This window comes from Shewanella sp. A22, from assembly GCF_053850585.1.
This window is the reverse complement of the sequence record NZ_JBSQBN010000026.1, coordinates 1-41508: the sequence shown is the minus strand read 5'-3', so window position 1 is coordinate 41508 and position 41508 is coordinate 1. Positions and strand designations below refer to the sequence as shown.

Genomic DNA, 41508 nt, shown 5'->3' with positions numbered 1-41508 from the left:
ATCTAACGAAGCATAAAGGACTTTGAAACCCGCCAGAATGGAGTCTCTCAGGTATTCCACTTCTGTGTTACATCGATTTAAAAGGCAACAACCATTTCTACATCAATGTGCCTTGAATTGAAAAACCAGAGAGACTCTGAACTGACCAGATATTTAATGCGAATTGGTATAATTAGCAATCTGTTGATTATCATAAACTAACATAGTGTTCTAAAGTTCGCATAAACATCATTGGCCGAGAAAACATTCAATACAGGCAAAAAACAAACCCCCACTTAAAAAGTGAGGGTTGTCATTAGTTTGATATACTATGCGTCTTTTTTATTCAAATATAATACATTGTAACCATTAACCTGCTTCAGAAGTTAGCTCATGCATATCTTGGGGAATCGAGTCCCAACCTTCTTTAATCGTTTTAAGTAAAACAGAAACCTCTTCGAGTATTTCTTCATCATTGGCGACATTAGCCTCAGATAATCTTCTCAACATATATTCATATAGCGAGTCTAAATTAGCTGAAATCTCGGTACCGGCATCCATATTTAAACTACCACTCAGCCCAGCAATAATACTAATAGCCTTACCAATACTTTCGCCTTTTTGCGCATAATTTTTTTGCTGAATTGCATATTTGCTTTGTGCAATACGTTGCAATGCGCCTTCAAACATCATTTGTATAATGCGATGTGGCGAAGCCACCGCAATTTCGCTTTCTAGCGAAACTTTTCGATATGACTGTAGTGAGCTTCTCATAAATACCTACCTATCTGAATCTATACTTTTATAAACATTAAGTTGACGTTGGTTTTTCTTTCCTAAATGTATCTCAGAATGCAAACTTTTCATGACTAACTTTGCTTTCACCTCAAGGCTCAATGTGAGTTCCAATTGGCGTTCAAGATAATCTCTTTGCATAAATGAATCATCTGCAATCAACACATTCAATAAGTTTTGACGCTTAACAACCAACTCTTGCAAATCTAATACCAACTGATCAAATTCTTCTATTTCTTTTTTAGTTTTTAAGCTATCTAATACTATTCGGCATTGTTCACTGGTGGTATCTAAACTATCAATTAATGCTTGCTGATCCGTTGTTGCCATTTTATTTCAACTCACCGTCATCTTTTAAAACAGATTACATTCACATGTTAATGAACCATGCCGTTAATCATTTTGACTTACAAGCCCAGGAAGCGAATCCAGTCGAGATTGTAAATCTGAACGTTGGGTACTTAATTGCCCAACAATCAAGTCCATGTAGTTATATTGTGTATACAAGCGTGCTTCAAACGCAGCCATTTTCAAAGCAAATGCTTCTCGCTGGTCGGTCAATCGCGATAAACTGCCATCAAGGGAGGTGTCACGACTATCAATAATAGATCCAGTTCCCACATACGAGTCAAGATAACCATCTAGTTTTGCTGTTACCCCCGTATCTTCAGTGGTAAACATTTCTTTAATACCAGCAACATTGCTTTCTAATGCTTCTGTTAAAATATCATCAACTATTTCTAAGGTGCCGCTTCGGGTGGTGGTAATACCAATAGAAGCCAATGATAATTGGCCATCCGATGTTGCAAACGCTGAGGACATTACGTTACGCAATTGACTCTGTATTCCACGCGGTAATGAGTCCCCCTGTAAAGCGCCCGCCTCTTCCGTCTCGGCATTGTAACTCGTCAAACTGGCAATGGTTTCTGACATTGAGTTAAAAGCTTCAACAAATGACTTAATACCCGTCGCAATTGCACTAGTATTTTGCTTTACCGTTAATGTGGTCAACTTATCAACGTCGGCGTCTCTAAGATTAAGCGTCACACCTTCAATGGCATCTTCAACAGTGTTACTGCTCGAAGTCAGTTTTAGACCGTCAATATAAATAATGGAATCTTTTGCGGCTTGTAATTCGGTCATCGCGAAGGTGTCTGCCAACACGGTACCCGCACCTGTATCGGTGGCTGAAACCGTGATGTTATTGGCCGTGCCTGTTTCTTTAGACGTTAATACTAATTGGGCACCGTCATCACTGTTCACTATGGTTGCGGTAACGCCAACATTGTCGTCAGCACTGTTTATTTTTGCCACCAGTGTTTGCATAGTATCTTCAGCGGTAACTTCAATATCAAAACTGTCGCCATCAACAGCAAAGTTTAATGAGCCTTCATCTAAAGGCGCTGTTACATCGCTCACAGCCAAAGAGCCAATTTTTTGACTCCCCGCCAGTTGTTCAACAGCAAGACTATAACTGCCTGTTACCGCGGTATTCGTCACTGATGCAGTGACATAAGTATTCTTTGAAACTGACGCACTCTGGCTATCGAATGAATCTGTATCAGAGAGAAAGGTTAAGCTATCTTTGAATTCAGATAACGAACTTTTTAAAAAGCCCAATGCTGATATCTCGGAATTAATCGCGCCCTCTTTTGAGTCAAATTGAGCTACCTTAGGAGTTCGTTGTGCGCTAACTAAAGCCGACACAATACCGTTAATGTCTAGCCCGGAGCCTAGTCCAACCGATGTTAATCCCATGTTTACCTCAACTAATCTTAACTAAATAACACAAAAAAGCGCGTAATCGACTTGTTAAATCAAATCATCCGCCCAATAGCTTAAGCTTCAGTTCTCATTAATAACCCTTTTACATCTTGCAACTTCTGAGCCAACTCTAACGCCTCATCGCTGGGGATCTGGCGTATGATTTCACCTGAATCAATATCCATTACCTTAACAATAGCGGAGCCTGAGTCTTCGTCAACCGAAAACGCAAGGCCTTTGTTCATCAAAGAGACAACTTCAGACAGCTGAATAACAACTTCTTCTAAGGCTTCTGCCTGGGATTGTTCTTTTTTACTGGCTTCGGTTTTTTCTGCTTCAGTTATTGCTTTGACCATCGGTGCTTTATCGGATTCAGGCAGGTAAGTACTTTTTTCAGCCGCTAAATGCGAAGCAACATTTTTATCTAATGCTCCTTCAGGTCTATTTGTTACAGAGGGGTTTACAGGTGAGTTTGCAATACCCAGTGAATTATTATCCATAACATCCTCTCTAAATCAATGTAATCCCTGTTTACGCGTTACTCGTTGAGGGTTACTTTGCCAACAAAGTAACATCATATCGTCACCATAGTTACAACGCTATATAACGTTAATAAATCGATATACATAAGTAACAAAAAGGAAGATTCAGCTGTGAATCTTCCTTTTCTATTTTGACGTTATGTTACTGATTCACTCAGTGAGTTACTATCATTCTGTTGCCACTAAACTAAGCTGATTACAGTAGTGATAACGCAACCTGTGGTAGCTGATTCGCTTGCGCCAACATAGACGATGATGCTTGCGATAAAATCTGCTGTTTACTCAGCTCTGCACTTTCTGCAGCAAAGTCAACATCTTGAATACGGCTACGTGCATCTGACACGTTATTTTGGATGTTGCTTAAGTTACTGATAGTGAAGTCTAAACGGTTTTGCGTAGCACCTAAGTCAGCACGTTGGCTATCAATACCGGCAATCGCACCATCAATAATGTCAATCGCACTTTGCGCACCTGATGCTGTGCCAATGTCAATGGTACTCACACCCGCAAATACACCTGCTGCTTCACCAGTAATTTCAGCGGGTGCTGCTGTACCGGTTAAGGTAAAGCTGTCAGGTGAGCTCAATGTAATCGCACCTGCCGCTGTAGCTACTGTACCAGTAGTACCGTTAGCAACCACTGTTGCACCTGATGCTGTACCGTCGGCAGAAACGTTCTTTAACGATAATGCACCTGATGTATTGCTGCCACCAGTAGAAGTAAAGTTAATATCTGCACCAGTAGAACTCGTAATAGTAAGAGTACCATTATCCAAGTTTGCCGTTACACCTGTATCACCTGAAGTATCATTAATTGCTGTTGCAAGGTCTTCATTCGAGCTAATACCCGTTAAGTCTAAAGACGCTGTTTTCCCTGCACCACCATCAACATTCATGACTAACGATACATCATATGCAGCGGTTAAATCAGCTTGAACATTGGTTTCAGCAGATGCGGTTACACCTGTACCAGCTTGGTTAATTTTAGCAACAATTTCAGTCGCGGTATCTTCATCAACGGTCACAATATTAGTTGTGCTAGTGCCTTGAGTAATGGTTAAGGTTTCACCCGTTGAACCATTGGTACCCGCAGCTGCGGCAACAAGCCCACCACCAAATAAACTACCGGCTTTATTACTTTGATACGCACCAATACTGGTTGCGGCTACCGATTTAAGAGACACATTAATGGTTTGGTTGGCTTCTGAACCAACTTGGAATGCTTGAGTACCATAAGAGCCATCAAGTAAATTCTGGCCACCAAACGATGTGGTTTCAGCAATACGAGTTAACTCAGACTGCAAAGAGTTAATCTCTTTTTGCATAGCAGAACGGTCGTCTGATGAGTTTGAACCGTTAGCCGACTGTAATGACAAGTCACGCATACGCTGTAAAATGTTGGTTGACTCACTCATTGCACCTTCAGCTGTTTGTGCAATCGAGATACCGTCGTTAGCGTTACGCATCGCCACACCAATACCATTGATTTGGCTAGTCATACGATTCGAAATCTGTAAGCCTGCCGCATCATCTTTAGCGCTGTTAATGCGAAGACCTGAAGCTAAACGCTCCATTGAAGTAGCAGTGTTGCTCTGTGCTTTGTTTAGGTTACCCTGCGCTTTCATCGAAGTGACGTTAGTATTTACTGAAATAGCCATAATTTAATTCCTCGTATTCCTGACTGTAGACATTGCCTGTCTGTATTAAGCCAGGCGGATCATATTGGTTACACTTAAGGTAACGGCAATAAAAGTCAGAACTTTAGCTTTTTTTTTCAACTGCAGATAAAAAACTAAATAAACAATTAAATTCAATATATTAGGGCCTGTTGTTCTTTGCTGGTTAAGTTTTGTTCGAGATAAAAACGTTTTAATCGAGGCTAGTGGATTGCTGCCTAGCAATCTAAGCTACTTTTACTTAACGAAGAGTAACTCAACAAAGAGTAAAACGTTTTTAGCCGAACCCTACGGGCAGCGTTTGTTGGTCATTTTTACTGCGTTATAGACTTTTTGTGTAGAATAACTACACCACAAAGTCTCTGCCTTGTACAAATGAACAACAATTCGCTGCAAAACCAACCTTGAAAGATCAACAGGCTCTAGTACTACAAATTAAAAACCCGCCATTTGAGGTGGCGGATTCTAATATCGAGATTGTTAGCTTACTTTTTTAACTAGCCAAGTAAAGACAATGCCACTTGTGGTAGCTGATTGGCTTGCGCCAACATCGACGATGATGCTTGCGATAAAATCTGTTGCTTACTCAGCTCTGCACTCTCTGAGGCAAAGTCAACGTCTTGAATACGACTACGCGCATCTGACACGTTATTTTGAACGTTACTCAAGTTACTGATAGTAAAACTCATTCTATTTTGCACCGCACCTAAATCGGCACGAGAGCTATCAATACCGGCAATCGCACCATCAATAATGTCAATCGCACTTTGCGCGCCTGATGCGGTACCAATGTCAATGGTACTAACACCAACAAATACACCTGCTGCTTCACCAGTAATTTCAGCGGGTGCTGCTGTACCAGTTAAGGTAAAGCTGTCAGGTGAGCTTAATGTAATCGCACCTGCCGCGGTTGCTACTGTACCAGTAGTACCGTTAGCGACCACTGTTGCACCTGATGCTGTACCGTCTGCAGAAATGTTCTTTAACGATAATGCACCTGATGTATTGCTGCCACCAGTAGAGGTGAAGTTAATATCAGCACCTGATGCACTAGTAATAGTAAGAGTACCATTATCCAGTTTTGCCGTTACGCCTGTATCACCTGAAGTATCATTAATTGCTGTTGCAAGATCAGCGTTCGAGCTAATACCCGTTAAGTCTAAAGACGCTGTTTTCCCTGCACCACCATCAACATTCATGACTAACGATACATCATATGCAGCGGTTAAATCAGCTTGAACATTGGTTTCAGCAGATGCGGTTACACCTGTACCAGCTTGGTTAATTTTAGCAACAATTTCAGTCGCGGTATCTTCATCAACGGTCACAATATTAGTTGTGCTAGTGCCTTGAGTAATGGTTAAGGTTTCACCCGTTGAACCATTGGTACCCGCAGCTGCGGCAACAAGCCCACCACCAAATAAACTACCGGCTTTATCACTTTGATACGCACCAATACTGGTTGCGGCTACCGATTTAAGAGACACATTAATGGTTTGGTTGGCATCAGAACCAACTTGGAATGATTGAGTACCATAAGAGCCATCGAGTAAATTCTGGCCACCAAACGAGGTGGTTTCTGCAATACGAGTTAACTCTGCCTGTAAAGAGTTAATCTCTTTTTGCATAGATGCGCGGTCATCAGACGAGTTTGAACCGTTGGCAGACTGCAAAGACAAGTCACGCATACGCTGCAAAATATTGGTTGACTCACCCATTGCACCTTCAGCCGTTTGTGCAATAGAGATACCATCGTTAGCGTTACGAATAGCAACGCCAATCCCGTTTATCTGACTGGTCATACGGTTTGAAATCTGTAGACCTGCCGCATCATCTTTGGCGCTGTTAATACGCAGGCCTGATGCTAGTCGTTCCATAGAGGTTGAAGTAGCAGTTTGAGCTTTATTTAAATTACCTTGCGCCTTCATGGATGTAACGTTGGTGTTAACTGAAATAGCCATAGTGTAAATTCCTCTTCTTAGTTGAACGCCAAGACCCGGAGCTTGGCTAAACGGTTAATCATGTAAACTGTTTAATATGTTGTGAAACGTTCGTGTATCAGTGCTTATAAAACGTGTTTATATATAGTCAAACAAACTGGTCGAACTGACTTTACTAAACAAGCTCGACGCGGCATTGAGTGCTAATTGTTGCTTTTCAAACTCGGTAATAGCCGAGGCAAAATCCAAATCTTCTAATTTTGATAATGCCGAGGTGTTAATCAACTTTTCATCAGTATGATTGTCGCTGTACTGTTGCAACACCTTTAGGCTGTTACCAGTTAAGCTTCGTTCCTGACTCATTTGTTTGACACCGCTATCAATGTTATTCAAGAGCTGTGCCAACTCCGCTTGTCCAGCGGGTGTTTGTGTATCATTATCACTTTCAAATAATGTAATGGCTTTACTGAAGGTATCGAAAATACTGACTTGTGCGACTTCATTTATGGTAAATGAGTCACCAATTTCAGGCTCGCCCTCCAATTTAACTTCAATATCATTAAAGCTCACCGGCACCGAAGCATCAAAACCAACAACTGTGGTCACAATATTTGCTGGCATCGCGCTATCCAAAACCTCTAGGTTTGTGCCGCCCAAGCCATCATCAACAAAATTGAATGTATATATATCAGGCACATAAGTGGCTGGGTCAATAATTTTGGCACTGGTAACAACAAAATCACCTTGCTGAGATGACGAATAATTGACGCCATAATCACCCATTGCATTGGCAGCATTCATAAACGCAGCATCACCAGCCACATTGGTATTAACTTGGACCCCATCGGCAATATTACTTTTGCGAACGCCTGAATCACCGCTGTACACCACATTGCCACTATTATCGAAAGCAAAAGGAACATTGTTGGTTTTATTGCCAGCAAAAATATAATTCCCCGACTCGTCTTTGGTATTGGCAATAGACATCAATTGTTCAAGACTTTGACGCATTTCATCGGCAATCACTTGCCGCTCGGCAGAAGTCATACTGCCGTTGCCGGCACGAAGCATCAGATCCTTCATGCTGCTAGCGAGCGTATCCGCTTGACCTAACTGGCTTTCTGTTTGTTGAACATGATTCGTAGCGTAATCAATGTTCTTCACATATTGATCCACCAACGCATTTCGTTGTTTTAGGTTATCAATGCCAATGGCTGCTACAGGGTCGTCACCAGCAGTGTTGACTCGTTTACCGCTAGAAATCTGTGCCGTAATGCTGTTAGTGGCAGATTGCTTCTCCAATATGCTATTGGTATTTTGTTGGAAAATTTGTCCGGTAGAAATTCTCATGATGTATCTCCTAACGAACTGAGCTTAATAAAGTATCGAAGATGGTTTGCGCTGTTGTCATAATTCTGGCAGAAGCTTGATACGATTGTTGGAAACGCAATAAGTTGGCCGCTTCTTCGTCAAGGTTAACGCCCGACTCACTTTGAACACGATCGCTAGCTTGTTGGTATATTGCAGTGGCAGAGCCGACTCGCACTTCGGCAGATTTTGTTTGGCTGCCAATATCCAACTTAGTATCTTCAAAAACGCTGGTTAAGGTGCCTGTGCCGTTATTCATTATCTTGCTGTTTGATAATGCAGCCGTTGCAACGGCATTGCTGTTGTCACCTTCGGCAAATGATAAATCAAACGTGAATGTATCTGCGGTAGCAGTACCGCTAGTGGTAATGTCAAAATCCATACCAAAGGCATTGATGTTGTTATTGGTAATTGTGCCAGTACCTAAAGATGTACCTGCACTATTAAAGGCTTCATAAGTACTAGGAGCAGCTGCAGTATTTAACTCAAAGGTAATTGATGAGCCAATAACACTTTGAAAAACAGCGTTAGTTGAGTCCATGCTGTTTAAGCTAATTGCCGTATTACCAGAGTTGCTAACATCTGTGGTTAATGCTGGCCCTGCTGCGGCAATACCTTCCGGATCTGTCATGACAACGGTTAAACCTGTGGCGGCCCCCGCCGTTGGACGGATACCAAATTTATCGCCATCGGCTATGGCGCCACTGGCAATGTTAATGCTAAAGCCTGCACCACCAGTAAGTTGACTACCCGTTAATGTTAATGGGGTTTGTTTACCCGTTTGTGTGTCTGTTAATTGGTAGCCATCGGCGGTGGTATAACTCAACTCGTAACTGCCACCCGATAACGCACCAACGTCATCAATATTGACTGACAGCGCTGCATTACCCGTATTAGTGGAATAACTACCCACTCGACCAGATGCCATTAATGGGTCATTGATATCACGAAAAAGATTGCTACCAACATCACCATTTAAATCAAAACCTTGAGATTGCATATCGTTAAAGGTGCCTGCAATACCTAAAGCCAATTGGCCCAGTTCAGTACTAGCAGGTAATAATGTGTCATCACGAAACGAAAATAACGCCCCAAGCTGACCACCCAATTTAGAGGGGTCGACACTAATTGTTTTATCACCAGTAGATGCATTAAGACTGGGTTCATTCGGAAAAGGATCTCCAGTGCTAGTCCCCATTGACAGAGAGACTTCACCCGACACCAACATGACTGATCCGCCAAGCATAATTGACTTTGCTCCCGTTTCTAACGGGATAACATTAACCTGAGCATATTCGCTAAGCTCTAAAATAAGTGCATCTTGCTTGTCTAGTAATTGGTTGTCTTGATCTTGAGATTTCATCAGCTCTAAATTGATGCTACCTAGCTCTTTACTGATTTCATTAATACGGGTGGTGATAGATTCTATTTGGCTGTTGGTTTGCTTGGTTTGCCCATCCAACTGTGCTTGCATTTGATTTAAGCTACTGGCTAGCTGTTCCGCTGTACTGATACTACTGCTACGAATACCAAGATCAGTCGGTAAATCGGCAACACTATTGATGCTAGCAAAAAAGTTATTCAAGTTTTCAGGCACCATTTGGCCTATTTGAGAATAGATTTCATCTAGTTCGCTCAGCTTAGAATACGATGTTTCAGCCGCACTCATACTGGTTTGCCCAATTCGTAATTCTCGTGCTGCAAATTCGTTATAGATACGTTTTACATCAGACACATATGTGCCCGTGCCATAAAAACTATTACCTAAGCGTTGCGACTCTAATGTGGATTGACTCGTAACTTGTCTGTTATAACCTTCAGTATTCGCATTGGCGATGTTATTACTGGTCACCCCTAATTGCGCTTGAGAGGCTTGAACACCTGTACGAGCAATATTAAGTAAGTCAATCGCCATTATTTAGTCCCCGCAGGTAATACAGATTTAAGACCTTCTTTTACCGACTTCATCACATTAATAACCTTATTGGCATATTGTGGGTCGGTGGCATAACCCGCTTTTTGTAACGCTTTAATAAATTGAGTTGGCTCTGCGGCAACATTGCGTGCATCTTGATAACGATCGCCCTGGCTAATAAACGACACAAAATCGTTAAAGCTCTCTTCAAGGTTGTCATACATTCTAAAATCCGCTTTTTGTTGCACTGCAATGCCCTTTTCAAACTCCAATGTATTGACTGAGGTTTTTTCACCTTGCCAACGCTTATCCGCTTTAATATTGAATAAATTATGACTCATCGTACCGTCGTTACGACGCACGACCTTTTGGCCCCAACCGGTTTCCAATGCTGACTGAGCAATTAACACCTCTGCTGAGGTTCCCAATGATTGAGCCGCCTTTTCAGCATGAGGGTACAACACCGAAATAAAATGCTCTGGGCTGGTAAATTCGCTTACAGCAATACCTTTGTTTTTTACTGCGTTAACATTTGCTTGCGGCAAACCTTTGCCTGCTTGTACCGCTTGGCTGGCTAATTGCTCACCACGTAACACTCTAGATAGCTTGTCCGACATAGGCAGCATCGATTCGGCGTTATCTATAACAGAATGAGATGCAGCAATTTGATCTTTTGGCGCGATGGCATCTAAAGTGTCTTTATCTAACGCTGTTGGCGGCGCGACAAACATGCTTGGGTTAACTTTATAATCGGTATTGCCACGCAGTACTGATGCTGGTGTAATTGGGCTTTCTTCTGGGTCTAATTGCTGAACCATTAACTCTGCAAGCCCTAGCATGCCTTTACCTGATAAATCGACAGACATCTGCTGATCGCGCATTTGTTCAAAAAATTCGGTCGTTTCACTGTTTAATGGACTGTCAGATTTAAATGCGGCATTGGCATCTCGCATGCTTTTCATTAACATTTGAATAAAAATACCTTCAAATTGCTTAGCCGCTTCTTTAAGTGCCCCCTTCTCGTCTTTCTGGGCGTGGACACGAAGTGAATCTAGTCCTCCTAGATCCAGAAAGTTCGATGAAGCTGACAACTTTTCCATAATCATTCCGACAATTATTAGATGATGATTAGTTCACCATGCAAAGCGCCTGCCATCTTTAACGCTTCGAGTATGGCAAGAACATCTGATGGTGCAGCCCCCACTAAATTCACGGCTCTGACAAGCTCATCAAGTGTGGTACCTGGATTAAACATAAACATACGACGATCTTTTTCTGACACATCAATTGTACTATTGGTGGTGACAACCGTATCTCCACCGGCTAATGCATTGGGTTGTGAAACCTGTGTTGCTTCAGCAATGGTGACGGTTAATCCACCATGAGTGACAGCCGCTGGCAGCAACTTAACGTTTTGGCCAACAACAATGGTGCCAGTACGAGAGTTAACAATCACTTTGGCTGACTCTTCTGCCGGTATGACTTCTATGTTTTCTAGTGTTGATAGAAATGACACTCGCTGTGATGCATCGCGTGGGGCACTCACTTGAATAGACGTCGCATCAACAGCTTTCGCCATATTGGGGCCGAGTAAATTGTTAATCGCATCTGCGGTACGTTTAGCCGTCGAAAAGTCTGAACGACGTAAATTAAACGTCAGGTAATCACCGCTAGCAAAAGGGCTAATAACACTACGTTCAACAATGGCACCGCTTGGGATCCTGCCTACCGTTGGCGTATTTTGAATAACTTGTGAACCATCCAATCCTTCGGCACTGAAACCACTTACAATTAAACTCCCTTGAGCAATGGCATACACATTGCCATCCACCCCTTTTAAGAAAGTTTGCAATAAGGTGCCACCACGTAAACTTTTGGCTTCGCCTAAACTCGACACGGTAATGTCAATATTTTGACCGGGCTTAATAAAAGCAGGCATCTCTGCGTGCACAGCTACCACCGCGACATTTTTTGAATTGGGACGAACTGAATCGGGTAAGTTAATGCCAAAGTTTTTAAGCATGGTTCTAAATGTTTGTTCGGTATAACGGGTTTTTTCTCCTGTACCAGGCAAACCAACAACCAAGCCATAACCCACTAATTGGTTACTTCGCACCCCTTGGATACTGGCAATATCTTTAATCCGTTCTGCATGTGCAGGTGCGGTTAACATTAATATTGACGCAATAACCGACACAATAAGTTTAGTTTTCATGCATTACTCCTTAAAAAGGCCACCAGTCACTCATAAAGAATGAACTCAGCCAACCGACTTTTTGGGAGTCAGCAAACGTACCGGTACCGCTATACTGGATACGAGCGTTAGCCACTCGTGTCGAATCGATTGTATTATCTGGGTTAATGTCTTGGCTGCGGATCATGCCGGTAACGCGGATAAACTCATCACCATTATTAATTGAAATCCACTTTTCACCACGGATGACCAAATTGCCATTACTGAGCACTTGAATAATATTGGCTGAAATGCTGCCGTCTAAGCTGTTTGATTGATCGGCGTCAGATTCACGCTTGGTATTCATACTGTCGCTATAACCCAAATCAATTGGGACACCACTTATCGACACATTTTTACCACCAGCATAAACTGGCTCTAAGTTTAAATCTGAACCTTTTTTGATTTCGTTATTAGCACTTTTAGATGCTTGAGTTGACTCTTTTAATGTCACGGTAATAATGTCGCCCACTCGATGAGCACGAATATCGGAATACAAGCTTGATGCTTGGCTATCAAGAAAAATAGATCCCGTTGCCGCCACTTGCGTCGGTGTGGTGTCTGGATATACCGGCGCATAAAATGGGTCATCAGCAATAGGCTTTTTTTGAGTAGAACTACAGCCAACCAATAACACTATTGACGCTAACGCAATGTATTTAATCATGTTAGCTCCTTAGAGATTCTGATTAATATAAGACAGCATCTGATCTACCGCAGAGATAACTTTAGAATTCATCTCATAAATACGCTGCCCTTGAATAAGGTTAACCAACTCTTCAGTGACATTTACGTTAGAGGTTTCAAGCGCGCCTTGGCGGATAGAACCTAAGCCATCTTGTGATGCCGTACCTTGGATTGGCGTCCCGCTTGCACCTGTTTCGGTATACAAGTTTTGTCCTAATGGATCTAAACCGGCCGGATTAATAAAGTCTGTCATGGTGAGCTGACCAATAACCTGACTGGCTGCAGTGCCAGGAGTTTGCACAGACACTTCGCCTCCTGCAGATACGGTAATACTCGTTGCATCATCAGGGATTGTAATTGGAGGCTGGACAACATAACCAGAACCTGGCGTTACGATTTGACCGGTATCATCTAAGCTAAACTGACCATTACGAGTGTAAGCAGCAGTGCCATCTGGCATTTGCACTTCAAAAAATCCTGAACCTTCAATCATTAAATCTAATGAGTTGTCAGTGGTGAGCATGTTGCCTTGAGTAAACATCTTTTGGGTGGCAACAACCTTAGTACCCGCCCCGATATTTAACCCATTAGGCAACTTACTATTATCTGAGCTAATGCCACCTGCTTGATTAACCGTTTGATAAAGTAAGTCTTCAAATACCGCACGACTTTTCTTAAATCCAACAGTACTGGCGTTAGCCACGTTATTAGAAATAACCGCAATGTTGGTTTGCTGGGCATCGACACCTGTTTTACTTATCCATAACGCTGGATGCATAATAATTACTCCTAACTAATTCTCATCAAGGAAGTGGACGCTCGATCAATTTCTTCAGCGTTCTTCATCATTTTGACTTGCATTTCGTATTGACGCTGAATATCAATCATGGCGACCATTTCATGCACAGAGTTCACATTACTGCCTTCAACCGCACCGCTCTCAACTTCAACCCCAGGGTTATTGGGTGCATTACCACCTGCAATAAGCCGAAATAAGCCATCTTCACCGCGCATCAAGTTCTCGTTACCAGGATTAACTAACTTAATCCTCGCGACCTCTTCAACCACCTCAGCTGTCGCCCCTTGTGGTCGAACAGAAATGACGCCATTGGCTGAAATTTGTACTTTTTCAATAGGAATAGGTAACACAATAGGGCCAGAATCCCCCATGACCGGACGATTACTGCTATTCAATAACAAACCGGTACTGTCAAATTTCATGCTGCCTGCACGGGTATATGCTTCTGAGCCGTCGGCCGCTTGCACAGCAATCCAACCATCACCTTTAACGGCAATATCAAGGTCACGACCTGTCGTTTTAATCGGACCACCGTTAAAATTACTGCCAGGACTCTCAATCATAGAGAACACTCGCGTTGGTAAGCCTTCACCGAATGCCTGCATTGAACGGGCTTGGACCATGTCAGCTTTAAATCCATCAGTATTGGCATTGGCAAGATTATTAGCACTGACCGCTAACGCATTCATGCCTTGCTTTGCACCACTCATGGCAACATAAAGAAATTTGTCCATTTTTGCTCCGTCAAACTTTCTGCACAAACAATATACACAGAGAACAAGCAATCATCATGCCAAATGATACTTTGTATTTCATGGTGTTTTAATTAATTGAAATTTAATGATAAAAATGAATATAAAACGATTAACTTGTGTCAAAAAAATATCGATAAACAGAAGAGGAATATGAGTGAAAAATATAAAGGCAAGGTGTTGCCGTAAACGGCAACACCTATAATAACGCGTGGTTTAATTAACGGATCTGTAATACCGTTTGATTTAAGGTATTGTTCACTTCAAGCGTTCGCGAGTTAGCTTGGAAATTACGCTGTGCCGAGATTAAATCAACCAATTCGGTGGTTAAATCAACGTTAGATTGCTCAAGTGCTGAAGATTTAATACTACCAAATGTACCACTATTGGCTTCACCGGCTAATGCAGCGCCTGAATCTAAACTGGCTTTCCAAGACGTATTCCCCACCTGAGAGAGTCCTTGCTCGTTAGCAAAGCGTACTAATGCCACCCGTGATAACGGAACAGTTGAACCATTACTGTAACTGGCGGTAATCAAACCATCAGAACCAATACCAACATTGGTTAATCGGCCAACGGTAATACCGTCTTGACTCAACTCGGTCACTTCAAACGAAGAGGCATATTGGGTTGGATTATTAAATTTCACCGTAAGCGTTTGAGTACCATCTGCCCCAGGGCCTAAAGCCTCTGCACCACCAGCACCAAGTACCTCTGTAGTAATCGTAACGGGGTCACTGCCAGTATAAGTACCAGCAGAGTTAAACTTAAGCACAGCACCAGACCATGTTGTACCATCATTTGGGTCTGTTGCCTCTGCTCTACCTAAATTGGTGCCATCACCAGCACCGTCACCATCAGCATCAGTGTCATAAGTGCCTGCACCAGTTGCCACATTAACAGGGTCGCCATCTACAGCGTAAAAAGCCAACCAGTTACTTTCGCCAGTATAGGAACCATCAGTAGGCTTAATAAAGTAAGTGGTCATAATATGCGACTCACCTAGCGAATCATAAATAGTGACCGAAGTAGAGTTGTTAAAGGTATCAGAATCATCTGGATCAAAATTAGCAGGATCAAGTGCTGTTTCACCAACATCAAGGTTCATCTGCAAACCAACATTTCCGGTTTGCACTGGGCTACCCGCCTTGTCAGGGATCTTAATCGGTTGAGTTGTAGTTAAACTCACTGAAGTTGAGTTGCCATCTTCATCCACTGGGAAACCTTGTAAAAAATTACCCGCAGCATCAACCATATAATTATCTGAATCAACTTTAAATGCACCGGCTCTAGTATAAGATAAATCCTGCGTATCTAAGCCTGATGAAGTAACAAAAAATCCGCTACCACTTATCGCCATATCCAGCGAGTTGCTGGTAAATTGTAAGCTACCTTGATGAAACTGTTGGGCAACTTGCGTAGTGGTAACACCTCCACCCACTGTTGTTTTACTGTTTGCAAAAATAGAATTAGCATACACATCGGCAAATTCTGCTCTAGATTCTTTAAAACCAACGGTATTAACGTTAGCAATATTATTCGCGGTTGTATTTAAGTCTTTTTGTGCGGCAGCGATACCACTCAATGCAATGTTAAATGACATGTTTCACCTCTTACAATTAATTTGTTTATGACCACAGCCAACTGTTGTTGACGGTATTATGTTTCAGATACTGCAAGTACGTCAGATAACTTAATTCCACCGATTCCGCGTAAATTCAAAATAGCACCAGTTTCAACTGTGCCTAATGACACACTAGTAACATGAGCATATGTCGACACCGCTAAATCTTCAGATGTTCCATCCACTATACCACTGGCCTTAATGCTATAATCACCGGCTTTAACTGGCTCGCCATTTTTATCTAAGCCATCCCAAGTAACATCAACATTACCGCCTTCACTACCATCAACTTCAAAACTTCTCACTACCTGGCCTGATTTATCTTCAATTTTGACCATAATGGTTTCAATTGCAGACGGCGTGCTGATCACTCCGCTTATTTCAGTGCTTTCAGTTGAAATGGCACCTGTATCAGAAGGGATAAGCACTTTGCGACCCACTAAGCCAGAAGCCTGCAACGCTTGGCTAGAACTCATTACAGTATTCAAATTAAGAATTTCATCATTAAGATTTGAAATCCCATCTACTGTCGAGAATGATGCCATTTGCGCAATCATTTGATCGTTATCAACAGGTTCAAATGGATCTTGCATCGACAGCTGTTGACTGAGTAGAGCAAAGAAATCTTCTTGCTTTAACATCTGGTCATTAGCTTCAGGTATCACACTTCCTTCAGGTAAACGAATTCCATCAAGAAAAGGATTACCCGTAGTCGTGCTGGTCGTATTTGTCTGTACTGTACTCTTGGTCGACGCACTTGTATTAGATGCGCTACTGGATTGTTGCGGTAAAGACTGACTGTAAGCATTAACGAGGCTCATTGTTACCTCCTTGAATAATCATACTATTTACCCATCCTTAACGTCTGTTGCAACATAGATTTCGTTGCATCAGCCACCTGAACATTCATTTGATAAGAACGTGATGCAGAAATCATATCTGCCATTTCCTCCATCACATTGACATTAGGTTTATAAATAAAACCATCACCATCCGCCAATGGATGATCTGGTGAATACTCTTTCAATAAAGGTTTGTCACTTTCGACAATCCCTTTAACATTCACACCAGGTGAACTGTTTTGTTGACCATTAGCTTTTAGCATTTCGGCTTCAAAAACCGGATGACGCGAACGATAGGTTTGATCAACACTACTTGAGACAGAATCAGCATTCGCAATATTACTGGCAGTCGTATTTAAACGAATTGACTGCGCTGACATACCCGAGCCTGATACATTGAAAATATTAAATAAACTCATAATTAATCACCTCGCAATGCTTTGCGCATACCGTTAAATTTTCCTTCAAGAAAACCTAAAGACATCTGATATTCGAGTGCATTTTGCATAAATGCTGACTGCTCTTTCTGCGTATCAACCGTATTACCATCACCAGTATCAGCTTGATTTGGCACACGATACTGAACGTGTTGCTGGCTTAGAGCCGCTAGGTCAAAATGTTTATCTGTGGTTTGGCTCATACTTAAGCCTTTCTGATGCGTGCTTGCCGCTTGCATCGCAGAAGCAAAATTAACATCTTGAGCTTTATAATGAGGAGTGTTGGCATTGGCAATATTACTTGAAATCACTTCTGCTCTTTGAGCTCGTACGCCCAAAGAATATTGGTGAACACCTAATGCATTTTCGAAATTAATCGCCATAAAATTGCCTCCATCAACTAACTGATAGATTTAAAGCAAAGATGATGCCAACATTTCAACAAAAGGAGTAATAAAAAGGATAAATAAACATGCCGACGAACGCCGGCACATAGAACACAATAATCTATTGTTTTATCTAGGTTTTCTTTTGGTAATAAATACCAGGGTTGCAGCGGACCATATTAAATTCATCACTTAAGCCAGCAAGAGATTCTGACGCACCTAAAAATAAAATACCGTTAGGATTAAGTGCGGCAGCAAATTGCCGCAAAATCTTAGACTTTGCCTCTGGAGCAAAGTAAATCAGCACATTGCGGCAAAAAATAATATCGTACTTACCTAATAAGCTATAGCTTTCAAGGAGATTATGCGCTCTAAAATTCACCAAACGTTTTACAGTATCTTTTACTTTCATGTTACCCGAAGGCAAAGAATCAAAAAACTGACGCTTACGTTCTTCAGACAAGCCACGAGCTAGGGCTAAACCATCATACTCAGCATGCTTACAGCGCTCCAACATAGAAGGCGACAAGTCCGTTGCTTGAATGGCCGCACCGCCAGGCAATGCACCCGGTTTACGTTGCTGGTATTCTAACACAGTCATCGCCAACGAGTAAGGTTCTTGTCCAGAAGAGCACGCCGCCGACCATATTTTTAATGGACGACCAAGCTTACTGTATTCAGGCAATAGAGTATTATGCAGTAATTCAAATGGGTAACGGTCTCGAAACCATAAGGTTTCATTCGTCGTCATGGCATCAATCACTTCTGCACGTAATTGACGTTCAGTCGGTTTCATCGACTTTTTAACCACCTCAGATAAAGAAGGTAAATTATACTTTCCCATCAATGGTGCCAAACGACTACGCACTAAATACTGTTTATTCTCACCTAACACAATACCGCTATGCTGCTCTAAAAACAGCCTAAATTGATTGTACTCTGCTTCAGCAAGTGATTTATCTGTCACATTAACTTCCTAATATGTAAGCTTATTATGCTAAACCTCTAACATTTCATAATGCGAAGGGTTTATAAACTCAAATGTTTATTAACTGCTGCGGCTAATTCGTCGGGGTTAAACTTAGCAATAAAGTCGTTTGCCCCAACTTTTTCTACCATTGCTTGGTTAAACACACCACTCAAGGATGTGTGTAATACCACTTTTATGTTCTTTAATTTTGGATCATCGCGAATTTCGGCAGTTAAGGTATAACCATCCATTTCAGGCATTTCAATATCAGAAATAATAAGCGGAATTTCAACAGATACATCATCCATCTCGGTCGCTATTCGTTTCAGCTTATCTAATGCTTCTTTACCATCTTTAGCGGTATCTATCTGTAAATTTAAAGATTCTAATGAGCGAATAATCTGTTTACGTGCCACGGCAGAGTCGTCAATAACCATAATATGGTAATGCTGTTCTCTATCAATAGTTAACGTCTCATTGACTTCTTTACTGATAGCGGTCTTAACCGGTGAGATTTCATCAAGAATTTTTTCAACATCTAAAATTTCAACCAACTCACCTTCAATTTCGGTCACAGCCGTTAAGTATGAATAACGTCCAGCACCTTGAGGGGGTGGCATAATAGCAGCCCAATTCATATTAATAATACGTTCAACAGAGCTAACTAAAAAACCTTGAACACTTCGGTTATATTCAGAAATGATAATAAAGCAATTTTCAGTTGACGTCAGTGGACGACCACCCGTTGCTGCACTTAAATCAATAACAGAAATCGTCGCCCCACGAATATGAGCCACGCCTTTCACGAAACGATTTAATTTAGGTAAGGTTGTTAGCGGTGGGCATTGTAACACCTCTTTTACCTTAAACACGTTAATCCCAAACCGTTGACGGCCGTTAAGCCTAAACAATAGCAACTCTAGTCTGTTTTGCCCGACAAGCTGGGTACGTTTATTTACTGATTCTAAAATGCTCGACATAAAACGGCCTTGTAGTTAACTGTCACCCAAAAGGATAAAATCTGTTCTTTAACATTATAGTAAACCTTGGTTTAGCATAATACGGTTAATACATTTCTTACTGTTGTGCGGTTCAATGCACGATAAACCAACACCCATCTAGCTAGTGCCTATTGACCCTTTATATTGAACATTGTTCAACATAAACAGAATATCGTAATCAAAATCATAGTGACAAAATTTCGACGCTAGTGAGTACTTTGCCACAAATATTACTTTGTTAAAATAAAATGGCCCGGTTAAACACCTTTTAATGTCACTCTTACGCTGTTATTTACGGCTAAATCAATTGCTGCGGTTGTCAGCATTAAGCAATCCAAGTGAAGTATGATGCAGCCACAACCGTCTAAAAATAGCCCCTTAAGAAAGACCAATCTACGGAACCTTAAAGTGGGCATGCAATTTGCTTCAATCTACATAAATTACTATACACAACATAACGACACTTTTTTGACAAAAGGATAATGATATTATTATCTCATCAGTATCGTTAATTTGTTGCTTCATTTTGTATGCAGAGACCACTCGCATATTTTCCGTTTTTCAAAGTATAGGTGTATTCTGGCAAAACAAGCTAGTATCTTCATTATGAAAGTATTTTTTTTGTGTTTTTTGTGCTCAATAACTTATTCTTTGCCCGCATTTGCGAGCGAAGACATCACAACACCTACATTATCGACCATTTATGAGTTAGCTAAAGAGGTTGTCGCCAAGAAAATTGATGCCGACTCAAAGGCTAAAGTACAGATTACCCCACAAAATCTGGAAGGCAGAATAAGTCCGCCACGCTGTCATCCGCCAATTAAGGTCGAAATTGCCAGTGAAAGAGCCATTAGCCGAAACAACATGGTAAAAATAAGTTGCGACAGCCCAGACTATGACTACCCATGGCAAATGTACCTCTCGGTTAGAGTTGAAATACAATATCCTGTAGTGGTTGCGACCCAACTTCTATCACCAGACCAAATTATCGATCAACATCACCTGCACATTATGTATGTCGATCAATATAGTTTAAAAGGTCAGTTTTTTTCTGATACAAGCGCATTAATTGGCTCAAGAGTAAAACGTCGGGTAGCGAAAGACTCACCAGTACTCAGCAATAACCTGTGTTTTGTATGCAAAGGCGACACTGTTGCCATTTATGCTAATACTGCAAATGTGCAAATAAAAACCCTAGGTGAAGCATTGCGTAATGGTAATCTTGATGACGTTATCCGAGTAAAGAATAGCAATACAAGTAAGCAATTTGATGCTGTCGTAATTGGCGTTGGCGAAGTTGAAGTAAGAATGTAAAATAGTGTTAAAGTTTTTTCCTTGCGTGCCGATAGCCTGTTTGGAAAACCTGATTCATAACGCTGGAGCCTCCCATGGCAATTGACATTAAGCATAATACTACTACCAATACACAAATGCGCACTGCACGCGACACGCAGTCAACTAAACACCCTAACACTGACGCAGCCCCAAAAACGGCTACACCAGTTAAAACAGATTCTGTTAGCATAACCTCTCAAGCTCACCAGCTTCAGAGTGCGCAAACTAAAATGGCATCGTTGCCTGAAGTCGACCAAAAAAAGGTTGCCGAAATCAAGCAAGCAATTTCTGAAGGGCGCTATAAAGTTGACCCAGAAAAACTTGCTGCAAATATTGCCAGCTTTGAAACCGAGCTAGGCAGTTTGTCAATTGACAAAGAGTAACCGTTAAACGTTACTCTTTAATTTGTTTTAACGACATACAACATGAGGTGCTATATGCATCATATAAAGGTGTCTGTTAAAAAACTAAGAGTAATATATGACAGAACTAAAACAACAATTAAGCGAACTACTAGATAGCCAAAATAAGACATTATCACAGCTAAAACAGCTTATTGATGCTGAAACACTAGCATTAACCAAACAAGATGCAGACAAGCTGTTGGCGCTTTCTAAAGACAAAACGCAATGTTTATTTGCGATGAAAACCACCGACGAAAAGCTGGCCAATCATCCTCAACATATACTGCTTACAACCGATCCAGAGCTAGTAGAAAAAGTCACGCAAGCAAAAACGGTCCTCGCGCAATGTAAAGACATCAATAGCCAAAATTCCAGTTTAATAGAACTCAATATAGCGAGTATGAATCGATTTGCCCAAGCGTTACAAGCAAGCCGAAATGCTTCAAGCTTGACCTACAATGAAAAAGGTAAAACATCTACCATTTCAACACTTGGTAACGACTTTTCAGTTTAATACTCACTCTAACGATGGGGATAAATAAAGCGTGATGAAATAAGCCAGACGACTTAATCAGAGATTAAATACATAGTAATAAATAAGCTGTTATTGAATTGACTGAGCAAGCATCGCCTGACGTAAACTTTGTTGCGCAGACTCATCACCTAGCCAAATACTGAGTAATGCCTGACGAAAAGCCTCACCAACGATCTCTCCTTGAACATGACCATTTACAATACTACTCACGCCCTTACCTTTTTGAGTCACAAACGTAAATTGATCACCTTTGGTAATATTATCTGAAAACAATTCGGTAAAATGTAGGATCTCTTTGGCAATAAAGTGGGTGTCATTGCCGGTAGCGGTTTCAAACCCTTGAGTAATACCATCACGCATTCTGTCTGAGGTAACCATACCAGAAGTAATGGTTAACTGGATCACCGCGATCGGCTGAGCCAGCACATCATCAAGAGTATTCGCCTTAGTGGGTAGGTACAAACTCCCCACATACAAATCCATAAAAAACTTACTGCGCACACCAGCACCATTTAACACTAAAGGCTGCTCTGCTACCGTAATTTTTTCTGCCACATCAACATCGGCAATCATTCTAGCCTGTACCCATGCCGGTAACATTAACACTACACCCAGCAAAATTAACGCGAATAACTTCATACCGACTCTCTAAAAACCAGCAATATAAACAACTAAATCACTATCATTTAGTCAACAAGCAAACTCAATGAGGTTTAACTACCCGCGAACGCCTAACTTATACTGGCCATTTTGTTCAAACATCAACGCTTGTTTGTGTTTAGGTGCCATTAAAATTGGACCATCATCAAAAAATAAAAAACACTTCCAATTGCGTACAAATATATCCCAGCGAGTTTCAATAATTTGATACTTTTCATAGCAAAAATACACTAAGGTATCGTCAGGCCATTGAATATATTCAGCAATGGCTTCTGGCAAGGTATTATCATTCGCATCCCATGCCGCTTGCCAATGTTCTGTTGCTGTCCAGGCATCTTGCTTTGCAGGCCAATCCCCTTTTTCAAACTGCTCTGCTCGGCTACTCTTATTGCTTATCCACTTATTCCATACTTCCATGGCACTTTTATCAGACAGTGGTTGAATCAGCGCCTTATCATCATCCGATACAGGCAAATCTTTATGGTTAAAAATCCACTTGCGCTTATAAAGGTCAAACGGAATATATGAATGTGGCAAACAACTGCTCCTAGCAACTAAAATGAAACGCAATTATAACGCTAAAGCCCATCCAACTGCGATAGCGAGAGGCACAAATGATGATGTGATTTATCAAAAAAGTTATCGTAAAGATGATAAAAAACGAGACAAAGGAAGTAGGAGCATCATGCGAAGCGGTAACATTTAACTTGCCTGTAAACTTTTAGGGCATAGCCGTATAAATTTAAATAAAAGCCAGTATCACAGCGACTACCTATGCTTACTTAGATATTGAACATGTTAGGCAAGAGCTAGGGGTCACAACGGAGCATTTATCAGGGATTTTCAGCATGAATTTCTCTATCTTCGTTGAAGATTTTTATTGCTACATTACTTATAACTCTCATTTATAAGTTACGTACACTTATTGATAGAATAAGCCCTGTACTATATCGATCGGCATTAAGATCCTAGAGCAATTTTCAAAGATAAATCAAAATAAGCGTGATGATATAGCGGCGTTGTATTGGCTAAGGAATAACATAATAAAAGATTGGCTTGTTTAGCTGGATAAAAAGAGGCTGTATGGTCTCCCCACAGGTGAGTTTGGTTGACTTTAACCAAAGTTAACCAAAATTAACTAAATGTTATTTATCAATATCTTAAATCGATAATTGCATTTTTGACATTAACCAAAATTACTGTAAATTAGTCAAAATAGATTCCAAAGGCGGCACATAGGCGGCACAACTTTTGAGGCTAAGTGATTATGGATAAAGAATTTACTTTCAATAAACGCTGTTTTGAACAGCTAAAAAGTGCCCCAAAACGCTATAGAATTGCCGATTTAGACCAAAGAGAGTCAGTAAAAGGCCTAATTTTAGAAGTTATGCCATCAGGAAAAAAGTATTTTCGCTTTAGACGCAAGCACTTAGGCAAAGACGTTGCCGTCACTATTGGCCTCTTCCCCAATTTGACCATTGAGCAGGCACGTAAGCAGGCCAAATTAATCGCGGTAGACATTGCCCAAGGTATTAACCCCAACGAATCTAAACGACAAGCCAAAGAAGCAATAGCCCTTGAAGATGCCCTATCCTTATCTGTTCAACAATTATTTGACGCATACGTTGCTGAGTTCAACATCAAAATAAAATCTGGTGAACGTCGGCAAAAGTCATTGGATGATGTTCATTCCATTTGGAACAAACATATCAAATCGCGCATTGGTCATTTAAGAGTTGAAAGCATTTCTAAAGCAGATGCAGACAACTTCATTAAACTGATTATCACAAAAAACTCCGCCGCGATTAGAAACAAATGTCTGACCTTGCTCAAGTCGATGTTCAACGACCAACCTGTTAATCCATTTGTGCATATCAAGAAACTTGCAGGCACAAAGCGAGAACGTATTTTAGCCGAGCATGAAGTTAAGCGACTACTAGAAGCTTTAGAGTTAGAGCTACCTATTTACCGCGATGTGGTGATGATGCTGCTATTAACAGGCCAGCGTAAAAGCTGCGTGTTCAGTATGGAATGGCGCGAGATAGATCACCAACGTGGCATTTGGCTTATACCTACCAGCAAAATGAAAGTTAAAAAGCCTCATGCTGTGCCACTAACTAAAGAAGCGATGGACATTCTTACTAGGCGCAGCCAAGAAGCTGTCAAAGGTGAACGCTTTGTATTCCCTAGTGAACGCAGTCAATCAGGCCATATTATCGAAAAGGCAGGCAAAGGCAGCTTTTGGCATCGCATTACAGAACGTGCAGAGCTTCGTGGCACTGAAAAAGGTGATAACGTTACCATTCATGATTTAAGGCGAACCATCGCCAGCTGGAGCGTCATGCGAGGCGGTAACATTCAAACCACCAGTAAACTGCTAGGCCATAGTGATATCAGTATTACCGCAAGTACCTATGCACATTTGGATATTGAGCATGTTAGACAGGAGCTAGGGATCACTACAGCTCATTTATTAGGTACTTTTCAGCATGAATCGAAAGTGGATAGATTGGTTAGGGAAATAGAACAGCTCTCAACTATAGAAAAGCATGAGCTATTTAAACTTGTGGCAACATCGTAGTTATTGTTGAGATAGAGTTTAATTGCTATTATTAAGTTGCTCTTTAGCGTTGGGCTTTTAAAGTAGTTCTACGAAATTACAAGTTAGCCTAGTCGGGTGTATAGCCAGACTGAAATTTATTGAACGGAATTTGGGTTGCGAGAGACAGTAAAGTCTCGCTACCAATCTTCGTTCCTCACCTAGGTAGCGAGACTTTACTGTCTCTCGCTTCCTCTAGTAAAGAGCTACTATCGCCCTCTTTTTTGAGGGCGATATTTTAAGGATTTAAAAGTGACTAAACTAAAATCCCAAATATTAAAATTACCGACTGTAGTTGAAAATTTTCTTCCTCCATCAGCCCCAAAAAAATTAAACGAGGTTGAGGGTTGGGCGCTTTATTATGCTAACTCGCAGGCTTCTAATGCTCTTGATGTTGTATTGGTTCAGGGGCCGAAAATGTATAAGGTTTATTCAATCCCCAAAAGAAGTGGTGGCCTAAGGGTTATTGCACATCCATCTAAAAAATTAAAAATTTTCCAATATGGCCTGATTAGTGTTTTAGAACATCAATTACCAATTCATGATAGCGCATTTGCTTATCGAAAAAATCGTAGTATTAAAGATAATGCACTAGTACATGTTAAGAACCAATATCTACTTAAAATGGACTTTTTGAATTTTTTTAACAGTATTGATGACCAATTATTATTTGAGCGCCTGTTACATCACAAGATAGAAATTGATGATTTAACCTTGATAAAAAGTTTACTTTTCTGGTCTCCACTCAAGACAATTGAAGGGAAACATATATTGAGTGTTGGGGCACCAACTTCACCAATGATTTCAAACTTTATCTTGTACGAGTTTGATGATGTAATAACAACTATTTGTAGCTCCCTAAATGTATCATTTTCGAGATATGCCGATGACTTGTTCTTTTCAACGGATGAAGAGGATGTACTGAAAAATATTCCTACTATAGTTAGGTATTTTGTTCATCAAATATATGGTGAAAAAATAAGGCTAAATGAATCAAAAACGACCTTTACATCGAAAGCTCATAATAGACACGTAACCGGCATCGTACTTAATAACAATAATCAACTATCTTTAGGTAGAAAAAGGAAGAGAGCCGTTAAAACAATGGTTTTCAGAGCAATAAATGGTCATGCCGATCAAGATGAACTATTAATGTTACAAGGGATGCTGGCTTTTTGTAAGAGTATAGAACCATCTTTTATTGAAACTCTTTATCAAAAATACACGAAAAATAATGTCGTTCATTTGATGACTGCAAATTGGAGAGCCTAGTTGTGAAAAATACAATTATTCGCAAAAGAACTACAACGGATATTCAGGCTGGCGCAGAAGATGGTCATATTGGAGATAAATACACTTTAAGTAAGTGGCATCTGGAAGGGAAATTTTCTTTAGATAAAAATAAAAAACTATCAGATGAACTCCTTGAACAAATTCATAATGAAATACAAGGTATTCCCCTGTACTTTACCAGCCTAACAATTCATGGTTTTAAAGGTGTAGTAAGAACTAAAGGTGATATTGAGCTTGATAAAAACCTTAATGTGTTTGTTGGTATGAATGGATGCGGAAAAACTACCTTATTAGAAGGGTTAACAAAGTCATTTAGTTGGATTGTTAATACACTCAAAAGTGGTTCAAATGGGCAACCAATAAAGAAGTATCAAATTAATACAAGCTCAAATATTAAAGATTGTTTTATAAACTCTAAAATCAAGGTAGGTGATAAGTCGACTTTTGAAATAGGGTTAGCAAAATCTAAAGTTGAAGATAGTTCAAAGGCGAGAAGTCATCTAGAGGAATTTAAAAAGCTAGGATCTTTATATGCCGATATAAATAGTAAATATAAAAATGTTTGCTTACCTATTTTTGTTTTTTACCCCGTGGAACGGGCGCTAGATGTTAGCTATGTTAATTCTAAGTTTGATACATCAAATGTAAAGCCCGTTAACAAACTTGATGCATATGAAGACTGTTTTGGTGAGTTGGGTAATTATAAAAAAATATTAGAATGGCTAATATACAATCGTTCACCATCAGATGATAACAATGACAAAATCAAGAATGAGTTATCTAAATTCAATTTTAAACTAGAACAGTTGATAGAAACAAAATCATTATTTACGGATGAACTACTAGCTTCTGAAATAGGGATAAAATTAATTAACCAAGAACATTCACTTAATAGCCATATAAATAATTTAAAATTAAAGATAACTAATGAAGTTGGCATTATAGAACTAGTAAAACATGCTATTTCCAGATTTATGGGCATTGATAATATCAGGACAACTATTGACGAGGAGTCCGTACAAATTGTTTTCGATAGGAAAGGCGTGGCTATTAGTGCGTCTGATTTATCTCATGGAGAGAAATCTTTATTTGCTTTAGTTACTGATATAACAAGACGACTATACCTATTAAATCCTAATCAAAAAGGATATGAAGCTCTTAATGGTCGAGGGGTTGTATTGATTGATGAAATAGAAGTTCATTTACATCCTGGATGGCAACAATCTGTAGTTCCTAAATTAATGGAATTATTTAAAAACATTCAATTCATAATGACTACACATAGCCCTCAGGTTGTAACTACCATTCCAGAAGAATGCATAAAAATTATAAACAATATCAATGGGGAGCTAGAGTTCACACAGCCAGACTTCTCGTTTGGGGCAGAGTCAAATATTGCTATGAATGATATTTTTGGAATTAAAGCTCGACCAGATAGTTTGGACATTGTTAAAAAGCTAGAACGATTTAAAGAACTAATTATACAAGATAAATGGGATTCTGAGGAATCGCAATTGTTAGAAACAGAGCTAAATGATTGGGCTAATGATTTAGACCCTATTATGAAGCGACTTCGCATGGACATCACTTTAAGAAAACGTCGTAGAGGCCTTTAAAAGTGAAAAAGATAATTAAGTCAGACGAACCTGAAATACTAAGAATTTATAGAGAAAACAACCCTAAAGATGACTGGAAGTCTGGTTTCTACAAAAACTCAGGAAGTGATGGTGTTAAAACTGTCAGAGAAAGCTTAATCCACGAACAAGGCGGGCTCTGCGTATATTGTGAGATAGACTTAAAGCTTGGTGAAGGAAAGGCAAATAATGACTTTAGGGTAGAGCACTTTTATCCTGATAACCCAGCTAATCACTTATCAAAGAAAACAGATGGGATTAACTATTCACTTCATTGGGAAAATCTATTTGGCTGTTGTCATGGTGGAGATGTAAATTTTATTGTTGAAAAAGGGACTAGATATACAAAACCAGATGTTCATTGTGATATTAATAAAAAAAACCATGACTGGACTGACAAGCTACTAAACCCACTAACAGATATTCCAAAGTCACCAGCCTTATTTTATTTTGATGAAAACGGGAGCATTTCGGCAAAGGAACATAAAGATATAGGTCCGTTAGCACTAAAAGCAAAAGATACAATAACTTTATTAAGTTTAGATTCAAAATCTCTAAATAGTTTTAGAAGTGCTGTAATAGAAAAATTAAATCATCAGCTAAATTTGTATGACGAAAAAATCCCCATAGATGAAAGACTTTATGATCTAGCATGTACTTTCTTAAGTAAAAATGAAATGGGCAATTATAACGCCCCTTTCTTTTCCATTATCAGATGGTATCTCGCTGATGGTGCAGAGAGGTTCTTAAATGAATCTGGTTATTAATATTAATTATTTCAATAAATATTGGGTTAGAGGTTAATCGTTACCATGTTTGGAAATTTTTCGTATTCCACAACTGTGGTTGTACAGTTATTGACAGAACTCCAAGTTAGAGCGATTAAGCTCAATTTTACCATTAGCTTGTGAATAGCTTAACGTCCACTCATGTACCCTAGTGACGATTTCAAAGCCCAAAGCCACAATGCCTTTTAACTGCACGACAAACTCATCACCATAGCGATTAGATTTGTAATTACGAGCTTCTGCTTGATTGCGGGAATTCCCGAAAATTCCAGAATTAGAATCTCGGATTATTTCAGGATTTCCTGAAATTGATTGAGTACTGATTCCCGCTGCATTCGTAGCATCCCCCGCATTTTTTCCTGCTGCGCTAAAACTACAAAATGTAGGCTGATGCCCTACACCCTTAGTATCGACATAGGGATTGCCGAAATTTTGGTTGTCGAATCTGATATTGCTTTGCTTTTTATATTGGTATAGCAATCTAATTAGCTGATCATCACGCTTACAAAAAACGCCACCCATGAGTTCAGTGTAACGCCCCCAATCGGAGTCATCAGCGGCTTGTCTAATTTCTTCCACCCACTCTAGGCTTTCATCAGTTATTTTACTTAACCGTCTTAATTCGCGCCAAGGTGTTACCCCTACCCCTCCAATTTGCTGAAATTGACGAATACCCCAACATGAAGCCCAAACACGAATACGTGTTGCCGCGGTAACAGATTCCGTTCCGTAAAGGTCATGATCAATCCCTTCACCATCAATTCCTTTGGCTACATACTTGGCAATATATCCCGTTGCAGAACCTTTATTAGGATCGATGTATTCAACCTTAAAACGGCGTTCTTTTGCACCTTGTTCGTCACCATCTTCTTGTAGGCAATATTCTTGAAAGGTTTCGACTAATTGTTGTTGCTGCTCATTTTCAACAAATAACAATAAATGCCAATGGGGTGTGCCGTCATGGTGAGGCTCTGCTACCCTAAAACCAAATGGGGTAATTTTGTCACGATTAAGTGATGCTCTAATACGCTGAAATGTACGATTTAAATAGTCTTGAGCATCTAGTGGTGTGGCGCCTTGCCATTTAGGGTTTTCGGCACCCGATTTGGCAAAGCAACGATGATATTTAGACGGTGTTGTCATTGTTAGAAATACAGCTGAATAGCCATGCTTTGTGGCGTAATCTTCAAAGCCACGAATGCGAACCATCAGTTCAGCTTTACGGATTTTAGGATTAGACACATTAAGATCTGATAATTCAGCAAGGCTAACACTGTAATCAAGCTCATTGGTGGCTAAGGTATTCTCCAGTAATTCACGACTACTTTTCCATTGCGACATAAAATTCTCAACGGTAATGTTACTGGCATAAATACCACGATGTTTATTCACTTGATTTAATAAACGTGAAATAGTTTCGATTTGCCGATTGTGAAGCCTTCTTAGTTTTGGCTTCCACCATGACTCATCACAAGCACGACGAATCACTCCCATGACTTTTGAATACTCTTCATCGGTCAAGCAATCATGCTCAAGATTATTTAATACGGTATCCGTTAACGGGTGCGGCTGTATTTGGTAGCAAATAACATAACGCAATATTGCAGAGTAAGTTTTGAACAAACTTTGTGAGTTAATCCGTGATGCAATTTTTACACATTGTCGAGCATGGTGATTAGACATTGCCTTAAAATCACGGTCATCAACACTAACACAACTCATTCGGCTACTGCTGTGACCTAATACTTTGCTGATTGCTGTAGTTGTCCGCAACAGGTACAGATTTGCTTCTTTGTGATTAGAGAAACGTTTGTAACGATGCATAAGCGAATTTTTGTGAATTTGTGGTAAGCCATATAACCGCTTAACTATGAAGTTAGCATTATCAAGTTCTACTCTAGTCATGAGATTGCACTCCATGCTGCTTTAGCCACTCAAACCCACGTTGATTTAACGAGCAACGTTGCCATCTTAAGCCTGCTATATAACAGGTACTTTCGCTTAAAAAGCCATTAGCCTTTAACTTAAGTAATGTTCGTTTTTGAAAATGACCTGTATATGAGTCATAACCGATCATCTTGCCTAGGTCGGGACATATCTCAATACAGACCTCGATGTGGTTATCTTGCGATAACCACTCAATGAATGTGACTTGTTCATTAGTAAAGGCGGCCATTACTTGCCTCCTTCACTATCTGAAGCCGTTACGTTATGTAACGGGTTCACTTCTATACTGTCAGAATTGTCATCAATGGACTCGTTAACGGGTACATGTTCCGTTAACGGGTACAGGCTCGATTCACAGGCTTCATGTTGCCATAACAGAATAATGTGCTTGTTAGGTTCACGAGGTGATTCAGCAGTACTTTTAAGATTGCTACTTATATTTAATAACAAGCAAACAAAGATTCCCGCTAAAAAGCTATACAGTGTGCTCATATACCCTCCCGTTAACGAAGTTTTCAACATCGCTTTGGCGGTACATCACACGACGACCAACTTTGATAAAACAGAGAGGATAACGGCCAGTACAACGCCACACAGAAAGAGTGCCTATTGTCACGCCTAAGTATCTCGCCACTTCCGCAGGGGTGAGTAGTATATTCATATTAACTCCGATTAGATTGTGTATGTCGAAGTGGATAATATGATTGGAAGCTTTTGAAGTATGCGCTTGTGAGGGTCAAAAAGGTGTTTCTCAGGGTGAGAAACACCTTTTATATTTAGACTAGTTTTTGAATTTTTTTACTGAGTTCAAGCATTTTTTGGGTTCTGGCTTCGACTTGAGCCTCATATTCTGGAGGTAGTCTAGGTAGATGAACTCCACTATAACCACCAACACCGATGGGCCCATAATCTTCTTCCCAACGTTCACCTGTATCCATATTGATCGCATAGTGATCATCTTCTGTAACATCAATTTCATTTGCTTTCGCAAACCTAGCCCAAGAATGTTGATCTATGAAGTTTTCGTTTCTTTCAATAAATTCAGCGATTAAATCTCTTTGAGGGCGTTGCAATGCAGATAAATTTAACCATTGATTGAAGGGTTCTAGATTAAAATCATCATCGTAGTCCTCGCCCCAATAATTGCTTATTAAATGCAACATTTCATCAGCGTCAAAGTTATAACAGATTGAGTCTCGAATAAGCTCACAATCACCAGACTCAATACAGTGATCTATATTTGGAAAAGCTAAATCAGAAATATCAGTCTTATCCATAAATAATTTAAATGCTTGAGCTGGCTCTATTTGTTTTGCATAGTTATCAGCCCATTCCTTTTGAATACCAGCTAATTTTTGGCCTTTTAAGCTTTGCTCATACCAATGTTGACTACCCTCACGACTAGACACAGCAGATAAATCATCTAACAACCAAATAAATAGCAATAACGTAGATTCTTTATCGCCATCATTTGAGGCTTGCTGGAGCTGGTTATAAAGATTTTTTATATCAACTTCAAATCCCTTAAAAAGAAATGCTTCAGTGGTATCAGAAGTAACTTCCTCTAACTCGTCATCGTCTAAGTAATCCATAGACCAATCACTTTCATAAACAGTCAAATAATGAAGAGCCTGCTGGTTAATTAATACCGAAGATTTTTCTAACAAAGGGACTAGTTGATCACTTATCAATTTGCTTAGTTGTTGAGCAACCTTTGTCGTCTGATTAAAAGAGATAGCTCTTTCTTGGCATCTAATAAATGCCGCTTGCAGGTCATTTCTTGCTAGCTCTATCGATTTATTTAGTGAGGTTTTCTTCAATGCAGCATGAGATTTTTCACCAAGAAAAGCAGCTGTTAACTCGAATATCTGAGCTCTTGATACAGTGCAGTTAGGTATATTTTTTATTTGTGAAGATACGTTGAAAACGTAAGATGAAAGCATGTTCATAAATTAACTCCGCGGTTGAGTGCGAGTTGCATTTAAGCATTACCACATGCGATTAAGGCGAGGCTTCTCAACCAAGTCAATTTAAGTATAAAGATGTAAACAGATTGTATTTAAACTTTCGTTTTTAGTGCCTTTTTTCACTCGCATGTAAGTGAGGCGGGCGCCTAAAAAGAAATTACAATAAAGTTCGAATAGAAGCAAGAACAAACGCACCTGAACAGATTTAAAACTAGATAGATTGTTTTTTATTCTCATCTAGATACCATCGATGAATAGTTTGTACACCTTGATATTCGCTTGTGAATTGATGTTCAATTTCTTTTGCATATTCATTAACTTGTGGAAAATATCTTTCAGCTGATTGCTTTGCATTTTTGAATGGCTTTATTCGGTATAAATTCAAAGCAAACTCACGCCTAAGATTGTTTTTGGCATGACGAGTAAGTTGTCCTCTCTTTGAATGTTGGCTAGCAGCTTCAATCGCCCCTTTATGTTTTGTTACCTCCGTTTGAAGCGATTGATACCCTTCATTAGCATCAACAAATTGACGTTTAGCAAATATTTGAAACAACAAATTGGCTTGCTTGGGCATACCAGCCATCTGACAAGCTATGGCACCATGAATAAGCTCTGCACTGTCTTGTGGGATCGCATTTAGGAATGTGAGAGCTTCACTACCTTTTTCTTCACCAAACGCTTCATGTAAGTTGGCAGCATTGGCAAATCGTCTGATCTCATTAATATCATCACATGGCTCTGCAGCTATTGACTCAAATAATGATGTAAATATCTCTGCACCTTCAAGCTGCTCAGTCTCAAGTATTGACTGACTATCATCAACTTTCGAAAGTGCTTTGGCTAAAGACTCTTCATCAGTGCCTTCAGGAAGCAAAGGTCTAACGGTTGAATCTTTTTGAGTGAGCATGTCGAATGACTGCAAGCTGGCTAAAAAATCGGCTTTCAGATTTTGATTAGCATGTTCTGACGAATTTAAAATATTAACCATTTGCAACTTCAGCGCTTCAGGCATTTCGGTTAGAAGTTCTTCTAACTGATTATCGACTTCAGACTTTTGAGGTTTAGTTTGTAGGTTAGTATCTTTCTTGAGATTCATTACACAATACTTCCATGTTTTAGCTTTAATAGAAAACTATTGGAAATACGCTTAAATGTCCATGATCGGGTTCAAACTATCGAAAAGCGGAGTTTTGAAGAATGCTCGAAAAAAAATCCCAAAAAAGTGGTTTCCAGAGGCGGCACATAGGCGGCACAACTTTTGACGATTTTATTAAGTGTTTGATTTTTATGGTTAAAATAGGTGTTATGGTCTCCCCACAGGGGATAAGCCTAACTAATAGACCTATCTTAACAAACCTTACTAAATCTATATACAGCAAGACTTTAAGCCGTTTCAGGTGCTATGATAACCTTAATGAATATCTACCAAAATGACCCTTTATTTATCTCTCGGGTGGTCTATAGGTGGTTTATGGGGTGGTTAAATGGAACGAGTAAAATTTACTAAGAAAAGCATTGAAGCCCTTATAAACAAAGGTGTTGCGGTATGGTGCAGTGATTCCGAAATAAAAGAATTATGCTTTCAAACCACTTCAAAAGGTGGTCAATTTTTTAAGCTGATTAAAAAGTTTGAAGGTAAGAAGGTCACGGTAAGCCTTGGTAGCTTCGAATCAATGACCGTTGAAAAGGCGCGCACTGCCGCTTTAGATAACCTCGAGCTAATGCGAAAAGGCGTAAACCCTAATACCCAAAAGGCTGCAAAGAAAGCCCGTAGGCTAAGCAGTTTCACCTTTGCTGATCTATTCATGGTCTATAAAGCTGATTTTAATGTCAGAATTAAAGCTGGCGAACGTAGACCAAAATCATTAGAAGATGCTGAGTCAATCTTTAAGCTTCACACTAACCCGCTATTCAAAAAGAAAGATGTTCGAGAGCTAACCAACGATGAAGCGCGAAAAATCATTGCTGACCTTAAAACAGCAAAGACCCCTGCCGTCAGTAATAAATGCTTAACTCAAATCAAATCTATTTTTAACTTCGCAAAAAAAGAAGGTCTTATATCTGATAATCACTTTGCTGTTGCCAAAAAATTTGCAGAACAACCAAGAGAGCGAGTCCTAACAGCAGATGAAGAAACTAGATTGCTGGTGGCACTTGATGATGAACCAGAGATATACAAAGACATTGTGTTAATCGCTTTGATGACTGGTCAGCGAAAGAATTGTGTTCTATCTATGCAGTGGGACGAAGTTGACCCACAGCAACGTATATGGGCAATACCTGCAAGCAAAGCTAAATCAAAAAAAGGCTTAGTCGTCCCGTTAATTCCAGAGGCTATGCAAATACTACAAAGAAGAAGCAGCCAAGCGGAACAAGGCGAGAAGTTTGTTTTTCCAAACAAGCGTAGCAAATTAGGTTATGTGACAGAGAAAACGGGGCAAGGTTCGTTTTGGAGGCGCGTAACAAAGCGTGCAGGGCTATATTCCGACAACAAAGCACAACGCCTCACCTTTCATGATTTAAGGCGTTCTACCGCCACCAGAATGGCGAGATCAGGCATTGAGTTAGCAATCATTCAAAAGGCACTTGGTCATAGCTCAATAGCGATTACACAGCGCACTTATGCTCATCATGATTTAAGTCAGGTTCGTGCTGGTCTTGAACATATCAGAAATGAGCCACCAGCAACGATAGACACCTTAAAAGAACAGTTAAAGGCACTTACACCAGAACAACGAAAAGAACTGCTAGGAGGCTTTTAGAATGGATGAAGAAAAATGTAGATTGTTAGCTGATTTCATCATAAGTAGGGGATCAAAAAATGAACCCGCATCAAGTGATGAAATGAAACTTGCATTGAACCTGCATTCACTTCTTATGAAGTGGTCAGATGAAAAGAGCTCAACATGTGAGGAGGTTATAGCAAAGCTGTTTGTTCGATCAATGATGCATAGTGAATGTAACCCTATAACGAAAGCTTTTAAAAGCTGCAAACCTGAAAAAAAACCAAATAAAAGACCATCAGTCAGCCTTCACGAGTCTGTGTCAATTCTACTATTTGCAAGAGCTAATGGAATCAAGGCTGCGGGGAGAGAATTTGGCTTAACGCCCAGTACTATTAGGTACCGAGTTAAAAAGGTAGCATCAGCGCTTAGATTAACTAAAGAAGATCTGTTAAATACGGACAGTAAAATATATGACTCTCCCGAATTGGATGAAATGCTGCAAAGTATGAGAAAACATTGGATTGAGACAAATCAACAAGGGGGGGAATAAGTATGCGGAGATATTTACTTTTTCACCACTTATTCGACATAAACTAAAGTGTAATACTTACCAGAATAAATCAAACTTAACTGGTGAATATCATGCAAAATCAAAATCTACTAAACAATTCCGAAGCAGCAGCTTATTTGGGCGTTACAGAGGGCACCATGATGGTATGGCGCTCTACTGGGCGCTATCAAATCCCTTTCATAAAAGTTGGTCGTTTAGTGCGTTACAGACTGAATGACTTAAACAACTTCTTAGATAGCAGAACCCAAACCAAAACCGCTTAGTTTTATCTCTTATAGGGATAACACATGGCATCAAACTGCCTGAATAAATTGCTATTAATTTTATCAGGTTAAATCTAGCCACCTATCAACCACTTTAACGAGTGAAACAAACGACATATTAAAGTCAATCAACAATCGAGGTTACATCATGAGCAATAGAAAATACGGCACATCAATGGTACTAAAACGCTTACTTAATGGTGAGCGATTAACGGCAGAACAAATCAGTTTTTTTAGCTTTGGGGAGCAGCAAAGTAGAGTTATGGACGAATTAAGAAAGTCCTATATCCCTTGGGAATGCGACCAATCAGCTAATGATACGACTTGGTTTATTCCAAAAATCGAAATAGACCGTTATTACCATTGCAGGGATGAACAAATAGCGGCTGAAAAGTCATATTTTTACGCTAAGAAAACGGTAAGACTTGACCGAGAACTAAAGAAAGCTATCAAGTGGCGCGGTCTTAACTGGCTTATTAATCGAATAAATGAACAAGCGGCAAATGATGACAACTTTGAAAAGCAAAAAGGCTCTGAGGAGTAAGCTCAAAGCCTTTACATAAAACTATGGATAGCGGTACAAGTTTGGCGACTAAGCCACTATCCATTTCTTAAGAGTATCTCTTATATGAAAGAAAGTAAAAAAGAAAAAGGCTCATGGCTACCAGAATCAATAGAGCAAGCAGTAATTCAAAACGGACTTGAAATGAATCATGTGTGGCTTGTCAGCACAGCAATTTCCTACTTTAAAGCGAAAAGGGACTTTCACGCTTCCAATGCTTACCTTGCTAAGAAAATGGGGAAAGGTGTTCGACAAATACAGCGATATATAAAAGAACTTGAGTGTTCAGGGTGGCTTTATGTGAACAAGTCAAAATCAACTAATGGGACAAGCAGAAAGCTATTACCGACCACAAACACATTAGCAATTTTGAGGGGTGACATAGATGTCATGCCTAGGAGTGACATAGATGTCATGGCAGGTATGACACCAGAGTCACCCAATAATGAAGTGGATAGCAAAGCTATTAATAATAAAGTTTTAACTACAACATCATTTGAAAATGATGCCGAAGTTTTCTATAAGAATCACTTAAAAGAATTGATAGCTAAAGACCTAGATATTGAACCTGATGATATGGTTTTTAATTTTTATGACATAGCAAGTCAATGGGCAAAGTGTGTCAGCAATGTAACCATACCTGAGAAGCCTAACACTTCAATTATTCAACTGCTGTTATGCAATGATACTTTAGCAGGCTTTACCAATAGAAATCAGGTTGTAGAGTTTCTTGATGGACGCTACCAAGAACGAAAGGTATTTAAAAGAGATAAGCCCGTTAATCTTAGTTGGCTGATGTGCTCAGAGATGGACGACTTAGAAAGAAATGGAATTCTTAGTTCAGAAGGTTATGCCGAACGCTGGACTAATGAAAAAGTAAAATTGTTAGCTGAAAAATGAAGTAATAATCCCCTACCAAATCAAACAAATCTTAGGGCGTTATTAGGTAGGTTATGGTGAGGTTATTTAACTAAAAACTGACAAAACTAGACATTCAAACTCAAATTCCAATCTTTAGGGGCTGTAAAAACCATTTAAACACTAAGAACTCACTATGAAATACACACAAATAACGTAAAGCAAGCAGTTCACGACGATAGCTAATTTTATGATAAGTCTATGCTAGGTCGAGTCAAGGTTGGGGCAAGGTTTAAGCACCATTAGAAATATCAAAATAAATCACCAAATTTATTCTAATGACTCTCAAGGTGGTTTATAGGTGGTTGAATTACCAAGTATGAACATAAGGCGCTGATTTAAAACAACTTACTCTAAATATGGTCTCCCCACAGGGACTCGAACCCCGATCGGCCGCTTAGGAGGCGGCTGCTCTATCCTGTTGAGCTATAGAGAGACCCTATGATTATACTGAGTTTATAATTGAATTAAACCTTTTAAATTTAATTGCTTGATTAATAACCAACTAATGCTTAATTGTTAACTTAATCACCAATACAACAGCTAACGTACATAGCTAAATAAACAATTGATCCTTAAAAACCAATCACTCAGGCTTGATCTCCAAGCGCTTATTCATCTACCGGTTAACCAACATGTGCTTTAACGATATTTTTTGCCGATTGTTTAAGAATCCAGTTTTTAGCCACCAAGCCATTACCCTACTTTTAATCACCTACTTCTAATCAACTAATTTTTTATCGCAATGTCGTTCACTTGAATATTGTCAGCACTGTCGATGCCGTCAAATATTGCCGTTGAGCTGTCTTCTGTCACTTGTTCTATCACAACATTGGCGCGGCTTTTTGTGGCAATGGCACGCATAGCATTAAATCTGTCTGGGATATTTTTTTGTAATACAATTTGGAATTTATCGCCCATTTTAACGCCATTTTTACGGCCCAAATTGATGATAATACGGTCGCCTTGCCTTGCCACAATTTGGCCCAATAATGGACGACAATTTAGCTGCTGATCCAGTGACATAACGCTTTGTTGTAAAATATCACTGATGGCTTGCCCATAAGACGATCGCCAAAAGCGTTGATTAGCAGGTGATACCACTTCTTGCCTTTCAAATTCCCAAGGTGCTGAAGTGGCAAATGATTCAGACCAAACAACCTCGCCGCTAATGCCATGGTAAAGAGTTAATTTAACAATAAACTGCCTGATAGGGTCATCATCGACCAAACCTAAGTAGCTGCTTTGTGGAGGTTCTGTTGAAATATCAATAATTTCAGGTTGCAGTAAATATTGGCTGTCAGTGATTTCGCCTAGCCAACTGGGGATACGATAGCCTTTAAAATTGACTAATTGATTGGTGTTATCAATTTTTTCATCTGCGTGTAATCGTGCAAAACTGTATCGCGACTGCGCGTTGATTATTTTGCCTAAATGTTCGGTGATCCGTTGTTCAAAGTTTGCCAGTTGCCCATAACGCAGTTGAGCACGTTCTTGTAAATAGGCTTGTGGCAACATAATGGCGGCTTTAAGTGACTGGCTTTTACATTGCGCATTTGGCGCTTGTTCACTGAGTTCAAGTTGTAATACCACTGTAATGGTATGTTGACTGATCATCTCACTCATTAGTTCAACGTTACTAGCCGATCCCATTCGCTGAATTTGAAAGGTGTCTTGTGTCAGCCGGCCTTGATTAACTTGTTGCTCACTGGAAAAATTAACTCCCGCTTTTAAGCTGGCATAATTTAATGCTTGGCTTATGGCATCCTCTCGGGCTTTATCGATATCGCCATTAACAATTTTGGCCTTACCGGTGACTTCAATTTGTTCAGCAGATACCGCCATTGTCATCAACAAGCCACTCAAACATAGCATGGCTAATGCAGCAAGATTATGGCAAGGATTAGATCGGTTAGTAAGGCTATGTCGGATCCACATACGATGTCCTAATGTCAAAAAAACGTCAATTTGGCTTAATTAGCTAAATTAAGCTTACTCTGTTTTTATATTAAGCAAAAATTGTGCCTATAAAAATTTTCACATTAATTTCTTAAATGAGGCTCTATTATAGTAAAGCTTCTCATGTATTTGCCGATATAAAGGAACGAAAGAATAAAGCGTAAGATGTTGGCCTTAGTGATTGAACTGTTATCAAGCTTAGTTATTGATACATAAGGTGGCTAAATAACTCATTTATACCAAGACTTGCCGCATTACTTGTTAGAGGAATTATTATGATTAACAGGCTTTTTATCCCCACGGTCATGCTTATGTCGTTATCGTTAACGGCTTGCACCCAAACGCCTAATGCAGCCAGTAATCTCGCTTTTACTAACAACGGTAAATTGGTCAAAATTGCCGATGAAAACGAGGTTTATCACAATAAGCTAATGTATGATATTCAATCAGCTGGTTTATCACCAAAAGGCCAAGTGAATGTTTGGGCAGAAAAACTTGTTAATGAATTAGTGTTACAAAATGATGCCTTACGCCCAGACCAACCGTTACTGATAGCTACGCCAGTAATGGCCAGTAATTTGAATACTACAAACGAGTTAGCTTTACAGCTACAACAAGGATTACTGGCAGCGTTTCACGCCCATGAATTTAATTTAGTTGATTTAAATGTGGCGACGAGTCTACGCGCAACAGAGCAAGGCGAGTTTATGTTGAGCCGCAACTGGGAGTTATTGCCGTCTGACTTGCCTGTGTCACATGTATTGGTGTCAACGATGACCCTAACACCTGAAGGGATTGTGTTTAATGGCCGAGTGGTTAATGTGACCAATAATCGAGTTCTTTCTGCGGTGCAATCATTTGTTACGGCATCAAGCTTGTCGGGTTATTTACGCCCTTCTGAAATAATTGAGTCGCGTGATGGCTTACTGTTTCGCCACGAAAAACCAGGCGACAGCCGTTACACCGTATTAGGAGATAAGCTATGAAACCATTGATATTAATTATGTTGTTGGTGCTAAGCGGATGTGTAAGCAAAGACAAGTATGTTCAGTGGGAAACCGAAGCTCCGGCCTCGTTCCCGACAATTACTGCAATTGGTTATGCGCCTTTAGCAACCCAGCCCAGTAAAGAACCATCACATCGCATTTTAATGGCGATGCAAGCGTCAAAAATTGCCGCTTATCGTGAATTAGCTGAACAAGTTTACGGCCAAAAGATTTCAGCAAATAGCGACGTTAACGAGTGGTTATTAACTGACGACAAGGTGAAATCAAGTGTGAGTGGCATTATTCGCGGCGCTAAAGTGGTTAAAACTTACCCTGCTGGCGAGTTTTATGTAACTGAACTTGCGCTTGATTTTAAACAAGTTTGGCAATTGTACGAACAACAAAATCGCCCCAAACGCGTTAAAGATGTCACTTATTTTTAAGGTGGTTGGACACACAAAAAAATGCCGCTGATATCAGCGGCATTTTTTGTGGGCTATCGCATTCATGTTTACAACAGAATGTGTAATACCAATCCTATTAAATATGTGATCTTTCAGCGGGAGCTCAAAGTGCTGTAGGCAAGGCAGATGATTGAAGCGAATAGTGATCCTCGGTAACAAGCTCCTGCGTTACTCTACCTCCAGTATCT

43 protein-coding genes and 1 tRNA gene are annotated in these 41508 nt (G+C 39.9%); 15 read left to right on the top strand and 29 right to left on the bottom strand.

Annotation, left to right across the window (positions count from 1 at the left end):
• Window positions 1-348 precede the first annotated feature (348 nt).
• The 19 genes from fliS to ACWXWT_RS06955 all read right to left on the bottom strand — a co-directional run bounded on the left by fliS (window position 349) and on the right by ACWXWT_RS06955 (window position 19688).
• Window positions 349-753, bottom strand: a complete 405-nt coding sequence (gene fliS, locus ACWXWT_RS07045) for a flagellar export chaperone FliS (RefSeq protein WP_456040912.1) — start codon at window positions 751-753, stop codon at window positions 349-351.
• A gap of 6 nt (window positions 754-759) precedes the next feature.
• Window positions 760-1104: a flagella biosynthesis chaperone for FliD, FliT gene (locus ACWXWT_RS07040; RefSeq protein WP_456040911.1), complete on the bottom strand. Its 345-nt coding sequence runs from the start codon at window positions 1102-1104 to the stop codon at window positions 760-762.
• Window positions 1105-1167: 63 nt separating this feature from the next.
• Complete coding sequence (gene fliD / locus ACWXWT_RS07035) at window positions 1168-2532, bottom strand: flagellar filament capping protein FliD (RefSeq protein WP_456040910.1); 1365 nt, start codon at window positions 2530-2532, stop codon at window positions 1168-1170.
• An 80-nt stretch (window positions 2533-2612) separates the two neighbouring features.
• Complete coding sequence (locus ACWXWT_RS07030) at window positions 2613-3038, bottom strand: flagellar protein FlaG (protein ID WP_456040909.1); 426 nt, start codon at window positions 3036-3038, stop codon at window positions 2613-2615.
• A 238-nt stretch (window positions 3039-3276) separates the two neighbouring features.
• Entirely contained in the window at window positions 3277-4737 is a 1461-nt protein-coding gene (locus ACWXWT_RS07025) for a flagellin (RefSeq protein WP_456040908.1), read from the bottom strand.
• A 515-nt stretch (window positions 4738-5252) separates the two neighbouring features.
• Entirely contained in the window at window positions 5253-6716 is a 1464-nt protein-coding gene (locus tag ACWXWT_RS07020; RefSeq protein WP_456040907.1) for a flagellin, read from the bottom strand.
• A 117-nt stretch (window positions 6717-6833) separates the two neighbouring features.
• Window positions 6834-8045 carry a flagellar hook-associated protein FlgL gene (flgL, locus tag ACWXWT_RS07015; protein ID WP_456040906.1) on the bottom strand — a complete coding sequence of 404 codons (1212 nt, stop codon included), beginning with the start codon at window positions 8043-8045 and terminating at the stop codon, window positions 6834-6836.
• A gap of 10 nt (window positions 8046-8055) precedes the next feature.
• Window positions 8056-9978, bottom strand: coding sequence for a flagellar hook-associated protein FlgK (flgK, locus tag ACWXWT_RS07010; protein ID WP_456040905.1), 1923 nt, complete (start codon window positions 9976-9978; stop codon window positions 8056-8058).
• Window positions 9978-11078 (bottom strand): flagellar assembly peptidoglycan hydrolase FlgJ, encoded by a 1101-nt coding sequence (flgJ, locus tag ACWXWT_RS07005; RefSeq protein WP_456040904.1) that lies wholly within the window; start codon window positions 11076-11078, stop codon window positions 9978-9980. The genes flgK and flgJ overlap by 1 nt, the downstream gene beginning before the upstream one ends.
• 17 nt (window positions 11079-11095) lie before the next feature.
• Complete coding sequence (locus ACWXWT_RS07000; protein WP_456040903.1) at window positions 11096-12193, bottom strand: flagellar basal body P-ring protein FlgI; 1098 nt, start codon at window positions 12191-12193, stop codon at window positions 11096-11098.
• 10 nt (window positions 12194-12203) lie between these two features.
• A complete protein-coding gene (flgH, locus tag ACWXWT_RS06995; RefSeq protein WP_456040902.1) occupies window positions 12204-12878 on the bottom strand; it encodes a flagellar basal body L-ring protein FlgH in 675 nt (224 codons plus the stop codon).
• A 9-nt stretch (window positions 12879-12887) separates the two neighbouring features.
• Window positions 12888-13676, bottom strand: coding sequence for a flagellar basal-body rod protein FlgG (gene flgG / locus ACWXWT_RS06990; protein ID WP_456040901.1), 789 nt, complete (start codon window positions 13674-13676; stop codon window positions 12888-12890).
• Between the two features lie 11 nt (window positions 13677-13687).
• Window positions 13688-14431 (bottom strand): flagellar basal-body rod protein FlgF, encoded by a 744-nt coding sequence (flgF, locus tag ACWXWT_RS06985; RefSeq protein ID WP_456040900.1) that lies wholly within the window; start codon window positions 14429-14431, stop codon window positions 13688-13690.
• A gap of 238 nt (window positions 14432-14669) precedes the next feature.
• A complete protein-coding gene (gene flgE / locus ACWXWT_RS06980) occupies window positions 14670-16052 on the bottom strand; it encodes a flagellar hook protein FlgE (RefSeq protein ID WP_456040899.1) in 1383 nt (460 codons plus the stop codon).
• A 56-nt stretch (window positions 16053-16108) separates the two neighbouring features.
• A complete protein-coding gene (gene flgD, locus ACWXWT_RS06975; RefSeq protein WP_456040898.1) occupies window positions 16109-16894 on the bottom strand; it encodes a flagellar hook assembly protein FlgD in 786 nt (261 codons plus the stop codon).
• Between the two features lie 23 nt (window positions 16895-16917).
• Entirely contained in the window at window positions 16918-17334 is a 417-nt protein-coding gene (flgC, locus tag ACWXWT_RS06970; protein ID WP_456040897.1) for a flagellar basal body rod protein FlgC, read from the bottom strand.
• 2 nt (window positions 17335-17336) lie between these two features.
• Window positions 17337-17735, bottom strand: a complete 399-nt coding sequence (flgB, locus tag ACWXWT_RS06965) for a flagellar basal body rod protein FlgB (protein ID WP_456040896.1) — start codon at window positions 17733-17735, stop codon at window positions 17337-17339.
• A 136-nt stretch (window positions 17736-17871) separates the two neighbouring features.
• A complete protein-coding gene (locus tag ACWXWT_RS06960) occupies window positions 17872-18705 on the bottom strand; it encodes a CheR family methyltransferase (protein WP_456040895.1) in 834 nt (277 codons plus the stop codon).
• 62 nt (window positions 18706-18767) lie between these two features.
• Window positions 18768-19688 (bottom strand): chemotaxis protein CheV, encoded by a 921-nt coding sequence (locus ACWXWT_RS06955; protein WP_456040894.1) that lies wholly within the window; start codon window positions 19686-19688, stop codon window positions 18768-18770.
• 627 nt (window positions 19689-20315) lie between these two features.
• On the opposite strand from ACWXWT_RS06955, the gene flgA reads away from it, so the two are divergent.
• The 3 genes from flgA to ACWXWT_RS06940 all read left to right on the top strand — a co-directional run bounded on the left by flgA (window position 20316) and on the right by ACWXWT_RS06940 (window position 21962).
• Complete coding sequence (gene flgA, locus ACWXWT_RS06950) at window positions 20316-21023, top strand: flagellar basal body P-ring formation chaperone FlgA (RefSeq protein ID WP_456040893.1); 708 nt, start codon at window positions 20316-20318, stop codon at window positions 21021-21023.
• Window positions 21024-21097: 74 nt separating this feature from the next.
• On the top strand, window positions 21098-21427 hold the full coding sequence (gene flgM / locus ACWXWT_RS06945) for a flagellar biosynthesis anti-sigma factor FlgM (protein WP_456040892.1): 330 nt from the start codon (window positions 21098-21100) through the stop codon (window positions 21425-21427).
• 97 nt (window positions 21428-21524) lie between these two features.
• Window positions 21525-21962 carry a flagella synthesis protein FlgN gene (locus ACWXWT_RS06940; protein ID WP_456040891.1) on the top strand — a complete coding sequence of 146 codons (438 nt, stop codon included), beginning with the start codon at window positions 21525-21527 and terminating at the stop codon, window positions 21960-21962.
• A 90-nt stretch (window positions 21963-22052) separates the two neighbouring features.
• Here the strand turns inward: ACWXWT_RS06940 and ACWXWT_RS06935 are convergent, their stop codons facing one another.
• Together ACWXWT_RS06935 and ACWXWT_RS06930 are read right to left on the bottom strand one after the other, a co-directional pair.
• Window positions 22053-22622, bottom strand: coding sequence for a chalcone isomerase family protein (locus ACWXWT_RS06935; protein WP_456040890.1), 570 nt, complete (start codon window positions 22620-22622; stop codon window positions 22053-22055).
• A gap of 78 nt (window positions 22623-22700) precedes the next feature.
• Window positions 22701-23180, bottom strand: a complete 480-nt coding sequence (locus ACWXWT_RS06930) for a DUF2947 domain-containing protein (protein WP_456040889.1) — start codon at window positions 23178-23180, stop codon at window positions 22701-22703.
• A 22-nt stretch (window positions 23181-23202) separates the two neighbouring features.
• Between ACWXWT_RS06930 and ACWXWT_RS06925 the strand changes: the two genes are divergently transcribed.
• The 5 genes from ACWXWT_RS06925 to ptuB all read left to right on the top strand — a co-directional run bounded on the left by ACWXWT_RS06925 (window position 23203) and on the right by ptuB (window position 28936).
• Entirely contained in the window at window positions 23203-23349 is a 147-nt protein-coding gene (locus ACWXWT_RS06925; protein WP_456040888.1) for a hypothetical protein, read from the top strand.
• 561 nt (window positions 23350-23910) lie between these two features.
• Window positions 23911-25224, top strand: coding sequence for a tyrosine-type recombinase/integrase (locus ACWXWT_RS06920; RefSeq protein ID WP_456040887.1), 1314 nt, complete (start codon window positions 23911-23913; stop codon window positions 25222-25224).
• Window positions 25225-25494: 270 nt separating this feature from the next.
• The gene (locus tag ACWXWT_RS06915; RefSeq protein WP_456040886.1) at window positions 25495-26514 is read left to right on the top strand and encodes a retron St85 family RNA-directed DNA polymerase; all 1020 of its coding nucleotides are present in this window, start codon (window positions 25495-25497) and stop codon (window positions 26512-26514) included.
• 2 nt (window positions 26515-26516) lie between these two features.
• Entirely contained in the window at window positions 26517-28151 is a 1635-nt protein-coding gene (locus ACWXWT_RS06910; RefSeq protein WP_456040885.1) for an AAA family ATPase, read from the top strand.
• A 2-nt stretch (window positions 28152-28153) separates the two neighbouring features.
• On the top strand, window positions 28154-28936 hold the full coding sequence (gene ptuB / locus ACWXWT_RS06905; protein WP_456040884.1) for a retron Ec78 anti-phage system effector HNH endonuclease PtuB: 783 nt from the start codon (window positions 28154-28156) through the stop codon (window positions 28934-28936).
• 87 nt (window positions 28937-29023) lie between these two features.
• On the opposite strand, the gene ACWXWT_RS06900 is transcribed toward ptuB, so the two are convergent.
• The 6 genes from ACWXWT_RS06900 to ACWXWT_RS06875 form a co-directional block, all read right to left on the bottom strand.
• A complete protein-coding gene (locus ACWXWT_RS06900) occupies window positions 29024-30862 on the bottom strand; it encodes a replication endonuclease (protein WP_456040883.1) in 1839 nt (612 codons plus the stop codon).
• Entirely contained in the window at window positions 30855-31133 is a 279-nt protein-coding gene (locus tag ACWXWT_RS06895) for a hypothetical protein (RefSeq protein WP_456040882.1), read from the bottom strand. Before ACWXWT_RS06895 ends, ACWXWT_RS06900 begins: the two co-directional genes overlap by 8 nt.
• The gene (locus tag ACWXWT_RS06890) at window positions 31133-31396 is read right to left on the bottom strand and encodes a hypothetical protein (protein WP_456040881.1); all 264 of its coding nucleotides are present in this window, start codon (window positions 31394-31396) and stop codon (window positions 31133-31135) included. The genes ACWXWT_RS06895 and ACWXWT_RS06890 overlap by 1 nt, the downstream gene beginning before the upstream one ends.
• Entirely contained in the window at window positions 31380-31565 is a 186-nt protein-coding gene (locus tag ACWXWT_RS06885) for a helix-turn-helix domain-containing protein (protein ID WP_456040880.1), read from the bottom strand. The genes ACWXWT_RS06890 and ACWXWT_RS06885 overlap by 17 nt, the downstream gene beginning before the upstream one ends.
• A gap of 115 nt (window positions 31566-31680) precedes the next feature.
• Window positions 31681-32853, bottom strand: a complete 1173-nt coding sequence (locus tag ACWXWT_RS06880; protein ID WP_456040879.1) for a hypothetical protein — start codon at window positions 32851-32853, stop codon at window positions 31681-31683.
• A 229-nt stretch (window positions 32854-33082) separates the two neighbouring features.
• Window positions 33083-33967, bottom strand: a complete 885-nt coding sequence (locus ACWXWT_RS06875; RefSeq protein WP_456040878.1) for a hypothetical protein — start codon at window positions 33965-33967, stop codon at window positions 33083-33085.
• A 388-nt stretch (window positions 33968-34355) separates the two neighbouring features.
• Between ACWXWT_RS06875 and ACWXWT_RS06870 the strand changes: the two genes are divergently transcribed.
• The 5 genes from ACWXWT_RS06870 (at window position 34356) to ACWXWT_RS06850 (ending at window position 37893) form a co-directional block, all read left to right on the top strand.
• A complete protein-coding gene (locus tag ACWXWT_RS06870; protein WP_456040877.1) occupies window positions 34356-35633 on the top strand; it encodes a tyrosine-type recombinase/integrase in 1278 nt (425 codons plus the stop codon).
• A gap of 1 nt (window position 35634) precedes the next feature.
• Entirely contained in the window at window positions 35635-36147 is a 513-nt protein-coding gene (locus tag ACWXWT_RS06865; protein ID WP_456040876.1) for a hypothetical protein, read from the top strand.
• Between the two features lie 92 nt (window positions 36148-36239).
• A complete protein-coding gene (locus ACWXWT_RS06860; RefSeq protein ID WP_456040875.1) occupies window positions 36240-36431 on the top strand; it encodes a helix-turn-helix domain-containing protein in 192 nt (63 codons plus the stop codon).
• A 148-nt stretch (window positions 36432-36579) separates the two neighbouring features.
• Window positions 36580-36975, top strand: a complete 396-nt coding sequence (locus ACWXWT_RS06855; protein WP_456040874.1) for a hypothetical protein — start codon at window positions 36580-36582, stop codon at window positions 36973-36975.
• A gap of 84 nt (window positions 36976-37059) precedes the next feature.
• Complete coding sequence (locus tag ACWXWT_RS06850; RefSeq protein ID WP_456040873.1) at window positions 37060-37893, top strand: helix-turn-helix domain-containing protein; 834 nt, start codon at window positions 37060-37062, stop codon at window positions 37891-37893.
• Between the two features lie 378 nt (window positions 37894-38271).
• Here the strand turns inward: ACWXWT_RS06850 and ACWXWT_RS06845 are convergent.
• A tRNA-Arg gene (locus ACWXWT_RS06845) sits at window positions 38272-38347 on the bottom strand.
• A gap of 293 nt (window positions 38348-38640) precedes the next feature.
• A complete protein-coding gene (locus ACWXWT_RS06840; protein ID WP_456040872.1) occupies window positions 38641-39849 on the bottom strand; it encodes a flagellar assembly protein FlgT in 1209 nt (402 codons plus the stop codon).
• 296 nt (window positions 39850-40145) lie between these two features.
• Between ACWXWT_RS06840 and ACWXWT_RS06835 the strand changes: the two genes are divergently transcribed.
• Window positions 40146-40856, top strand: coding sequence for a FlgO family outer membrane protein (locus ACWXWT_RS06835; protein WP_456040871.1), 711 nt, complete (start codon window positions 40146-40148; stop codon window positions 40854-40856).
• Entirely contained in the window at window positions 40853-41299 is a 447-nt protein-coding gene (locus ACWXWT_RS06830; RefSeq protein ID WP_456040870.1) for an LPP20 family lipoprotein, read from the top strand. Before ACWXWT_RS06835 ends, ACWXWT_RS06830 begins: the two co-directional genes overlap by 4 nt.
• Window positions 41300-41508: the final 209 nt, after the last annotated feature.

Coding starts and splice junctions, on each gene's coding strand:
- fliS (WP_456040912.1), bottom strand. CDS start 753: ATGAGAAGCTCACTACAGTCATATCGAAAAGTTTCGCTAGAAAGCGAA.
- ACWXWT_RS07040 (WP_456040911.1), bottom strand. CDS start 1,104: ATGGCAACAACGGATCAGCAAGCATTAATTGATAGTTTAGATACCACC.
- fliD (WP_456040910.1), bottom strand. CDS start 2,532: ATGGGATTAACATCGGTTGGACTAGGCTCCGGGCTAGACATTAACGGT.
- ACWXWT_RS07030 (WP_456040909.1), bottom strand. CDS start 3,038: ATGGATAATAATTCACTGGGTATTGCAAACTCACCTGTAAACCCCTCT.
- ACWXWT_RS07025 (WP_456040908.1), bottom strand. CDS start 4,737: ATGGCTATTTCAGTAAATACTAACGTCACTTCGATGAAAGCGCAGGGT.
- ACWXWT_RS07020 (WP_456040907.1), bottom strand. CDS start 6,716: ATGGCTATTTCAGTTAACACCAACGTTACATCCATGAAGGCGCAAGGT.
- flgL (WP_456040906.1), bottom strand. CDS start 8,045: ATGAGAATTTCTACCGGACAAATTTTCCAACAAAATACCAATAGCATA.
- flgK (WP_456040905.1), bottom strand. CDS start 9,978: ATGGCGATTGACTTACTTAATATTGCTCGTACAGGTGTTCAAGCCTCT.
- flgJ (WP_456040904.1), bottom strand. CDS start 11,078: ATGGAAAAGTTGTCAGCTTCATCGAACTTTCTGGATCTAGGAGGACTA.
- ACWXWT_RS07000 (WP_456040903.1), bottom strand. CDS start 12,193: ATGAAAACTAAACTTATTGTGTCGGTTATTGCGTCAATATTAATGTTA.
- flgH (WP_456040902.1), bottom strand. CDS start 12,878: ATGATTAAATACATTGCGTTAGCGTCAATAGTGTTATTGGTTGGCTGT.
- flgG (WP_456040901.1), bottom strand. CDS start 13,676: ATGCATCCAGCGTTATGGATAAGTAAAACAGGTGTCGATGCCCAGCAA.
- flgF (WP_456040900.1), bottom strand. CDS start 14,431: ATGGACAAATTTCTTTATGTTGCCATGAGTGGTGCAAAGCAAGGCATG.
- flgE (WP_456040899.1), bottom strand. CDS start 16,052: ATGTCATTTAACATTGCATTGAGTGGTATCGCTGCCGCACAAAAAGAC.
- flgD (WP_456040898.1), bottom strand. CDS start 16,894: ATGAGCCTCGTTAATGCTTACAGTCAGTCTTTACCGCAACAATCCAGT.
- flgC (WP_456040897.1), bottom strand. CDS start 17,334: ATGAGTTTATTTAATATTTTCAATGTATCAGGCTCGGGTATGTCAGCG.
- flgB (WP_456040896.1), bottom strand. CDS start 17,735: ATGGCGATTAATTTCGAAAATGCATTAGGTGTTCACCAATATTCTTTG.
- ACWXWT_RS06955 (WP_456040894.1), bottom strand. CDS start 19,688: ATGTCGAGCATTTTAGAATCAGTAAATAAACGTACCCAGCTTGTCGGG.
- flgA (WP_456040893.1), top strand. CDS start 20,316: ATGAAAGTATTTTTTTTGTGTTTTTTGTGCTCAATAACTTATTCTTTG.
- flgM (WP_456040892.1), top strand. CDS start 21,098: ATGGCAATTGACATTAAGCATAATACTACTACCAATACACAAATGCGC.
- ACWXWT_RS06940 (WP_456040891.1), top strand. CDS start 21,525: ATGACAGAACTAAAACAACAATTAAGCGAACTACTAGATAGCCAAAAT.
- ACWXWT_RS06935 (WP_456040890.1), bottom strand. CDS start 22,622: ATGAAGTTATTCGCGTTAATTTTGCTGGGTGTAGTGTTAATGTTACCG.
- ACWXWT_RS06925 (WP_456040888.1), top strand. CDS start 23,203: ATGAAACGCAATTATAACGCTAAAGCCCATCCAACTGCGATAGCGAGA.
- ACWXWT_RS06920 (WP_456040887.1), top strand. CDS start 23,911: ATGGATAAAGAATTTACTTTCAATAAACGCTGTTTTGAACAGCTAAAA.
- ACWXWT_RS06900 (WP_456040883.1), bottom strand. CDS start 30,862: ATGACTAGAGTAGAACTTGATAATGCTAACTTCATAGTTAAGCGGTTA.
- ACWXWT_RS06895 (WP_456040882.1), bottom strand. CDS start 31,133: ATGGCCGCCTTTACTAATGAACAAGTCACATTCATTGAGTGGTTATCG.
- ACWXWT_RS06890 (WP_456040881.1), bottom strand. CDS start 31,396: ATGAGCACACTGTATAGCTTTTTAGCGGGAATCTTTGTTTGCTTGTTA.
- ACWXWT_RS06885 (WP_456040880.1), bottom strand. CDS start 31,565: ATGAATATACTACTCACCCCTGCGGAAGTGGCGAGATACTTAGGCGTG.
- ACWXWT_RS06880 (WP_456040879.1), bottom strand. CDS start 32,853: ATGAACATGCTTTCATCTTACGTTTTCAACGTATCTTCACAAATAAAA.
- ACWXWT_RS06875 (WP_456040878.1), bottom strand. CDS start 33,967: ATGAATCTCAAGAAAGATACTAACCTACAAACTAAACCTCAAAAGTCT.
- ACWXWT_RS06870 (WP_456040877.1), top strand. CDS start 34,356: ATGGAACGAGTAAAATTTACTAAGAAAAGCATTGAAGCCCTTATAAAC.
- ACWXWT_RS06865 (WP_456040876.1), top strand. CDS start 35,635: ATGGATGAAGAAAAATGTAGATTGTTAGCTGATTTCATCATAAGTAGG.
- ACWXWT_RS06860 (WP_456040875.1), top strand. CDS start 36,240: ATGCAAAATCAAAATCTACTAAACAATTCCGAAGCAGCAGCTTATTTG.
- ACWXWT_RS06855 (WP_456040874.1), top strand. CDS start 36,580: ATGAGCAATAGAAAATACGGCACATCAATGGTACTAAAACGCTTACTT.
- ACWXWT_RS06850 (WP_456040873.1), top strand. CDS start 37,060: ATGAAAGAAAGTAAAAAAGAAAAAGGCTCATGGCTACCAGAATCAATA.
- ACWXWT_RS06840 (WP_456040872.1), bottom strand. CDS start 39,849: ATGTGGATCCGACATAGCCTTACTAACCGATCTAATCCTTGCCATAAT.
- ACWXWT_RS06835 (WP_456040871.1), top strand. CDS start 40,146: ATGATTAACAGGCTTTTTATCCCCACGGTCATGCTTATGTCGTTATCG.
- ACWXWT_RS06830 (WP_456040870.1), top strand. CDS start 40,853: ATGAAACCATTGATATTAATTATGTTGTTGGTGCTAAGCGGATGTGTA.